The sequence below is a fragment of the Mesorhizobium captivum genome, assembly GCF_033977165.1.
GTDB classification, from domain to species: domain Bacteria; phylum Pseudomonadota; class Alphaproteobacteria; order Rhizobiales; family Rhizobiaceae; genus Mesorhizobium; species Mesorhizobium captivum.
Window position 1 is genome coordinate 1 of the sequence record NZ_JAVIJB010000010.1, and the last position, 56,233, is coordinate 56,233.

At 62.2% G+C, this 56,233-nt stretch carries 54 protein-coding genes, 2 tRNA genes and 2 pseudogenes (1 of these 58 cut by a window edge); 37 read left to right on the forward strand and 21 right to left on the reverse strand.

Annotated elements, in window-relative coordinates; translation table 11 throughout:
- A partial coding sequence (locus tag RFM40_RS10880; protein WP_320277532.1) for a TonB-dependent receptor plug domain-containing protein occupies positions 1–908 on the reverse strand: 908 nt, incomplete at its 3' end.
- Between the two features lie 199 nt (positions 909–1,107).
- Here RFM40_RS10880 and hemP point away from each other — a divergent pair.
- From hemP to RFM40_RS10905, 5 genes and pseudogenes are all read left to right on the forward strand, one after another.
- A complete protein-coding gene (gene hemP, locus RFM40_RS10885) occupies positions 1,108–1,314 on the forward strand; it encodes a hemin uptake protein HemP (protein ID WP_320226979.1) in 207 nt (68 codons plus the stop codon).
- A gap of 50 nt (positions 1,315–1,364) precedes the next feature.
- A pseudogene (locus RFM40_RS10890) lies at positions 1,365–2,425 on the forward strand (hemin-degrading factor).
- A gap of 11 nt (positions 2,426–2,436) precedes the next feature.
- Complete coding sequence (locus tag RFM40_RS10895; RefSeq protein WP_320226981.1) at positions 2,437–3,330, forward strand: heme/hemin ABC transporter substrate-binding protein; 894 nt, start codon at positions 2,437–2,439, stop codon at positions 3,328–3,330.
- Between the two features lie 6 nt (positions 3,331–3,336).
- Positions 3,337–4,437 (forward strand): FecCD family ABC transporter permease, encoded by a 1,101-nt coding sequence (locus tag RFM40_RS10900; protein WP_320226982.1) that lies wholly within the window; start codon positions 3,337–3,339, stop codon positions 4,435–4,437.
- Between the two features lie 7 nt (positions 4,438–4,444).
- Complete coding sequence (locus tag RFM40_RS10905) at positions 4,445–5,233, forward strand: heme ABC transporter ATP-binding protein (protein ID WP_320277533.1); 789 nt, start codon at positions 4,445–4,447, stop codon at positions 5,231–5,233.
- Positions 5,234–5,525: 292 nt separating this feature from the next.
- Here the strand turns inward: RFM40_RS10905 and rirA are convergent, their stop codons facing one another.
- A complete protein-coding gene (gene rirA, locus RFM40_RS10910) occupies positions 5,526–5,987 on the reverse strand; it encodes an iron-responsive transcriptional regulator RirA (RefSeq protein WP_126099695.1) in 462 nt (153 codons plus the stop codon).
- Positions 5,988–6,197: 210 nt separating this feature from the next.
- On the opposite strand from rirA, the gene RFM40_RS10915 reads away from it, so the two are divergent.
- The 3 genes from RFM40_RS10915 (at position 6,198) to RFM40_RS10925 (ending at position 8,638) form a co-directional block, all read left to right on the forward strand.
- Positions 6,198–7,493, forward strand: a complete 1,296-nt coding sequence (locus RFM40_RS10915; RefSeq protein ID WP_320277534.1) for a DUF445 domain-containing protein — start codon at positions 6,198–6,200, stop codon at positions 7,491–7,493.
- Between the two features lie 67 nt (positions 7,494–7,560).
- Entirely contained in the window at positions 7,561–7,989 is a 429-nt protein-coding gene (locus RFM40_RS10920) for a phasin family protein (protein WP_292301055.1), read from the forward strand.
- A 151-nt stretch (positions 7,990–8,140) separates the two neighbouring features.
- Complete coding sequence (locus RFM40_RS10925) at positions 8,141–8,638, forward strand: MaoC family dehydratase (RefSeq protein ID WP_127859867.1); 498 nt, start codon at positions 8,141–8,143, stop codon at positions 8,636–8,638.
- A 241-nt stretch (positions 8,639–8,879) separates the two neighbouring features.
- Here RFM40_RS10925 and RFM40_RS10930 read toward each other — a convergent pair whose 3' ends face one another.
- Positions 8,880–10,304, reverse strand: a complete 1,425-nt coding sequence (locus tag RFM40_RS10930) for an aminotransferase-like domain-containing protein (RefSeq protein WP_320226521.1) — start codon at positions 10,302–10,304, stop codon at positions 8,880–8,882.
- A gap of 103 nt (positions 10,305–10,407) precedes the next feature.
- Between RFM40_RS10930 and RFM40_RS10935 the strand changes: the two genes are divergently transcribed.
- Positions 10,408–11,295: a DMT family transporter gene (locus RFM40_RS10935; RefSeq protein ID WP_320226523.1), complete on the forward strand. Its 888-nt coding sequence runs from the start codon at positions 10,408–10,410 to the stop codon at positions 11,293–11,295.
- Between the two features lie 14 nt (positions 11,296–11,309).
- Here the strand turns inward: RFM40_RS10935 and RFM40_RS10940 are convergent, their stop codons facing one another.
- The 4 genes from RFM40_RS10940 to RFM40_RS10955 are packed head-to-tail and all read right to left on the reverse strand — an operon-like array spanning position 11,310 to position 14,223.
- Positions 11,310–12,350, reverse strand: a complete 1,041-nt coding sequence (locus tag RFM40_RS10940) for a zinc-dependent alcohol dehydrogenase family protein (protein WP_320226524.1) — start codon at positions 12,348–12,350, stop codon at positions 11,310–11,312.
- Positions 12,351–12,401: 51 nt separating this feature from the next.
- A complete protein-coding gene (locus RFM40_RS10945; RefSeq protein WP_320277535.1) occupies positions 12,402–12,881 on the reverse strand; it encodes a DUF4262 domain-containing protein in 480 nt (159 codons plus the stop codon).
- Positions 12,871–13,521 (reverse strand): maleylacetoacetate isomerase, encoded by a 651-nt coding sequence (gene maiA, locus RFM40_RS10950; protein ID WP_320226526.1) that lies wholly within the window; start codon positions 13,519–13,521, stop codon positions 12,871–12,873. Before maiA ends, RFM40_RS10945 begins: the two co-directional genes overlap by 11 nt.
- A 3-nt stretch (positions 13,522–13,524) precedes the next feature.
- On the reverse strand, positions 13,525–14,223 hold the full coding sequence (locus tag RFM40_RS10955) for a fumarylacetoacetate hydrolase family protein (RefSeq protein WP_320277536.1): 699 nt from the start codon (positions 14,221–14,223) through the stop codon (positions 13,525–13,527).
- Positions 14,224–14,526: 303 nt separating this feature from the next.
- Between RFM40_RS10955 and RFM40_RS10960 the strand changes: the two genes are divergently transcribed.
- Positions 14,527–15,210 (forward strand): response regulator, encoded by a 684-nt coding sequence (locus RFM40_RS10960; protein ID WP_126099704.1) that lies wholly within the window; start codon positions 14,527–14,529, stop codon positions 15,208–15,210.
- A 114-nt stretch (positions 15,211–15,324) separates the two neighbouring features.
- Here RFM40_RS10960 and RFM40_RS10965 read toward each other — a convergent pair whose 3' ends face one another.
- Together RFM40_RS10965 and RFM40_RS10970 are read right to left on the reverse strand one after the other, a co-directional pair.
- Entirely contained in the window at positions 15,325–16,665 is a 1,341-nt protein-coding gene (locus RFM40_RS10965; protein WP_320226528.1) for an ATP-binding response regulator, read from the reverse strand.
- A 6-nt stretch (positions 16,666–16,671) separates the two neighbouring features.
- Positions 16,672–17,922: an FIST signal transduction protein gene (locus RFM40_RS10970; protein ID WP_320277537.1), complete on the reverse strand. Its 1,251-nt coding sequence runs from the start codon at positions 17,920–17,922 to the stop codon at positions 16,672–16,674.
- A gap of 198 nt (positions 17,923–18,120) precedes the next feature.
- On the opposite strand from RFM40_RS10970, the gene RFM40_RS10975 reads away from it, so the two are divergent.
- The 4 genes from RFM40_RS10975 (at position 18,121) to RFM40_RS10990 (ending at position 23,220) form a co-directional block, all read left to right on the forward strand.
- Positions 18,121–18,621, forward strand: a complete 501-nt coding sequence (locus RFM40_RS10975) for a (2Fe-2S)-binding protein (RefSeq protein WP_320277538.1) — start codon at positions 18,121–18,123, stop codon at positions 18,619–18,621.
- A 111-nt stretch (positions 18,622–18,732) separates the two neighbouring features.
- Positions 18,733–21,081 (forward strand): xanthine dehydrogenase family protein molybdopterin-binding subunit, encoded by a 2,349-nt coding sequence (locus RFM40_RS10980; RefSeq protein ID WP_320277539.1) that lies wholly within the window; start codon positions 18,733–18,735, stop codon positions 21,079–21,081.
- 115 nt (positions 21,082–21,196) lie between these two features.
- On the forward strand, positions 21,197–21,994 hold the full coding sequence (locus tag RFM40_RS10985; RefSeq protein WP_320226532.1) for an FAD binding domain-containing protein: 798 nt from the start codon (positions 21,197–21,199) through the stop codon (positions 21,992–21,994).
- A 203-nt stretch (positions 21,995–22,197) separates the two neighbouring features.
- A complete protein-coding gene (locus RFM40_RS10990) occupies positions 22,198–23,220 on the forward strand; it encodes an acyltransferase family protein (protein ID WP_320277540.1) in 1,023 nt (340 codons plus the stop codon).
- A 3-nt stretch (positions 23,221–23,223) separates the two neighbouring features.
- On the opposite strand, the gene RFM40_RS10995 is transcribed toward RFM40_RS10990, so the two are convergent.
- From RFM40_RS10995 to RFM40_RS11005, 3 genes are all read right to left on the reverse strand, one after another.
- On the reverse strand, positions 23,224–23,709 hold the full coding sequence (locus tag RFM40_RS10995; protein ID WP_320226534.1) for an SRPBCC family protein: 486 nt from the start codon (positions 23,707–23,709) through the stop codon (positions 23,224–23,226).
- A 72-nt stretch (positions 23,710–23,781) separates the two neighbouring features.
- Positions 23,782–24,291, reverse strand: coding sequence for a GNAT family N-acetyltransferase (locus RFM40_RS11000; protein ID WP_320226535.1), 510 nt, complete (start codon positions 24,289–24,291; stop codon positions 23,782–23,784).
- A complete protein-coding gene (locus RFM40_RS11005) occupies positions 24,291–25,088 on the reverse strand; it encodes a copper homeostasis protein CutC (RefSeq protein WP_320277565.1) in 798 nt (265 codons plus the stop codon). Before RFM40_RS11005 ends, RFM40_RS11000 begins: the two co-directional genes overlap by 1 nt.
- Positions 25,089–25,359: 271 nt before the next feature.
- Between RFM40_RS11005 and RFM40_RS11010 the strand changes: the two genes are divergently transcribed.
- Entirely contained in the window at positions 25,360–25,791 is a 432-nt protein-coding gene (locus RFM40_RS11010; protein ID WP_320226659.1) for an SRPBCC family protein, read from the forward strand.
- Positions 25,792–25,902: 111 nt separating this feature from the next.
- Positions 25,903–26,358 (forward strand): carboxymuconolactone decarboxylase family protein, encoded by a 456-nt coding sequence (locus RFM40_RS11015; protein WP_320226536.1) that lies wholly within the window; start codon positions 25,903–25,905, stop codon positions 26,356–26,358.
- Positions 26,359–26,435: 77 nt separating this feature from the next.
- On the opposite strand, the gene RFM40_RS11020 is transcribed toward RFM40_RS11015, so the two are convergent.
- The 4 genes and pseudogenes from RFM40_RS11020 to RFM40_RS11035 all read right to left on the reverse strand — a co-directional run bounded on the left by RFM40_RS11020 (position 26,436) and on the right by RFM40_RS11035 (position 27,779).
- The gene (locus RFM40_RS11020) at positions 26,436–26,867 is read right to left on the reverse strand and encodes a cupin domain-containing protein (protein WP_320226537.1); all 432 of its coding nucleotides are present in this window, start codon (positions 26,865–26,867) and stop codon (positions 26,436–26,438) included.
- An 88-nt stretch (positions 26,868–26,955) separates the two neighbouring features.
- A pseudogene (locus RFM40_RS11025) lies at positions 26,956–27,140 on the reverse strand (PIN domain-containing protein); the annotation flags it as partial.
- Between the two features lie 14 nt (positions 27,141–27,154).
- The gene (locus tag RFM40_RS11030; RefSeq protein ID WP_320226538.1) at positions 27,155–27,385 is read right to left on the reverse strand and encodes a hypothetical protein; all 231 of its coding nucleotides are present in this window, start codon (positions 27,383–27,385) and stop codon (positions 27,155–27,157) included.
- 103 nt (positions 27,386–27,488) lie between these two features.
- Positions 27,489–27,779 (reverse strand): hypothetical protein, encoded by a 291-nt coding sequence (locus RFM40_RS11035; RefSeq protein WP_320226539.1) that lies wholly within the window; start codon positions 27,777–27,779, stop codon positions 27,489–27,491.
- Between the two features lie 219 nt (positions 27,780–27,998).
- Here RFM40_RS11035 and RFM40_RS11040 point away from each other — a divergent pair, with 219 nt between their 5' ends.
- The 10 genes from RFM40_RS11040 (at position 27,999) to RFM40_RS11085 (ending at position 41,161) form a co-directional block, all read left to right on the forward strand.
- Positions 27,999–29,141: a helix-turn-helix domain-containing protein gene (locus tag RFM40_RS11040; protein WP_320277566.1), complete on the forward strand. Its 1,143-nt coding sequence runs from the start codon at positions 27,999–28,001 to the stop codon at positions 29,139–29,141.
- A 694-nt stretch (positions 29,142–29,835) separates the two neighbouring features.
- Entirely contained in the window at positions 29,836–30,459 is a 624-nt protein-coding gene (locus RFM40_RS11045; RefSeq protein ID WP_320226540.1) for an ATP-dependent DNA ligase, read from the forward strand.
- 364 nt (positions 30,460–30,823) lie between these two features.
- Positions 30,824–32,473, forward strand: a complete 1,650-nt coding sequence (locus RFM40_RS11050) for a putative bifunctional diguanylate cyclase/phosphodiesterase (RefSeq protein ID WP_320226662.1) — start codon at positions 30,824–30,826, stop codon at positions 32,471–32,473.
- A gap of 114 nt (positions 32,474–32,587) precedes the next feature.
- Positions 32,588–33,055, forward strand: a complete 468-nt coding sequence (locus RFM40_RS11055) for a ubiquinone biosynthesis methyltransferase UbiE (protein WP_320277541.1) — start codon at positions 32,588–32,590, stop codon at positions 33,053–33,055.
- Positions 33,056–33,057: 2 nt separating this feature from the next.
- Positions 33,058–34,236 (forward strand): methyltransferase domain-containing protein, encoded by a 1,179-nt coding sequence (locus RFM40_RS11060; protein WP_320226543.1) that lies wholly within the window; start codon positions 33,058–33,060, stop codon positions 34,234–34,236.
- A complete protein-coding gene (locus RFM40_RS11065) occupies positions 34,233–36,599 on the forward strand; it encodes a SpoIIE family protein phosphatase (RefSeq protein ID WP_320226664.1) in 2,367 nt (788 codons plus the stop codon). Before RFM40_RS11060 ends, RFM40_RS11065 begins: the two co-directional genes overlap by 4 nt.
- Before the next feature lie 2 nt (positions 36,600–36,601).
- On the forward strand, positions 36,602–37,162 hold the full coding sequence (locus tag RFM40_RS11070; RefSeq protein ID WP_320226544.1) for a slr1658 superfamily regulator: 561 nt from the start codon (positions 36,602–36,604) through the stop codon (positions 37,160–37,162).
- Positions 37,163–37,180: 18 nt separating this feature from the next.
- Positions 37,181–37,519, forward strand: a complete 339-nt coding sequence (locus RFM40_RS11075) for a slr1659 superfamily regulator (protein ID WP_320226545.1) — start codon at positions 37,181–37,183, stop codon at positions 37,517–37,519.
- 430 nt (positions 37,520–37,949) lie between these two features.
- Positions 37,950–39,179, forward strand: coding sequence for an HlyD family secretion protein (locus tag RFM40_RS11080; protein WP_320277542.1), 1,230 nt, complete (start codon positions 37,950–37,952; stop codon positions 39,177–39,179).
- Positions 39,161–41,161, forward strand: a complete 2,001-nt coding sequence (locus RFM40_RS11085) for a glycosyltransferase family 2 protein (protein WP_320277567.1) — start codon at positions 39,161–39,163, stop codon at positions 41,159–41,161. Before RFM40_RS11080 ends, RFM40_RS11085 begins: the two co-directional genes overlap by 19 nt.
- Before the next feature lie 849 nt (positions 41,162–42,010).
- Here RFM40_RS11085 and RFM40_RS11090 read toward each other — a convergent pair.
- A tRNA-Asn gene (locus tag RFM40_RS11090) sits at positions 42,011–42,085 on the reverse strand.
- A 14-nt stretch (positions 42,086–42,099) separates the two neighbouring features.
- On the opposite strand from RFM40_RS11090, the gene RFM40_RS11095 reads away from it, so the two are divergent.
- The 10 genes from RFM40_RS11095 to RFM40_RS11140 all read left to right on the forward strand — a co-directional run bounded on the left by RFM40_RS11095 (position 42,100) and on the right by RFM40_RS11140 (position 53,680).
- Complete coding sequence (locus RFM40_RS11095) at positions 42,100–42,318, forward strand: hypothetical protein (RefSeq protein WP_320226556.1); 219 nt, start codon at positions 42,100–42,102, stop codon at positions 42,316–42,318.
- Positions 42,305–42,565 carry a hypothetical protein gene (locus RFM40_RS11100; RefSeq protein ID WP_320277543.1) on the forward strand — a complete coding sequence of 87 codons (261 nt, stop codon included), beginning with the start codon at positions 42,305–42,307 and terminating at the stop codon, positions 42,563–42,565. Before RFM40_RS11095 ends, RFM40_RS11100 begins: the two co-directional genes overlap by 14 nt.
- A gap of 175 nt (positions 42,566–42,740) precedes the next feature.
- Positions 42,741–42,814: transfer RNA gene (locus RFM40_RS11105), tRNA-Cys, on the forward strand.
- A gap of 107 nt (positions 42,815–42,921) precedes the next feature.
- On the forward strand, positions 42,922–43,596 hold the full coding sequence (locus RFM40_RS11110; protein WP_320277544.1) for a protein-L-isoaspartate O-methyltransferase family protein: 675 nt from the start codon (positions 42,922–42,924) through the stop codon (positions 43,594–43,596).
- Positions 43,597–43,785: 189 nt separating this feature from the next.
- Positions 43,786–45,180: a TolC family outer membrane protein gene (locus RFM40_RS11115; protein WP_320277568.1), complete on the forward strand. Its 1,395-nt coding sequence runs from the start codon at positions 43,786–43,788 to the stop codon at positions 45,178–45,180.
- A 244-nt stretch (positions 45,181–45,424) separates the two neighbouring features.
- Positions 45,425–46,231: a PopZ family protein gene (locus RFM40_RS11120; RefSeq protein ID WP_430691660.1), complete on the forward strand. Its 807-nt coding sequence runs from the start codon at positions 45,425–45,427 to the stop codon at positions 46,229–46,231.
- Positions 46,232–46,468: 237 nt separating this feature from the next.
- On the forward strand, positions 46,469–49,252 hold the full coding sequence (locus tag RFM40_RS11125) for a valine--tRNA ligase (RefSeq protein WP_320277546.1): 2,784 nt from the start codon (positions 46,469–46,471) through the stop codon (positions 49,250–49,252).
- Positions 49,253–49,612: 360 nt separating this feature from the next.
- Positions 49,613–50,851: an OmpP1/FadL family transporter gene (locus RFM40_RS11130; protein ID WP_320277547.1), complete on the forward strand. Its 1,239-nt coding sequence runs from the start codon at positions 49,613–49,615 to the stop codon at positions 50,849–50,851.
- Positions 50,852–51,141: 290 nt separating this feature from the next.
- Positions 51,142–52,866, forward strand: coding sequence for a dihydroxy-acid dehydratase (ilvD, locus tag RFM40_RS11135; RefSeq protein ID WP_320277548.1), 1,725 nt, complete (start codon positions 51,142–51,144; stop codon positions 52,864–52,866).
- Positions 52,853–53,680 (forward strand): tetratricopeptide repeat protein, encoded by an 828-nt coding sequence (locus RFM40_RS11140; protein ID WP_320277549.1) that lies wholly within the window; start codon positions 52,853–52,855, stop codon positions 53,678–53,680. Before ilvD ends, RFM40_RS11140 begins: the two co-directional genes overlap by 14 nt.
- 10 nt (positions 53,681–53,690) lie before the next feature.
- On the opposite strand, the gene RFM40_RS11145 is transcribed toward RFM40_RS11140, so the two are convergent.
- From RFM40_RS11145 to erpA, 4 genes are all read right to left on the reverse strand, one after another.
- Positions 53,691–53,975, reverse strand: coding sequence for a hypothetical protein (locus RFM40_RS11145; RefSeq protein ID WP_320226565.1), 285 nt, complete (start codon positions 53,973–53,975; stop codon positions 53,691–53,693).
- An 80-nt stretch (positions 53,976–54,055) separates the two neighbouring features.
- Entirely contained in the window at positions 54,056–54,850 is a 795-nt protein-coding gene (gene xth / locus RFM40_RS11150) for an exodeoxyribonuclease III (protein WP_320226566.1), read from the reverse strand.
- Between the two features lie 7 nt (positions 54,851–54,857).
- Positions 54,858–55,250 carry a VOC family protein gene (locus RFM40_RS11155; protein WP_320226567.1) on the reverse strand — a complete coding sequence of 131 codons (393 nt, stop codon included), beginning with the start codon at positions 55,248–55,250 and terminating at the stop codon, positions 54,858–54,860.
- An 8-nt stretch (positions 55,251–55,258) separates the two neighbouring features.
- Positions 55,259–55,606, reverse strand: a complete 348-nt coding sequence (gene erpA / locus RFM40_RS11160; RefSeq protein ID WP_292304269.1) for an iron-sulfur cluster insertion protein ErpA — start codon at positions 55,604–55,606, stop codon at positions 55,259–55,261.
- Positions 55,607–55,676: 70 nt separating this feature from the next.
- On the opposite strand from erpA, the gene RFM40_RS11165 reads away from it, so the two are divergent.
- Positions 55,677–56,233, forward strand: partial view of a deoxyguanosinetriphosphate triphosphohydrolase gene (locus RFM40_RS11165; protein ID WP_320226568.1) — the start only. The gene runs 661 nt beyond the window's last position; the window shows 557 of its 1,218 coding nt (coding positions 1–557); its start codon is at positions 55,677–55,679; the stop codon falls past the right edge of the window.

A 56,233-nucleotide genomic window follows, 5' to 3' on the forward strand; every position in this document is an offset into this window, starting at 1 on the left:
GCTCTGCGCCAAGCCGCATGACCAGCTTCATGGCCGCCCCTTTTTGCAGAACTTGACGCACACAACCGACGGATGGTGGTCTTGAGCAGCCCGCTCAGCACGTCGAAGCCGGTGCCGGCGACGGTGTCGCCGCCGCCATTCTTGTAGTCGCCATAGTCGCGGTGGACGATGTTGCCCAGCGCGTCCCAGTTCTCGTTGAAGCGGTAGGCGCCGCTGGCGCTGGTGGTCCAGCCCTTGCCGTTGGTTTCATAGCGCCCGGTGACGGAGGCAGCCCAGGTTTCCTCAGGCTTGAGGAAGTCTTCGGCGTCCTTGGTGTCGAAGAAGACGACGCCGCCGATGGCGCCGGAGCCGTAAGTATTGGCGACCGGGCCGCGGATCACGTCGACGGATTTGATGAGCTCGGGATCGACATAGAAGATCGACTGCGTGCCATGGTCGGAACGCTGGAAATCCTGCCTGGCGCCGTCGACGATCACCGCGACGCGGCCGAAATCCTGCAGGCCGCGGATGTTGATGCTGGAGCTGACGCGCCGCGCGTCGGCCTGCACGGTGACGCCGGGAACGCCGAGCAGCATCTCGTTCGGCGTCGTCGCCATGCGGCGCTCGAGCTGCTCCTGGTCGACGTGGCTGGCCGATGCCAGCGACTGGATCGCCGTCTCGCCGGTGCGGCTGATGACCAGGATCTTGTCGAGCAGCGTTCCTTCGGCGGCGGTTTTCTCATCGGCCTTCTTTTTTTGATCGGCGTGCTGGCCGGTCGCCGGCTGCGCGGCCTGTTGCGCTTTCGCGGCCGGCACGCCGAGCGTGATTGCCGCTGCTCCGGCCATCAATATGGCAATGCCGCTTACCGTCGATCGGAAGCCTGGACCCGCATCCGCCAGGCCCATCCGTGCCCAATTCACCAACCCCATGCCCCAACTCCAGATTTTCAGGCTCGATGCTGGCTGGCGCGGGGCTCGCTCGCATTTTTGATCACGACCGGCGTCTTAAATGTTGACTCATTTAGTCCGGTAATGCACTGACTAGTAAACATGATTATTCGAGTCAAGAATTGAATCGGCAATTTACGAAGCGCCTGGCCAGATGCCGGCAAGCAGAAGGAGCGACCCGATGAACACGCACAATCCCAACGACTTCCGCTATCGCGCCCGCCGTTCAGACGACACGCAGATGCGCTACGAGCGGGTGCCGATGGCAGTGAGGACGCTCTCCAGCAACACGCTGTTCCAGGGCGAGCACGAGATCGGCATCGAGCATCACGGCGCGCTCTACCGGCTGAAGATCACCCGCCAGGGCAAGCTGATCCTCAACAAGTAAGCACGATCTGCAAGCGGAATAACGCAGACAAAAGTGGGCAGGTGGACGACATGGACCAGCGCGTGAAGCCGTCGCCGGAAGGGATCCGGCGTGCACGGGAAGACAATCCGAAGCTGCGCGAGCGCGATCTCGCAGCCCAACTCGGCATTTCGGAAGCGGAGCTGGTCGCGGCGCATTGCGGGCAAGGCGCCGTGCGCGTCGAGCCGCGCGTCAACGATCTGCTGACCGGCCTTGAGGCGGTTGGCGAGGTGATGGCGCTGACCCGCAACGAGAGTGCCGTGCACGAGAAGATCGGCGTTTACGACAAGGTCGTCACCGGCAACCACAATGCCATGGTGCTCGGCGAGAACATCGACCTGCGCATCTTCCCGAAAGTGTGGGCGCATGGTTTTGCGGTCGAGAAGCGCGACGGCGGCGAAATCCGCCGCAGCCTGCAGTTCTTCGATGCATCGGGCGAGGCGGTGCACAAGGTGCATCTGCGGCCGGCGTCCAATCTCTATGCCTACCAGAAGCTGGTGGCGAGCCTTGAATCGCCGAACCAGGAACCGATTGTCGCGGTGGCCTCAAGCGACCCCGAAGGAGAAGGCGAAGCGCAGGGTTCGGTGGCCAGCATCGACGATCTGCGCGACCGTTGGAGCCGGATGACCGACGTGCATCAGTTCTTCGGCATGCTGAAGACGCTGAAGCTTAATCGCCGCGAGGCAGTGCGCATGGTCGGACAGGACTACGCCTGGCTGCTCGACAACGATGCCGTCAAGCCATGTTCCACCACGCGGCGGCAGGCGAGATGCCGATCATGTGCTTCGTGGGAAACCGCGGCTGCATCCAGATCCATTCCGGCCCGGTCAAGTCGGTCAAGCCGATGGGGCCTTGGATCAACGTGCTCGACGAGAGCTTCCACCTGCATCTCAGGACCGACCACATCCATGAAGTCTGGGCGGTGCGCAAGCCGACCAAGGACGGCCATGTCACCTCGCTCGAGGCCTATGACGCGAACGGCGGCATGATCATCCAGTTCTTCGGCAAACGCCAAGAAGGCGAGGGCGAGTGCGAGGACTGGCGTTTTCTCGCCGAGAACCTGCCCCGCATTCCCAACCCGACCGCTGCATGAGGCAAGACCCAATGCGTGTTGTTTTCAGTTTCCGGCCGGCGCTCGCGCCGACGCTTGGCGTTCTGCTCGCTTTCGCTACTTTATCTGCGAAAGCCAACGAAGGTGCTGCCGTCTTTTCCGATACCTCGCGGATCGCCTCGATCGGAGGCTCGATCACCGAGATCGTCTACGCGCTCGGCGAGGAGGGCCATCTCGTCGCCCGCGATTCGACCAGCTCCTTCCCGCAATCCGCGCTCAAGCTGCCCGATGTCGGCTATATGCGTGCGCTGTCGCCGGAGGGCGTGCTGTCGGTCAATCCGACCGGAATCCTCGCATTGCATGGCAGCGGCCCGAAGGAAACCGTCGATGTGCTGAAGAAATCGCGCGTGCCTTTCATCGAGGTGCCCGACCACTACAGTCATGAAGGCATCCTCGAAAAGATCCGCGTCGTCGGCAAGGCCCTCGGCGTCGACGCCAAGGCCGAGAAGCTGGCGGCCGAGATGGATGCGAGGCTGATGGCGGCGGAGAAGCAGACGGCTTCGATCAAAGAGCGCAAGCGCATCCTGTTCGTGCTGTCGACGCAGGGCGGCAAGATCCTTGCCGCCGGCAGCGACACGGCCGGCGACGGCATCATCAAACTTACCGGCGCGGTCAACGCGGTCGAGGGTTTCTCCGGCTACAAACAGATGTCGGACGAGGCGATCGTCACCGCCAGGCCTGATGTGATCCTGACGATGAGGAACGCCGGACCGCCGATCTCCGAGGATGAGCTGTTTGCCAATCCGTCGATCGCCTCGACGCCCGCCGGAACTGCCCGCAAGGCGATCAGCATGGATGGCGGCTATCTGCTGGGCTTCGGGCCGCGTACGGCAGAGGCCATTCACGATCTCGCCGTCGCGCTCTACGGCAACCAGGTCACGGACTGAGCGGCCATGGCCGAACAGTCGATTGCAGGGTCGGCGAGCAGGACCATGGCAGCCGATGGCGACCGCTCGGCAAGGGCAAGGGTCGTCATCCTGCTTTTGTCTGTCGCGCTTGCGCTGTCCATATTCCTGTCGCTGACGTCGGGCGCTTCCGACGCGTCGGCCGTCCGCGTCATCCGCGACTGGTTCACCGGCGCCGTGCCGTCGGATGGCGCGCTTGCGGCGCGCGACCAGCTGATCGTGTATGACATCCGCATGCCGCGCGTGCTGCTCGGCGTGCTGATCGGCGCAGCGCTCGCCGTCTGCGGCGCAGTAATGCAAGGATTGTTCCGCAATCCGCTTGCCGATCCCGGCCTGATCGGTGTTTCGGCAGGCTCCAGCCTCGGGGCGGTAGCAATCATTGTGCTCGGCACCACATGGCTTGCGCCCGTCACGCTTGCGCTCGGCACGTTCGCTTTGCCGCTCGCGGCATTCTTCGGCGGCCTCGCGGTGACGTTGCTGCTCTACGCCATCGCCACGCGCCAGGGACGGACGTCGGTCGCCACGATGCTGCTTGCTGGTCTCGCCATCAGCGCTCTCGCCATGGCGCTCACGGGCGTCCTGATCTTCATGGCCGACGACCGGCAACTGCGCGATCTGACCTTCTGGCAGCTCGGCTCGCTCGCCGGCGCGACATGGCCGAAGATCGGTACCGTCGGGCCGGTGATCGTGCTGGCGCTAACGACGATGCCTTTCTTGTCGCGCGGCCTCAATGCGCTGGCGCTCGGCGAGGCGACCGCCGGCCATCTCGGCGTTCCGGTGCAGCGGTTGAAATACACGGCCATTGTCGGGGTGTCGGCGGCGGTCGGCGCGTCGGTCGCCGTCAGCGGCGGCATCGGCTTCATCGGTATCGTCGTGCCGCACCTGCTGCGTCTCGCAATCGGTCCGGACAACCGCTATCTGCTGCCGGCTTCGGCCTTGCTCGGTGCTTCGCTGCTGCTGCTCGCCGATGCGGTCGCCCGCACCATCGTCGCGCCCGCCGAACTGCCGATCGGCATCGTCACGGCGGTCGCCGGCGCTCCGTTCTTCCTGTGGATACTGCTGCGCAAGCGCGGCATCGTCGATTTGTGAGCCGCCGATGATCGAAGCACGCGACATCTCCGTGGCGATCGGCGGCAAATGTATCGTTTCCCATGTCGATTTTGCCGCGCGGCCGGGAGAGATCTCGGCAATCGTCGGACCGAACGGGTCCGGCAAGACGACCTTGCTCAAGGCGCTGACGGGCGAGCTTTCCTATAGCGGCACGGTTACCCTCAACGGTCGCGATCTTGCCGCGATGAAGCCGGTGGAGGCAGCGACGCTTCGCGCCGTGCTGCCGCAGTCGACCACGCTGTCCTTCCCGTTCACGGTGCGCGAGATCGTTCGCCTGGGGCTGATCGGCGGCCGCTCCGGCGTGCTGCCCGGCGAGGATGCGCGGCTGCCGGAGCGGGCGCTGGCGCGCGTCGATCTCGACGGCTTCGCCGGCCGTTTCTACCAGGAGCTTTCCGGGGGCGAGCAGCAGCGCGTGCAGCTTGCCCGCGTGCTCTGCCAGGTTTGGGCGCCGGTGCTGGAAGGCAGGCCACGCTACCTCTTCCTCGACGAGCCGGTTTCCAGCCTCGACGTCAAGCACCAGCTTATCATCATGAACATCGCCCGCGATTTCGCCCGCCGCGGCGGCGGTGTGGTGGCGATCCTGCACGACCTCAACCTGACGGCGATGTATGCGGATCGTATCTTCGTGTTGCATCATGGCCAACTGGCGGCTGCCGGCTCGCCGACGGACGTGCTGAACGACGAATTGATCGAGAAGGTGTTCGACTGCCGCCTCAAGGTCGGCGCGCTGCCGGCCGCCAATATGCCTTTCGTGCTGCCGCAATCGGCAGCTTAGGCTTGGCGGCGAGGAAGATTTGCCGAAGCCTTCCCAATTTCGTCGTCCACGGGCGGAGCGGGAGCGAAGCGGACGCGGAGACCCGAGGATCCAATCCGTTACATCAAACAAGCATGCGGCGATCCAGAAGGGTCGCTGGCGCCGATGTCGCCAATTCTGCATCGTAGCGGCGCTCAAACGTCACGGCATAGATTCTAGGGTCTGCGCTGCGTCGCTTCGCTCCTTGCTCCGCCCTAGAATGACGAAGTCATGGGCGACGGCGCCCCTCGAGAACCAAGCCGCTAGAGCGCGACTACGCCGCCGGAGCGCGCTGTTCCAGGAGATCGATACCGAGCAGGTGACGCACGTTCGGGCGCGCGGCGACGAGATCGGCGATCGTGTAGCGGGAAAGCACGGCGAAGAAGGCGTTGAGCGCCTCGCGCAGCGCCGAATTCAAGGCGCAGCTGTCGACCAGCGGGCATTCGGCGGCGTCGTTCTCGAAACATTCGGCCATGGCGAAGCTCTCTTCGGTGACGCGCACGACATCGAACAGGTTGATCTGCTCGGCCGGGCGGCCGAGCCTTACGCCGCCGTTCCTGCCGCGCACGGTTTCGACCAGACCGGCCTCGACCAGCGGCTGCAGGATCTTGAACAGGAACAGCTCCGAAACAGAATAGGCGGCGGCGATCTCAGGGATGCGGCTCAGCCTGTCGGTGTTCGCGGCGCAATACATAAGGATGCGCATCGCATAGTTGGTCTGGCGCGTGAGCCGCATGGTAGTCCTCGCGAAAACATTAGCTTGGGCCGAATATGGCCCATAGTTTGGAACAATTCCAGACTGGACCGCCACATAGCTGAATAAACGTGTCAACTTTTTGTGCATGCCGACGCGTAGAGGGCCCAATATGCGCCAATGCGCTTTGAGCGAGCGTTTCGCCGGCGCGGGCCCTAGATAAGTCCGGGTGCAAAGAGGAAACGGCTTTCCATGTCACAATCAGCTCAGGTGCTCGCGCCGGTTCGATTCGATGCCAATGCGCAGGCAAAGCTTTCAGCATTGCGGCGGACCAAGTTCATCGCCGCCGCGGCGCTTGGCCTATGCATCCTGGTCTTCGCGCTCGCCAAGTCTTTCGAGGGCAATTATCCATGGCTCGGCTTCGTCGCCGCGTTCGCCGAGGCGGCGACCATAGGCGGCCTCGCCGACTGGTATGCCGTCGTTGCGCTGTTCAGGCGGCCGCTGGGGCTGCCGATCCCGCACACCGCCATCATCCCGGAGAACCAGCACCGCATTGCCGACAATCTCGGGCGCTTCATCGAGGCCAATTTCCTGGCGCCGGAGCCGGTGCGGGAAAAACTCGCAGAGGTCGACTTTGCCGCTTTGGTCGCCGACTGGCTGGCCGACGCAGAACGGGCCGCCGGACTGTCGCGCTTCGTCGCCCGGCTGGTGCCGCAGACTCTTGCCGCGGTGGAGCAGTCCGGGCTGCGCGACTTCGTCACCAGCCGCATGCTGGAGCAGGTCGAAAGGGTGCCGCTGGCACCTTTAGCCGCGGAGCTGTTGTCGGCGCTCACCGACGACCGCCGCCATCAAAAGCTGTTCGACGAGTTCACCAGGGTGGTCGGGCGTTTCCTGAACGACGAGAAGGCGCTGGCGACAATGCGTGAAAAGATCCGCGAGGAGCTGCCGTCGCTCTTCAACCTGTTTCGCGCCGACGCCTATCTATTGAAGAAGATCGTCGCTTCCGCCGGATCGCTGCTCGATGAGGTGCGGGGCGATCCCGATCATCCGATGCGCGCCGAGTTCGACCGTTTCGCACTCGGTTTCATCGAGCGGCTCAGGACATCCAAGCAATATGCAAGGCGCGCCGAGAAGCTGAAGCGCGATTTCCTCGGCCGCCCGGAGGTTCAGGCGTTGGCCGGCGACATGTGGGCAAGCCTGCGCCTGTTCATCGAGCAGGACGCCAACGCGCCGAATTCGATGATCCGCGAGCACCTTGCCAACATGTTCGTCGAGGTCGGGCGGCATCTGGCCGACGACGCGCAGATCAGGGCCGACATGAACCAAGGCTTCGTCGTGGCGCTCGCTTCCTTCGTCGAGAGCCAGAAGAGCGGTGTGTCCAAATTCATCGCCGACCAGGTCAAGCGCTGGGACCTGGCTCAGTTGACGCGGCTGATCGAGGCGAACATCGGCAAGGACCTGCAATATATCCGCTTCAACGGCATGGTGATCGGCGGCCTGGCCGGTTTGGTACTTTATACGGCCGAGCGGCTGTTTCTCCTCAATTGACGCGGGCCGGGCGCGCACTATTCTCCCTAGCGGGCGCCGCAACAGCGGCGGATCGGGAGGCAACGACATGGCAAGACAACCGGAATCCGATTCTTTCCTGGACATGTTCAGCAGGTTCGGCCGCGACCTGAAGCTGCCGAAGGTCGACGTCCAGGCGATCCTCGATCATCACCGCAAGAATCTCGAGGCTTTGGAAAAGTCGGCCAGGGCAAGTGCTGCCGGCGCGTCCTCCGTTCTGTCGAGGCAGCACGAGATGGTGCAGGAGGCGCTCGGCGAAATCACCCGGATGGCGCAGAACTACCAAGCCCCGGGCAATCCGCAGGAGTTGATGACAAAGCAGGTGGAATTCGCCAGGAAATCCTTCGAGACAACGCTGAAGAATGCCGGCGAGGTCGCTGACTTGGTCCGGAAATCCGGCACCGAATCGGTCGAAATCCTGCGTGACAGGATCAAGGACGCGATGGCGGAAATCCGCGCCGGCTACGACAGGAATTGAACCGGCGCGCGGCTCCGCGTTCCCTGCCTGCCGTAAAACCGTCAACTCTAAGGGTGAAATCGCGTCCAAAAGCGAAATCGTGGGGCCGCGAATTGACAGGAGCCGCCGGTTCATGGTCGGGAGACTGGCAGAAGCCACCGGGAAAGCAGGAATGACGGAAAATCGGCCGAGAACGCCGCCGACCTTCGAACAGTTGCGGACAATGGCCGGCCAGGAGATCGGCGTGTCGGACTGGACGACGGTCGACCAGCAGCGCATCGACCAGTTCGCCGAATGCACGGGCGACCATCAATGGATCCATGTCGATCCCGAGCGGGCGAAGCGGCAGAGCCCGTTTCGCACTACGATCGCGCATGGCTATCTGACGCTGTCGATCATCGGCGCGCTGGCGCTGGAGATGGGCATCGTGCCGGAAAACACGCAGGCCGCCTTCAATTATGGCTTCGATAAGGTGCGCTTCCTGGCGCCGGTGAAGTCCGGCGCGCGCATCAGGCTGCGCACGACGCTGCTGTCCATGGAGGACCGCGGCCCTGGCCAGTACCTGATGAAGGCTGCGAACACCGTCGAGATCGAAGGCGAGCAGAAGCCGGCGCTGACCGCCGAGACGCTGGTGATGATGTATGAGCGCCGCAAGCGGGCGGGCGCTTAGAGGCTGTTTGGAGACTCTACCCCTGCGGCCTTCTGAAGGCGCCTTCTGCGCTTCCGGCCTTCGCCGGCCGAAGCACTCATGAGTGGTCCTCGGTTAAGGCTACGGCCGGCGTAGGCCGGTGTTCGCGTAGCCAAAAGTACGCTCCGCTCCGGTTCTCGGCGACACTATCATCTGACTCACAGGAGGGAGTTTCGAACGGACTCTGAGGCGGTCTGCCAACTTCCGGCTCAGCAACCTTCCATCATACGGATGCAATTTTGCGATGAGATGCCGCCATCGCTTTTTCGAGCACCCTGAAGATGCGCTCATCCTCGCATTGGGCGACATTGAAGCGCATGAAGCGGCCGGCGGTATGTGACAGGCTGAAGGCGTTGCCGGGCGCCAGCACGACATTGTCCGCCAGCGCATGGCGGGCAACATCGGCGGCATCGATGTTTTCCGGCAGGCGGCACCACAGGAACATGCCTGTCGGCTGGTCGATCCAGGGCATGATGCCCATCGCTTTCAGCCGACCGGCGGTTTCGGCCATGGCGCGCGCCAGGCGGGCGCGCAACTGCTCGACATGCTTGCGGTAGCTGCCGTCCTTGAGCAGGGTCAGCACCAGTTCCGAGGCGAGGCGCCCGCCACCGAAAGTGGTGGCGATCTTGAGGTCGATCAGCCCTTCCATCCGGTCGCGGGGCGCGGCGACAAAGCCGCACCGCACCGAGGCTGACAACGTCTTCGAAAAAGAACCGATCTGGATGACGCGGCCGAGCCCGTCAAAGGCCGCCAACCGCGGCGCCGGCGTGTGCTCGAAATCGGCAAAGATGTCGTCTTCGATGATGGCGAGATCGGATTGGTCGGCGAGTTTCAGCAGCCGATGGGCAACCACCGGCGACAGCACTGCGCCGGTCGGATTGTGAAGCGCCGAATTGGTGATGTAGAGGCGCGGCCGGTGCTCGGCGAGCGCCTGCGCGAACAGGTCGATATCAGGCCCCGACGGCGTCATAGGGACACCGACGACCTTTGCCCGGTGGGCGCGCAGCAGCGCATGAAAATTGAAGTAGCAGGGGTCGTCGACCAGCACGGTGTCGCCCGGCTCGAGCAGGAAGCGGCACAACAGGTCGATCGCCTGCGTTCCAGATTCGGTGAGCATGATCTGATCCGGCGAAGCCTCGACGCCATGCGCCGACAGGCGGCGGGCGAGAAGCTGCCGCAGCGCCGGCAGGCCGAGCGGCGTGCCGTAGTCGGCAAGCGTCGCGTCGTCGGTGCGCGCGGCACTGCGCAAGGAGCGGCGCAAGGCGGCCTGGGGCATCCATGAGGCCGGCAGCCAGCCGCAGCCCGGTTTCAGCATCTCTTCGCCCGCTTCCAGCGACTGCCGCGAGACCCAGAGCGGATCGACGGCGCGGTCGAGCCGCGGACCGATTTCGGACAGCGACAGCGGCGCGAGCGGGCCGGCGGCGAAGAAACCTGATCCAGGCCGCGAGCGGATCGTGCCTTCAGCGGCAAGCCGTTCATAGGCCTCCACCACGGTCGACTTCGATACCTGCATGGTGCCGGCGAAGGCGCGGATCGAGGGCAGGCGGGCGCCTGGCGTCAGGATACGCGCGGCCATCCGTTGCCGGATTGCCGCCATGACCGTCTCGACGAGCGTTCCGCTGCCGGCATTCGGGTCGGGCGTGTCCATCTGTACTCCTCTGCAGACCATTACAGTTTTACTGAATTGTACTCCATTGTCTCTGGCGACACCATGCCCTGCGCCGGTACGGAAGCGCAAACGGAGCAGATGGATGGATAAGGGTCTGAACGGCTGGCTCAACGGCTTTATCGGGGTGCTGATCTTCAGCGGCTCGCTGCCGGCGACGCGTGTGGCGGTGATGGATTTCGACCCGACCTTCCTGACCGCGGCCCGGGCCGCCATCGCCGGCCTGCTCGGGATTGCGATGCTGCTCCTGTTCCGCGAGAAGCGCCCCGAGCGAGCGGACCTGGTTTCGCTGGTTATCGTTGCGCTGGGAGTCGTGGTCGGCTTTCCGCTGCTGACGGCGTTGGCGCTCAAACATGTCGCCGCGGCGCATTCCATCGTCTTTGTCGGCCTGCTGCCGCTGGCGACAGCGATCTTCGGCGTGCTGCGCGGCGGCGAGCGTCCGCGCCCGGCCTTCTGGCTGTTTTCGTGCCTGGGCAGCGCGCTCGTTGCGGGTTTTGCCCTGACGCAGGGCGTCACCGCATCACCGGTCGGCGACAGCTTGATGCTCGCCGCCATCATCGCCTGCGGATTGGGCTACGCCGAGGGGGCGGCGCTGTCGCGCAAGCTTGGCGGCTGGCAGGTGATCTGCTGGGCGCTGGCGCTGTCGCTGCCGGTCATGCTGGCGCTGACTTTTGTGATGCTGCCGCCGTCCTTCGCCGGCGTCGGCTCCGGCGCATGGATCGGCCTCGCCTATGTCTCGCTGTTCAGCATGCTGATCGGCTTCGTATTCTGGTACCGGGGCCTGGCGCAGGGCGGCATTGCCGCGGTGGGGCAGTTGCAGCTCTTGCAGCCCTTCTTCGGCCTGGCGCTGGCGGCGAGCTTACTACACGAACAAGTCAGTCCGCTGATGATGGTCGTCACGCTCGGAGTGGTGGCGTGCGTGTTCGGGGCGAAGAAATTTGCAAAGTCCTCCCGGCAAGTAACCGAGCAATGACAGTGTTGCTCCTCCTAAAACTTCGTCACCACGCCGATGCCGATACCCTCGAAACCGCCCATCGCCATTAGCGCGGCCGGCGCCTCTTCGAGGCTGATCCTCTTGCCGACCAATAGCTCGGGCTTCAGCTTGCCGGTGCGGATCATTTCCATCATCGCGGTATAGCGGTAGGCCTGCATGCCGTGGCTGCCGAGGATTTCGAGCTCGAAGGCGATCACCTTGTCCATCGGCACCTGCGGGCGGGCATGCTCGCCGAGCATCAGCCCGACCTGAACGTGGCGACCGCGCCGGCGCAGATTGGCGATCGAGTTGAACGAGGTGGTCGGGTGGCCGAGCGCGTCCATCGACATATGCGCACCGCCATTGGTGATCTGCTTGACCGCTTTGACCACATTCGGCGTCGTCGAGGCGTTGATGGTCGCCACCGCGCCAATCTTTTTGGCAAACTCCAGCTTCTCGTCGGTGAGGTCGATGGCAATGACATTGGCGCCCATGGCGCTGGCGATCATGATCGCCGACAGCCCGACGCCGCCGCAGCCATGCACCGCCACCCATTCGCCCGGCGTCACCCGGCCCTGGTCGACGATGGCGCGGAAGGAGGTGACGAAACGGCAGCCGAGGCTGGCGGCGGTGGCGAATTCCATCTCGTCGGGCAGGCGCACCAGATTGGTGTCGGCATGCTCGATGCCGACATATTCGGCGAACGAGCCCCAACCGGTGAAGCCCGGCTGGGTCTGGTGCTCGCAGACCTGATGGTTGCCGGAGGTGCATTCGAAGCAGCGGCCGCAGCCGACGGCAAACGGCACGGTGACGCGGTCGCCAGCCTTCCAGCGGCTCACCTGCTTGCCGGCGGCAACGACGACGCCCGCCAGTTCGTGGCCGGGAACATGCGGCAGCGTGATGCCGTCGTCATGGCCCATCCAGCCATGCCAGTCGCTGCGGCAGAGGCCGGTCGCCTCGACCTTGATGACGACGCCATCGGCCGCCGGCTTCGGATCGGGCACGGTCTGGATGGTCGGCGCCTCGCCGAATTTTTCGAAGACGACAGCTTTCATGGGAGCGCTTTCATATGTTTCCAGTTCAAAAGCAGTGCGGGTTTGAGCGGTCTAAGTTGACGATGGCGGCTGGTCGAGAAGTGGCCGCCGCTTGCGAAACCACTCGTCGGCTTCGGGGTTCCACGGCCAGATGCCGGAGGTATTCGGAAACACGAGTTGCATGACCTGGAAATCCGAACCGTCGTAGAACCAGATGTCCCAACCGAAGTATTCCGGATAATGGTCCGGATGGACGGTGCCGAACTGGCAGTCGAAGCCACCACCCAGGAAACCCGACGCTCGCTCTCCGACATTGAACCTCTCGCCGCTGCGCACGCGTCGGCAATACTCGTTAATGATGGTCAGCGAAAGCTCCGGTTTCAGCCCGATTACAACCAATTCAGGAACTTTGAAATTGTGCTCCATTCCTACCGAGTAAGCGAATGGCGGATGCTCATCGTCCTCCAGCACATAGAGGATGTGGCAGCCATACGCTTCGATATCGGCGAGTGCCTTGGCTTCCTCCGCGTCCTTGGCTTCTCTATTCGGCATCGATCTGGTTCTGGGGCGCCGCCTTCTGAAACGCCGGCAGCGCCATGCAGGCGGCGTGGATGCGCGCGATCACCGGGTAGGGCGCCATGTCGACGCCGAAGCGCGCGTTGTTGGTGACCTGGGCGGCGAGGCAGATGTCGGCCAGCCCGGGCGTTTCGCCGTGGCAGAAAGTGCCGGTCTCAGGCGACGAAGCCAGAATCTTCTCAAGCGGCTGGAAACCCTCGTTCACCCAGTGCCGGAACCAGTTGACGACATCTTCGTCGCCGGCGCCGAACAGAGTACGCAGCGAGGTGAGCACGCGCAGATTGTTCACCGGATGGATGTCGCAGGCGATCATCTGCGCCAGCATCCTGACGCGGGCGCGGCCCAGCGGATCCTTCGGCAGCAGCGGCGGCTCGGGCGCGATCTCGTCGAGATATTCGACGATTGCCAGCGATTGCGTCAGAAGGGTGCCGTCGTCCAGCACCAGCGCCGGCACCAGCCCTTGCGGGTTGACCGCGAGGTAGGCGGGCTCGAGATGCTCGCCATGGCGCAGATGATGCGGCACGTAGGTATAGCTCAGCCCCTTCATCTCCAGAGCGATCCGCACCCGATAAGAGGTGGAGGAGCGATAGTAGTTGTGGAGGACGAGATCGCTCATCGCTTACGATCTCGGCTGGCCGATCGTGATTTCAATGGTGCCGACACCATCGACGCTGCCGGTGATCCTGTCGCCCGCGTGAACCGCGCCGACGCCGGCTGGCGTGCCGGTGAAGATCAGATCGCCCGGCTGAAGCTCGACCGCCTCGCTGCAGATCGCAACGACATCGGCAACAGGCCAGATCAGCTCGGCGAGGTCGCCATCCTGTTTTACCTCGCCGTTGACGGCGAGCCAGATGCGGCCCTTTTCGGGATGGCCTGACTTTGCGACCGGAAGCAGCGGGCCGCAGGGCGCTGAGCGGTCGAATGCCTTCGACCAGTCCCACGGCCGCGCCGCCTTCTTGGCCTGGTCTTGCAGGTCGCGGCGGGTGAGGTCGATGCCGACGCCATAGCCCCAGACATGGGCAAGGGCCTCGGCGCGGGGAATGCCGAATCCGGCCTTGCCGATCGCGACGACCAGCTCGATCTCATGGTGGAGATTTGAGGTCAAAGGCGGGTAGGGGATCTCGGCGCCGCTGTCGACAACGGCGTCGGCCGGCTTGGTGAAGAAGAAGGGCGGATCGCGCTCGTCATTGCCGAGCTCGCGTGCGTGTGCCGCGTAATTGCGGCCGACGCAGAAGATGCGGCGCATGGCAAACCGCTCCGCCGAGCCGGCGACGGCAACCGAAGCGATCGCTGGCGGCGGAAGGACGAAGTCTGTCATGGGCTTTCTCTGCGTTGGCATGAATCTGCCTGCACATTCGGCCGATTTCGACGAGCGAGCAAGGCACTACAGCGCCGCGCGTCCTTTCGGATGCGCAAAGGACGCTGTAGCACCTTGATTTGGCGCATGATCCTTTCCGAAAATGGTTCCGATTTTCGGGGTCATGCGCTAAGCCTCGGAAATCATTGGCCTGTCGTTTTGCCGACACCGCGACTTTCGGCGATGTACTATTTGGCAATAATCTGTCCATGGTCACGGGACTATCCTGTGCCTGAAAACCGAACCGATGTCCGAACCTATAAAATGACCGCCGTCAGCGATCGCGCCCGCTTCCTGATCATCGACGACCACCCGCTGTTTCGCGAGGCGCTGCACAGCGCTGTGCAGATGGCCTACCCGGATGTCGACACGGTCGAGGCGCGCTCGATCGCGGAGGCGATCGAACTTCTGGCCGACGCAAAGCCGTTCGATCTCGCGCTCCTCGATCTGAGTATGCCTGACGTGCATGGCTTCGAGGGACTGCTGCAGCTCAGGACCCGCTATCCGCGGCTGCCGGTGGTGATCGTGTCGGGCTATGAGGAGCCGAAGATCATTTCCGAGGCACTGTCCTACGGCGCCGCCGGCTTCATCCCGAAATCGGCGCGCAAGAGCGATCTCGCCGCCGCCATCCGTTCGGTTATGGACGGCGCCGTCTATGTGCCGGAAAACTACGAGGGCCAGCCGCCGGACGCCGACAGCACCGACCGTGCCGACATGGTGCAGCGCCTGGCGAGGCTGACGCCGCAACAGCTGAGAGTGCTGCAAATGCTGCGCCAGGGCATGCTCAACAAGCAGATCGCCTATGAGCTGCAGGTGGGCGAGACCACCGTGAAAGCGCATGTCTCGGAGATTTTGCGCAAGCTCAACGTCTACAGCCGCACACAGGCGGTGATCGAGGTCTCGAAGCTGGACAATGCGGAGCTGTTTCGCGATCAGGCGGGGTTTTGAGGGACAGTCCTAAAGCGCGTCGCGATCTTTCAGGTTCGCTCCGTGCACTTTAGGTTTTTGATTTTACGCATGTCTTTGTCCCGAAACCGGTTCCACTTTCGGGAGACATGCTTTTTAAGCCAGCAGATGCGCCAAGAGCGCCCGCAGCTGCGCGGGCTTCAGCGGCTTGCGCATCAGCTCGATGCCGGCGGCGCGGGCGGCCTTGGCGACGAGCTCGGAGCCGTCGGCGGTGACGATCAGCGCCGGCACCGGGCGGCCGAGATAGTCGCGCACTTCGGCTATTGTTGAGGTGCCGAGATCGCCGCCGTCGAGATGCTGGTCGGCGATGACGATGTCGGGAACCCAGTCGGTGTCGCCGATGAGGTCGAGCGCATCGTCGGTCGAGGTGGCGGCGCGCACCAGGCATTGCCAGCGCTCGAGCAGCGAGGACATGGCGCTCAGCACATCGGCGTCGTTCTCGACCAGCAGCACCTTGGTGCCGAACAGGCCGTAGCCGCGCGGCCGCTCCATGTCGGCGGCGCCTGCCGCCGGCTCGGCAGCGGCGCCCATGCCGACCGGCACGTCGATGTGGAAGATCGTGCCGCGCCCGACCTTCGAGGAGAAAGTGACGGGGTGGCCGAGTGCCGCGGCCATGCGGCGCACGATCGCCAGGCCGAGGCCCAGACCGCCAGCAAGTCCTCCGTCGACAAGGGTCGAGATACCGCGATGGAACTCCTCGAAGACCGCCTCGCGCTGGTCGTCAGGGATGCCGCAGCCGGTGTCGGCGACATCGATGCGGATGGTGTCGCCGCGATGCCTGGTGCCGACCAGCACGCCGCCTGAGCGGGTGTAGCGCAGCGCGTTGGAGAGGATGTTCTGCAGGATGCGGCGCAGCAGGGTGCGGTCGGAGCGGACGACGACATTGACCGGCCGGAATTTCAGCGACAAGCCTTTCTTCTGCGCCTCCGGCAGGAAGTCCGAACGCAGCGAGGAAAACAGCGCCTCCAGGCTGACGTCGCCGATTTCGGGCTGGACCACGCCGGCGTCGAGCTTGGAGATGTCGAGCAGCGTGCGCAGCAGATCTTCCATCGTCTCCAGCGAGCGCTCGACCTGGCGCACCAGCTTCTTGCCTTCTTCGCTGGTCTGCACTTCGGCGAGTGCCGAGACCGACAGGTGCGCGGCGTTGAGCGGTTGCAGCACGTCGTGGCTCGCGGCGGCGAGGAACCTGGTCTTGGAAAGGTTCGCCAGTTCGGCGTTTTCCTTTGCGGCGCTGAGCTCGATGTTCGACCGCTCGAGCCGACGCAGCGTCGTATGCAACTCCTCGGTGCGGGTGCGCACCTGGTTCTCCAGCGAGATCGCGGTCTGGAACAACGAGAAAGCGTTGACCTGCTGGTCCATCGAGCGTTCGACGCGGCCGACGAGAGCGGCGTTGATCTTCTTCAGCTTCTCGATGTCGTCGATATCACGAAGCGGCATGGCAGTTCACTCGACCGCCCGACGCTCACCGAAGGCGATGCCGGTGAAGGTCTGGTTGAGATGCATCGAGCGGTACTGCTCGCCATAGGTGCCGAAACCGATGACGTTGCTGGTGCGGTAGAGCTCGGAAATATCGCGGAAGACCTGGCGGTTGCGCGCGTCGAGCCGGCGCAGCACGCAGTCGAAGCCGAGCACCATGTCGATACCGCCGAGCTTGCGCTCGACATCCAGCAGGGCGGCGCGTGTCGCTTCCACCATGTTCTTAGGCTGGGCGATGGACAGAACGACGCCGTCGTCGATGGCGCAGTAGAAGGACAGCGAGCCGTCGGCATGCATCCGCTGGATCGAGCGGCAGTAATATTCGCCGCCAACCTTCACCACGACAGGGTGTGACGCGAAGCTCAGCGGTGTCAGAGCCTGGGGTACCATGCCGACGGAGGCGGCGTATTCCTCCGCGGCGTTGGTGGCGTTGAATTCGCGCACGATTCGATGGTCGGGATCGGCCGCCGTCACCACCAGCTTCTCGTCGGTGGGGATGAAATTGTCGGTCTTGAAGACATGGAAGGGGATATCGGTCGCGATCAGCACGACGATGGCGCTGTCGGAAGCGACCTTGCCGTTCGAGATCAGCCTTGTCGTCTCGAATTTCAGGTCGTCGCCCGCCGAGCCGCCAATCAGCGGAATATCATCCAGTCCCCAGTGGATCGCCGAGGTGACCGCTTCCTCGGCATAGGATAGCCCATCGATGAAGCAGAGCGCGAACACGCTCTTCGCCCGCTCGTGGCCGGCGCGGCCGCGCAGCAGGCGCCGCAGCGAGGCGACCTCGCCGGTGATCCTGTCCATTCCGGACGAGGAGAGGTTCTCGACCATGGTGCTGGCGGTCGAAAACGATGCTTTTGGCAAAAGCAGCGCGAGGACATGGCCTTCCTCGAGCCCTTGCGGCGTGATCTCGCCTGCGGTCGAGCAGCCGGCATAGTCGAGCGACGGCGCGTGCAGCCTCAGCGCATGCGCCAGTACCGAAGCGTCGACGAGGCTTTGCGAGAAAAAGAGCAGCGCGAAACCGGCGTCGACGGTTGTCGCTTCGGCCGCAATGGCCCTGGCAAAAGCATCTGGGTCGGGCTCATCCGTGGTGAGCGCCGAGAGGCCGCATGCGTAACGCGTGCTCGAACTGGCCAGCTTGCCTCCTCCCCTAGTTCCTCCGACGCTGTTTTGTGCGTGTCTTCTTGTGCGTGTCCGGCACGCGTGCGTCGACGCCATCTTTGCCTTCAATCCGGGTTTTGGCAATGGGGCCGGGCGTGGTGCCGCACAACGCTTTGGCCATGACCGAAAGTACAATTGGCGGAATGCCGGGCGCGCTGTTTGTTACCGTTGCGCGATACGAGGATAGCGCATTGCCGAAGCATCAGCACGGCATCGGCATTGGATGACCAAGGTTATACCCAGGGGAGGGGTTGCATGTCGGACGTGTCGTTGACTGTGAATGGCAGGCGGGTCAGCGGGAGCGCCGAAGACCGAACGCTGCTCGTGCATTTCTTACGGGAACATCTCGGCCTCACGGGTACCCATGTCGGCTGCGACACCTCGCAGTGCGGCGCTTGCGTCGTGCATGTCGACGGTAGAGCCGTGAAATCCTGCACGATGCTCGCCGTGCAGGCCTCTGGGTCGACCATCGTCACCATAGAGGGGCTGGCGAACGGTGCCGACCTGCATCCGGTGCAGGCTGCGTTCAAGGAGCATCACGGGCTGCAATGCGGCTTCTGTACGCCGGGCATGATCATGGCGGCGACCGACATGATCGCTCGCCACCCGCAAGGCCTCGACGAGGCCACCGTGCGCGCCGAGCTCGACGGCAATATCTGCCGCTGCACCGGCTACCACAACATCGTCAAGGCGATCCTCGCGGCATCGCAAGCGATGTCGAAGGGGGCCAAGAGCAAGGCCAGGCAAGCGGCTTAGGTGAATGGTCAATGGTGAATAGTGAATGGAGCCGCTGCCGGCTCCTCCTCTTTCGACCATTCACCATTTCACAATTCACCATTCACACTGAATTCGGGAGGAACTTCCGCAATGGGTATCGAAGGTGTAGGCGCTCGCGTGGCGCGCAAGGAAGACAAGAGGTTCATCACCGGCGGCGGCCGCTATGTCGACGACATGGTGGTGCCCGGCATGAAGCATGCCGTGTTCGTGCGTAGCCCGCACGCGCATGCGCAAATAAAGAAGATCGACGTCAAGAAGGCTCAAGCGATGCCCGGCGTCGTTGGAGTGCTGACCGGCAAGGAGCTCAAGGCCGACGGGATCGGCAATCTGATCTGCGGCTGGATGATCCATTCCAAGGACGGCACGCCGATGAAGATGGGCGCCTGGTCTCCCCTCGCGGTGGATAAGGTGCGCTATGTCGGCGACGCCGTCGTCATCGTCATCGCCGACACCAAGGGTCAGGCGCGCGACGCGGCGGAAGCGGTCGAGATCACCTACAAGGAATTGAAGCCGGTGGTCGAGGCGACCAAGGCGCTCGAAAAGGGCGCGCCGCAGGTCCATGCCGAGGCCGAGAACAATCTGATCTTCGACTGGGAGCTCGGCGACGGAAAGGCCACCGACGCGGCGATCAGGTCGGCGGCGCATGTCACGCGCATGAAGATCGTCAACAACCGCCTGGTGCCGAATGCGATGGAGCCGCGCGCTGCACTTGGTCACTACGACAAGGCCGAGGACCATTACACCTGCTGGACGACGTCGCAGAACCCGCATGTCGCCCGCCTGGTGCTGAGCGCCTTCTACAATGTCGCGCCTGAGAACAAGCTCAGGGTGATCGCGCCTGACGTCGGCGGCGGCTTCGGCTCAAAGATCTACATCTATCCGGAAGAGATCGTCTGTCTGTGGGCGTCGAAGAAGACCGGTGTTCCAGTCAAATGGGTCGCCGACCGCACCGAAAGCTTCCTCTCCGACGTGCATGGACGCGACCATGTCTCGACTGTGGAAATGGCTTTCGACAAGGACAACCGGATCACCGGCCTCAAGGTCGACACGATAGCCAATCTCGGCGCCTACATGTCGCTGTTCTCGTCCTGCGTGCCGACCTATCTCTACGCCACGCTGCTGTCGGGCCAGTACAACATCCCGGCCATCCACGCCAATGTGCGCACCGTATATACCAATACCGCGCCGGTCGATGCCTATCGCGGGGCAGGGCGGCCGGAAGCCACTTACGTGCTCGAGCGCATGATGGAGACGGCCGCGCGTGAGCTCGGCGTGTCGCCGGCGGAACTCAGGCGCAAGAACTTCATCACATCGTTCCCGCACCAGACGCCGGTGATCATGAACTATGATGCGGGCGACTATGCCACCTCGCTCGACGCGGCGATGAAGGCCGCCGACTATGCCGGCTTCACCAAGCGCAAGGCGGACGCCGCCAAAAAGGGCAAGCTGCGCGGCATCGGCATGAGCTGCTACATCGAGGCCTGCGGCCTCGCGCCGTCGTCGGCGGTCGGTTCGCTCGGCGCCGGCGTCGGCCTCTGGGAATCGGCGGAAGTGCGCGTCAACGCCGTCGGCACGATCGAGGTGCTGACCGGCTCGCACAGCCATGGCCAGGGCCACGAGACGACCTTCGCGCAGCTGGTCACCCAGCGCTTCGGCGTGCCGATCGATTCGGTCTCGATCGTCCACGGAGACACCGACAAGGTGCAGATGGGCATGGGCACTTATGGGTCGCGCTCGGGCGCCGTCGGCATGTCGGCCGTCGCCAAGGCGCTCGACAAGGTCGAAGCCAAGGCCAAGAAGATCGCGGCGCACCTGCTCGAAGCGGATGAGGGCGACATCGTCATCGAAAACGGCGAGGTCAAGGTCGCCGGCACCGACAAGAGCCTGCCCTGGTTCCAGGTGGCGCTTGCCTCCTACACCGCCCACAACTTGCCCGCCGGCATGGAGCCGGGCTTGAAGGAGACGGCCTTCTACGATCCGTCCAACTTCACCTTCCCGGCTGGTTGCTACATCTGCGAGGTCGAGATCGATCCGGAAACCGGCCTGACGGAAATCATCCAGTTCGTCGCGGCCGACGACTTCGGCAACATCATCAATCCGATGATCGTCGAGGGGCAGGTGCATGGCGGCATCGCGCAAGGCGTCGGCCAGGCGCTGCTCGAAGGCACGTATTATGACGCCAGTGGGCAGCTGCTGACGGCAAGCTATATGGACTACACCATGCCGCGTGCCGCCGACCTGCCATCGTTCAACGTCTCGACCTCGAACACGCCATGCCCGGGCAATCCGCTCGGCGTCAAAGGCTGCGGCGAGGCGGGTGCAATCGGCTCGCCGCCGGCGGTGATCAACGCCATCACCGACGCGCTCGGCGTCGTCGACATCGCCATGCCGGCATCGCCGTCGACCGTGTGGTCGGCCATCCACGCCAAGAAGCACTGAGAAGCGAATAGGGAATAGGGAGTAGCGAATAGGGGAAAAGCGCGGTGCGAAGGGACAGGTCCTATTCGCTATTCGCTACTCCCTATTCGCTCTTTCCCCGAAGGGAGAAAGACAGATGTATTCGGTCAACTACCACCGCGCCGCCTCGGTCGCCGAAGCCGCCAAGCTGTTGAAGAATGGCGATGCCAAGCTGCTCTCCGGCGGCATGACGCTGATCCCCGCCATGAAGACGCGGCTGGCGGCACCTTCCGACCTGGTCGACGTGTCGCGGCTGAAGGAGTTGCAGGGTATCAAGGTATCCGGCAAGACGGTCACCATAGGTGCTGCGACGACGCATTACGATGTCTCCGCCGACGAGAAGCTTAGGAAGGCCTGTCCGGCGCTCGCGCATATGGCCTCGCTGATCGGCGACCCGGCAGTGCGCTACAAGGGCACGATCGGCGGCTCGATCGCCAACAACGATCCTGCCGCCGATTATCCGGCGGCACTGCTGGCGCTGGGCGCGACGATCGTCACCAACAAACGCGAGATCGCCGCCGACAAATTCTTCAAGGGGCTGTTCGAGACGGCGCTGAAGGACGGCGAGATCATCACGGCGGTGTCCTTCACCGCGCCGGCCAAGGCGGCCTACCAAAAATTCCGCAACCCGGCCTCGCGCTACGCGATCGTCGGGGTGTTCGTGACCAAGGGCAAGGATGGGGTCAGGGCAGCGGTGACCGGCGCCGGCGACGACGGCGTCTTCCGCTCCAGGGAAATCGAGGCGACGCTGGCGAAGAATTTCGACGCCTCGGCGCTCGACGACCTAAAGGTGCCGGCGAAGGGCCTGATGAGCGATATCCATGCCTCTGCCGACTACCGCGCCAACCTGATCGCGGTGATGGCGAAGCGCGCGGTGGCCGCGGCCAACGCCTGAACGTTCTCAACCTCGGTGAAGAAAGGGGCCGTCGCGGCCCCTTTTTCTTTTGTATTCGCAACCGCTTGGCAGGAATTGCCTGAGAATTCGCGGCTTCGCACTTGCACAAGATTATTCCGCACTGCAAAATAAATGCGGCGGGAAACGAAGCGGTTCCGAGCACGGCTGTTCCGTGCCGGGGCCTCGAGTTGCGAAGGACGGGCATGACCGACATCTCCGCGACGGCCGGTGTCCTGCCGCGAGCCGCAGCCGACAGAGCGGCACGGACAAGGCTGGCCTATCTCGACGGCTGGCGCGGCCTGTCGATCGCGCTCGTGCTGATCGGCCATTTCTTTCCGGTTCCGGGAATCAACCTCGGGGTTCTCGGCGTCGAGTTTTTCTTCGTGCTCAGCGGCCGGCTGATGGGCGAGATCCTGTTCATCGAGCGCTTTCCGCTGAAGAAATTCTTCAAGCGCCGCTTCTCGCGAATATATCCGGCACTGCTGGTGTTCGTGTTTGCCGCCATGATTGGCCTTGCCGGAACCTTTATCGCCTTCAAATGGAAGGCGGCGCTGACGGCGCTCACCTTCACCTACAACTACGCCGGCATTTTCGTAAACCGCGCCGGCGCGCTCGATCATATCTGGTCGCTCGCCATCGAGGAGCATTCTTATGTCATCCTGGCGCTGATCAGCGTGGTGGTGTCCGGGCGCGCCAATGTCGTGCGGCTGCTCGTGGCGTTGTCGTTGCTGGCGATGGCCAACGGCGCCATCTCCTACCGGGTTCTCGGTATGGACTACGAGACCAGCTACTGGCGCACCGACGTGCATATCGCCTCGATCCTGCTTTCGGCGGCGATCTGCCTGCTCAAGGCCGACGGACGGCTGTCGGCATTCCTCAGGAATCGGCATGTGGCGCTGGCGGCGGCCGCGGGCGCGGTGTTGCTGTTCCTCGATCCGGTGCCGACGCCCGTGCACTATCTGCTGGGCGTGCCGCTGCTCGCGCTCGCCGTCAACACGCTCGACCATGCCGGCGGGTATCTCACCGGATTGCTGTCGTCGCGGCCGATGGTGATGCTGGGGCTGTGGTCCTATTCGCTCTATCTCTGGCAGCAGCCTTTCTACAAATTCGTCTATGATCGGGACGTCACACCGATCCCGATGCTGGCTGCGGTCTTCGCTTGCGCGCTGGCGAGCTACTATATCGTCGAAAAACCAGCCCGCGGCTGGCTCAACCGCAATTGGTGAGTTTCAGGCGCTGCCGTTCTTCCGCGCGGCGAGATAGCGACGAAGCCCTGCTTCGCCGCGCGGCGTGGTCCAGCGGTGGTTCCAGGCAAAGGCCGGCCTGAGCAATGGCGCGAGGAGTTTGAGGATCGGCCTTTCCACGATGACCTGCCAGGTGAGCTTCACATGCGTTCCGGTTCCGGACGGAAACAATTCCGCTCGCCATAGGCCGTCGAAATCGCCGAAGGTCTTCACCACCACCAGACGGCCTGGTTCGAGCTGGGCCGCCTCGATGATGAAGTTCAGCTCATAGGGCAGGGCGCCTCGCGCCCTGGCTCTCGCCCGCGACCCGACGACGCCCTTGCCCTTTTTGTCGAGGGGTTCGACCCCCTTATAGGCGTCGCCCCACCAGAGCGGCAGCAACTCGGCATCCGAAAGGACGTCCCACACTTCCTGCGGTGTCCCCTCCGGGATGTCCCAGCTCTCGTCGAAGCGAAAAGCGTTGCTCGGCATGACAAGGCCCCCCAAGCCAGCGAGCGGCTACATTAGCTCGGGCTTGTTTTTGGAGCCAGCGATGTTTGTCGTTCAGCCGGCGACCGGCTTGGCGTAGTAGCGCACCGACTTCTTGCCGCCGTGGATCACGGCGTCGCCGACCTCGGCGAAGCCGAGCGCTGCGTGGAAGGCGTCCGAGGCTGGGTTCGGCGGATCGGCATTGACCTCGCAGGTGACGATCGTGTGGCCGGCGCGGCGGGCGTGCTCGAACAGATCCTCATATAGCCGGCGCGCATGGCCACGGCCACGCGCCTCGGCCGCGACCACGACACGGTCGACATAGACGAAGCGCGGATAACGCTTGCGGAACCAAAGAAAATTCGGGCTGTCGTAGCGGGCGTCCTGATCGAAGCACATGATGAAGGCTCCGAGCGCGCCGATGCGGCGCGTGTAGAAAGCCTGCCCGATCAGGAACGACAACCGCTCAGGCTCGAGCCAGGACAGTTCGGCGGCATGCTGGTTGTTGAGGGTGAGGATAGCGACCTCGTCAGGGGGCGCGACTCGTTCGATCGGCAGCCGATCCTTCGACATCGTCTCAACCATCAAGCCCTCGCGGCCGCGATCGTTGCCGCCACCAGGGTCTCGTCGGTCACCGTGTTGCGGTATTCGCGATCGAGATCGGCGCCGCCCATGCCGACATGAGGGTTGCGGTAGCGCATGGCGCTCGGCACATCGGCAAGCGCTGCGAAATGCATCTCGGTCAGTCCGGTTCGCCTCAGGACTTCGCCGATATTGTCGGGCGCCAGTCCGCCGCAACCGAGGATGATGATGCGCTCGCCAGCCTGGCGAACGAGCTGCGCCAGCAGGGCGACGCCCTCCAGCGCCGTGTCGCGCTGACCGCTGGTCAACACGCGGCCGACCTCGCAGCGGATCAGTGCTTCGAGCGCCTCGGTTGGATCGCGCGTCATGTCGAAGGCGCGGTGGCAGGTGACGTTGAGAGGGCCGGCCGCCCGCACCAGCTCGCTCATGCGCGCCTCGTCGATGGCGCCGTCAGCGGTCAGGCAACCGACGACGACGCCGGCCACGCCGAGATCGCGGAGCGCGCCGACATCGGCGAGCATCGATCGGTATTCCGCCTCGCTATAGAGGAAATCGCCGCCGCGTGGACGCACGATGACATGGAAGGGGATGGTCGCGCGTTCGAGTGCTGCACGCACCGTGCCGAGGCTCGACGTGATGCCGCCTTCGACTAGGCTGGCGCAAAGCTCGACCCGGTCGGCGTTGGCGGCCTGCGCGGCAAGCAGCCCATCGATGCCTTCGACGCAGATTTCGATCAGCGGCTGTCGGGCGTCAATCACAAGTGTCCATCCATGCTTCAATAGGGTGACCAGCCCTAGCATCGGGTCGGCTGCCGCGAAAGCCGTATCGATCGGTCCAGCCATGGAGCACTGTCACTTCTAAGCAGCGCAAAAGCCGGTTGACATCGATAACTCTATGGTTATAGATAAATCCATAGCTGATAGGTTATTGATCTGAGCCGGTCAACTATGGGCTTCGTCGTCGGGCACGCTCCCCTGGAGCAGCAGCCCAGCAGCGCCATGTCTCCGCTTAGGAGACATTGTTGGAGAACCGGACAAGGAGGATGCCGTGAATGACATCACAGAAAGGCCGATGACTACTGAGACCAAATCAATCCTTGTCGAGCGGCTCCTACCGCACGCGGCCGACAAGGTGTGGCGCGCGCTGACCTCTCCGCATCTGGTCGCCGAGTGGCTGATGGAGAACGATTTTGAACCCGTCGAGGGCCACCGCTTCACTTTCCGCGCGAAGCCAGTGCCCGGCTGGTCAGGCGTGGTCAACTGCGTGGTGCTGAAGGTCGAGCCGCCGCATCTGCTCACCTACAGCTGGGGCGACGGAAGCGAGTCCGACAGCGGCTTGAAGACTGTTGTAACCTGGTCACTGACGCCTGAGGGGCCGTCCACGCGCGTGCGTATGGAGCAGTCCGGTTTCAGGCCGCAAGACGAGCCTGGCTACAAGGGCATGGGAAGCGGCTGGCCACGCATCCTGGAGCGGCTCGAACAAGTCGCTGCCGGGCAAGGCTGATATTCTCGGCATCGCGCTAGCCGAGGCGCGAACCTGACAACAGCAAACCAGAGCTGATCCCTGATGCAGTGCATTCAAGGGCTCGTGAAAGCATGTCCAAGGAGACAGACGATGGAAGCCAGATTGAAGAACCCGGTGATGCTCATTCCCGGCGCCCTGCAGGCGCTGTTGGCGCTGGACAAATCGACCGAAGTCGCCGAGGTGCCCTATGTGACGCGCAAGCTCATCCATCTGCGCGCCAGCCAGATCAACGGTTGCAGCGTATGCGTCGACATGCATGCGCGCGAGCTGAAGCAGGCGGGCGAGAAGGACGAGCGGATCTTTGCCGTCTCCGCCTGGCGGGAAACGCCTTATTTCACCGGCGCAGAACGCGCAGCCCTGGCGCTGGCGGAGGCCGCGACGCGATTGGCCGACCGCTCCGACGCGGTGTCCGACGATGTCTGGGACGAAGCCGCCCGCCACTACGACGACAAGGCGCTTGCCGCGCTGGTGATCCAGATCGCGCTGATCAACGCGTTCAATCGTCTGAACGCGCCGACCCGGCAACCGGTGGGCGCCTGGGGCTGACATATGGTTGGGTGTCCGGCTGGGCGCGCGCCTGATTGCGGAACAGCTGAAGCCCATTGCTTCAGGAGCCTGCCTGGTTACTGCTTCAAGATCGTATTCTTGGCGCCTTGTTCGACCTGGTCGATCACCAGGAGCTTGACCGGGTCGGCGCCGATATTGGCGGCCTGGTGCCATTGCCCGATCATCTCGACGATGAAATCGCCCGTCTTGTAGGTGTTGCTGCTGCCGGTCTCGACATTGGTGACCTTGAGCGTGCCTGCCTCGACATAGGCATAGCGCGGGAAGGGGTGCTTGTGCACTGGAAGCGTCGCGCCGGGCGCGATCTGATAGGCCGAAACCTGAACCTCGACGCTCCCCTGCGGCAGCGTGATCGGCTGGCCTGACGCGGTGGTCGTCTTGGAAGCAAGCGGCGTCACGACGACCGGCGTGCCGGAACTGTCCAGAGCGAGGGCGGTGCTTGAAGAAAGCGCTGCCGCCAGCAGCAGCGCCGATGCCAGGATGTTGCGCATGAATCCTCCCCGAAAGTTGCGCGACCATCGCGCGACATGCATTTGCGCGCAAGTGCAACGGCGGCGTCTTTGGAAACGCGGGCCGTCTTCAGGCCAGCAGGCGAACAGCGCCGCCTTGCGCTTCGATCAGCCTCGTGCCTTCTCGTCAAACGAGAGGAAGGTTTCGGCGCCCAGCCAACTGCCCTCGAAGGCAATCGCGCCGTCGGCGAAGTCGCCGCCTGCTTCGAGCACAGCCAGCCCGGCTTCCGCGGCCGGCCTGTTGGTGGCGACGTTCGCGCTGCTGATCACTATTGCCCGGTTCCCGTGGCCTTTTGCCGGAGGGATTTGACCGCCTCCAGCAGTTCGCGCTCGTTGGTGTGAGCGTTTCGAAAAATGGCCACAACCATCACCGCCAGAATTTCGGCGGCCTGGTCCATCGGATCGAGCTGTTCCTCCGCGCAGACCTGATTGAACACGCGTTCGCATACAGCCAGATCGAGAGGACTAAGACAGGTGCGATTGAAACGCAGACGCAGCATTTTTAACGACCCTTTCAGGCCCGCCGCCCGTGTGTTGCGGCGGGCTTTTATCACTAGGCCGAGCGATACTATGCTCAACGGCATTGTAGTAATCGCTCGGTATCTATGATTCCATTGTCAATAACCCCAAAATCTGCGCACATTCGCGAGATCTATATTGCCCTGAAGTCATCAGCTGGTAATAGTCTTGCCGCTTGTTTTCCGGTATACGAAAGCCTCGCCGGAAATCAGCCGCCTCCTTCGGGGTTCTAGTGCAACCGAGTTTGCTGGCGCTGACTTTCAAGCTTGCCAGTGAGCATCCGAGCTTTGCCGCAATGTCTTTCAATGGTTCGTTATTAACGTATCCATCAAGGATTATCTTGCGGCGAGCTTCTCCTTTAAGCTTTTCGTTCATTTCGTGGTCTCCTCAACATCGCTTTCACGATGTCGGATTCTATACGCACCGGTCTGAAGAGTGTCGTTATCTTCGCATCCAGAAACTTGTCTCCGGATGCATTTCTTATTGTAATCCAGCGTGATCGCCGATGCGGCCGACAGGCTTGCCAGATGCCGGGATACACCACATGATTGCGAGGGCATGGGCATACCGGAATCGGATATGGCACCACGCGCGATCGACGCTAAGAGGCAAGACGAGGCGCATGCTGGGCAAACGCCCGAGCGTGAGCGACGCCGTTGGCCACGCGACGTTCAGCCTGACAACGAGGCCGCTCTACCACTCGCACCGGCGCTAGAACCGTTGTCCTTTTCAACGCTCGAACTGGCGCCAGAAGATCAATTTGCCGCTTGGCAAGCGCATGTGGCACCGCTTGTCGAGGCCAAGTTGCCGGATAACAAATCGCTGGACGACGGCTTTCCCGCCGACCACACGGCTTGGAATCTTGGTGGCATGCTGATCGTTGAACAGCGCGCGCCGGCGCACAGTTATATGCGGTCTGCCGCGAAGCTTAGGTCCAGCTCGATCGATCATTGGTATGTCGTATTGCCACATACTGGCCGGTCATGGACGGAGGTCGATCGCCGCGTCGCGGAGGGACAGCCGGGTAAATTGGAGATCAGATCTCTCGGCTACCCGTTTCGCGGAAGGACAACGGAATCCGAAAGTCTCTTTCTCTATTTGCCGCGTGATTTGTTCGCCGATGTGGCGGGGACCCTCGACGCAAACAACAATTCAATTTTGTCCGGTAACTTCGCTAACCTTTTGATCGACTACATCAACAGCATCGTAACAAGACTGCGCAATCTCACGGCGGAAGATCTGCCCCGCATCGTGCACGCAACACGCAGCATGATTATTGCCTGCCTTGCGCCGCCGGCCGAACATGCCGCGGCGGCCGAACAACTGGCGAGTGTCGCACTAATGGAGCGAGCGCGTCGATACGTCCAAAACAATCTGGACGCGGCTCGCCTGACACCGGATTCAATGTGCCGGGCGCTCGGCGTTTCGCGATCTCGCCTCTATCAGTTGTTCGAACCGAGCGGTGGTGTTCTCCATTACATTCAAAGCCGCCGACTTTTGGCAGCCCATCTTGCGCTTAGCGATCCGGCGGACAGCCGACGCATTGTTGAAATTGCGGAAGCCTTCGGGTTCAGTTCAGCGGCAAACTTCAGCCGAGCGTTCAGCAAGGAATTCGGTTACAGCCCCCGCGAATCCCGCAGGACGATGGTATTGCCGCGCCCCGCCCACTCTGTTTCGCTCAGCGAGCGCGAGAAGGCTGCTTCCTTTGAAGACTGGCTCAAGACGCTTGGAAGCTGAACAGGCGTCGCCGGCGGTTGAGATCGGCGACGTTTCATCAGAATGCCGCCCGGAGTTCTGCTGCGTGCCGCGCGGCAATCCCGTAATTGGAAAAGGCGACTGCGTGGGCTGACGGCACCCCAAATAGCACAAGCCCTGGGAGAGATGCCGCGCCGATATCGAGATATGTACGCCCGGATAAGTATTTGGATGCGCAGCTAACGACAGTGCGACCGTATTCGTAGATGTTGGCGATGACTTAGCGGGGGCTCGGCACAGGCGGCAGGTTTCCAAGTTGGGGGAGTATCGCACCGCCTGTGCCGATCGCGCCACCGCTATCCGTCAAAGGTAGTGGCGTAGTTGAGTAAGCGTGCCAAGGCCGGGCGGCAGGCTGGTGTTCATTCCGTCGCAGAATGGCTTAGTGGGGGCCCGATGGCTTAGTGGGGGCTCGGCACAGGCGGCAGATGTCCGAGTTGGGGGGCATCGGATCGCCTGTGCCGCTCGCGCCACCGCTATCCATCAAAGGTAGTGGCGTAGTTAAGTAAGCGTGCCAAGGCCGGGCGGCAGGCTGGTGTTCATTCTGTCGCAGAATGGCCTAGTGGGGGCTCGATGGCTTAGTGGGGGGCTCGGCACAGGCGGCAGGTGTCCAAGTTGGGGGATACCGGATCGCCTGTGCCGCTCGCGCCACCGCTATCCGTCAAAGATGGTGGCTTGGTTGGGTAAGCGTGACAAAGTGGACGGCGACCGGCTGGAGTTCATTCCGCCGCAGATGCCAACTCTTGTCGAGCAGCCGCCTCAAGATGAGGGGTGGGTTCACGAGGCTTGGCTCGATGGCTACCGCACGCAGATCATCATCGATAAGGGCGGCGTGCGTCTCTACAGCAAGAACGGCCGGGATTGGACGACAAAATACTGGCCTATCGCCCTGGCGCTCGAGCTGCCATGCCGGGCCGCCATTCTCGACGGCGAGGTGATTGTATCAGGCGAGCAGGGTACGCCCGATTCCCCTGTGCTGGAAGCTGCGATCTGGAACGAGCCGAGCCGGCTGGTGTTTGTCGCGTTCGACATCCTCCATCTCGACGGTCGCAATCTTGCCCCCTGGCCCTTGCTGCAGCGCAAGCAAGCGCTGCGGCGATTGGTTGAGCCTGGCGTCCGCAAGATCCAATACAGTGAGCATTTTGAGTGCGGCGCGCTGGCGATCCTTCGCGCGATCGAGAAGGCAGGGCTTGACGGAATCATCTCGAAACGCGCCGACAGCCCCTACAGGAGCGGACCGTCGAAAACATGGCTGAAAGCCAGATATTTGAGAAAGCCGATTTCGAATTTGCGAGGCTGGTAGTCCCGCACCAGCGGCGAACACCGCTCCGCCCTGTGCGCCGTAATGATTCGAATTACTGCCGACACCTGCGGTGATCTCAGAAATTACTAATTTAGTAAAGTTGAATGAAAGTTCATCGTGTTGATAAACAACCGCCGGTCACAGCGGAGTACGCATCGCGTCTACGCCGCACACGGCGCTTGTTAAGAATGCAGGTTGAAAGTTTGCCAAGCTTGGTAGTTATGCTATTTCTAAACTGAGGGAAGCATATTGGCACCACCTATGGAGGTGGCACTTGCATCCAAAGGCATCCGGCGCCGGCAAAGAGGGTAAGGGACCTGCCCCTAACGCTCCAGATACCGCTGAAGTGCTTCTCGTCGACCTCTTGTCGAACACCGCCGATCTCGTGTCGTTCTATGACCGGGACTTCCGCCTGACGCGTTATGCTACTAGGCTCAAAAGCGTGTACGGAGGCGTGGTGGCCTCAGGCGCCGCCATATGGGAGATCTATCCGACCTTCCTTCTTGCTAGATATCGCGACGAATTTCTTCGCGTGTTCCAAGGCGGCTCTCCAACGAGCATTGACTTACCGCCATCGCCGGGCGAGGCGCCCCGGTCCGTTTTCGTCTTCAGCACTGCAAATGGTCTAGGAATCATCGAATCGAGGGGGCCCGGCGGGCGAAGCGCAGCCGAGGAACAGGAGCATGTAATTCTGCTCCATCAGGCGACTCACGACGTGCTGACTGGCCTGCAGAATCGGCGGCGATTCGGCGAGCGGCTGCAGCAGGTATTGGCGGCCATTGGTGGACCAAAGCCGAAAGCAGCCCTGCTGCAAATCGACCTTGACGATTTCAAAGCGGTCAATGACACCCTCGGCCATGGAGCAGGCGACACGCTTCTTCAACTCGCGGCAGGTCGTATCCGCGACGCGCTGCAGGAGGGCGAATCCGCGTACCGCTATGCCGGCGATGAGTTCGCCGTCATCCAAGTGGGAAAGGAGCAGCCTGCGGCAGCTGAGCGCCTCGCTGGATCGCTCGTCGAAGCGTTCAAGCAGCCGTTCGTCATCAACGACATTACCGTCTTCGTTGGCTCCAGTATCGGAATAGCGTTCGCGCCGGAGCACGGGACTGATGGCGAGCAGTTGATGAAAGCCGCCGACATTGCACTTTACGCAGCCAAGACAGATGGACGCGGCTGCGCTCGAATCTTCAACCGTGCGATGCTGCTCTTGCTCGAGCACCGCGAGAATCTGAGACGCAGCCTTCGAACTGCGCTGGAGCGGGGCGAGCTTTATCTGGAATACCAGCCGCTCATTCGTCCTCCCTCGTCGGTGATCGGGTTCGAGGCGCTACTGCGGTGGCGACACCCCGAGATCGGGATCATTCCGCCGAGCGTGTTCATACCGATCGCCGAAGCCGACGGCCTGATGGACGAGATTGGGCGATGGGTGCTTGAGGAAGCTTGTCGCCAGGCATTGACATGGCCTTCCTCGCTGACGATCGCGGTGAACTTGTCGCCGGCTCAGTTCCTTAGCGGCTCGCTGACGGACACAGTTGCTCAGATCATCGATGAGGTTGGAATCCGAGCCGACAGACTTGAACTTGAGATAACCGAGACTGTTCTCCTTGAGAAGACGGTCGACAATATCGACACGTTAAACACTCTCAATGTCTTGGGAATACGCATTTCGCTCGATGATTTTGGCACGTATTATTCGTCGTTAAGCTACCTTAAAAACTTTCCGTTCGACACCTTGAAGATCGATCAGTACTTTATTACCGACGTAGATACGGATTCCAAGGGCCAGACGATCGTGCGATCGATCATAAATCTGGCGCACGGCCTTGGAATGAGCGTCACGGCCGAGGGCGTCGAGACGTGGGCGCAGGCGCGGTGGTTGATCAAGGAAAACTGCGATTGCCTGCAGGGTAATTTCCTGGGACGCCCACTCGAAATCGAGGAAATCGGTGATTTCATCAAACGGCCCGCTCTGACAGTGGGACGAGCTATGGAGCAAACAAAGGGGGCGGGCTAGCGCCTTGCGCCCTCGGAGGTCGTCGCCCGCCAAGGCATAAATCTGATGGAACAAGCGAGGATGCCGATGGGATCTGTTCATCACAAGCCGGCTGGCGAACCGAATTTTGAGCCCATGATCCAGGTCGACATGGAAATGAAAGCTTTTGTCTCAGCTTGGAGACACTGCGATTATGTCTCGACCTACATGGCCCGCATGGTCAGTCAAAACAGGTCGGATTCGGTCCGGCACTCAAACCTCTTTTCCTCCGCCTTTAACGAATTGCTGGAAGTCGCCTTTCGAACTCGCCATGCCGACGGCGAACTGGCATGCAAGGTGTCTCGCCATGGCGCGACGGACAGGATTGAGCTGACATTTCCTTGCGTGCCGGAGGAGCGCCAGTTCTACGGGGAGGCCGTGGCGCAAGCCGCAGGATCCGGGGCCAGGGAGCGATACCTTAATTCCGTGTCCGGAGATATCGCACCTAGCCGAGAGGTCGTGCTCCTGGAACTGGCTGTCGACTACGGAGCGACGCTCAGGGTCGAGGAGGTCGACGGTGACGCGATCAAGCTTGTCGTGGATCTTCCGCTTGAGGGCCAATAGAGGTGAGCCCTTACGATCTCCTCCCGCGGTTCAAGGCGCGCTATGACGCGAACAATCAGGAATTCGCCATATCTGGGGTAGTCCGGCCCCAGGCGATTGATGAGCTTGGACCCAGCATAGGCCTGCTCCGCGATGCGATCAGCGGCGTGCGCGGCGTTCTCTACGTCAATGTCAAACGCCTGACGCAGATGAACAACGCTGCGTTTCACGCCTTTTCAAGGATCATCATCGACGCCTGCCGCGCCCGACCCGATCTCAAATTCGTCGTCATCACGTCAAGCGTCGTCGGATGGACGTCGCGGAAATTCGGTCGCTTGAGCGGCATCGAACCGAACATCACGGTCGAGGAGTATGACAGCCAATTCTATCCGGGGCAGGGCTTCCTCGAGGAGGGCGGATTCGTTCCGATCCTGCGCACACAGACAAAGATGACCTGGCGCCACGAACGCGCAATCTTGCCGCGACACGGCATGAAGCCCGGCATCGTCATGGCAGACATCTGTTGCGGGATCGGCGATTTCGCCGTGCTGGTGCAGAAGGAGTTCCAGCCATCGCGGATCGTCGCCCTCGACCACTCGATATCAAGCCTCGACTATGCTCGGCGAGTGATGCGGGAGTTCGATATCCGCGGTATCGAATATACCTATGGCGATGCATCGGAGATGCTGCTCGACGAAGCGCAGTTCGACTTGGTAACCTGCCGGCATTCCCTTCAAATCTTCAATCGACCTGAACTCATCCTCAAGGAACTCTACCGCATATGCAAACCAGGCGGGCGGGTCTACATCACCAACGAGAAGAATTCGCATTGCCTTGGTGAGCCGCGCGCCGAAAGCATTCGTTGGACCTACAACGAGGTCGCGAAGCTGTTCGGGCATTTCGAGATGGACGTAGAGCTTGGGCCGAAGAGCCGGCGATACCTGGTCGAAGCCGGATTCGAAGACATACGTGTCGAGACGTTCATGGTCACCAATCTGGACGGCGATCCGCAGGACTTCGCGGACGTTATTGCAGCCTGGGCGGATGTCTATGCGGGTGAGATGGCGACCAGACGCGGCGACGGACCGGAGTTCGTCGCGCGGTTCAGGCAGGGCTTCCAGGATCACATTTTCGCCGCGCTCCACCCCAAGGGTTATGCGGGTTGGCCGATCTGGGTCGCATCGGGGCGACGGCCGCAATGAAAGCCGACAATGAGCCCACACCGCGTTTCGGCTTGCGCTCCTTTCGAGCGAAATTCGTACTGGTCGTCGGCGGCGCCGTCCTGTTCGATCTCCTGCTGAGCGGTGGCCTGGCACTTTGGAACGTTCAAAAGCTGTCGCGCGACGCCACATCGGAAGTCGGCGAGGGCCTGACGACTGCGAACCAGGAATACATTCGGTCCTATGCCGTGTCGACGGCGTCAAGTGTCGACCTGCTGCTCGACCGAGTCCACGGGGACGTCAAGGCACTGGCCGGCGTACTGCAGGCCCAGATCGACGATCCGAGGAGGCGGCAGCAGGTCGGAGCGACCCTTTCTCAGGAGGCGCCCGGCTCCGTCAAGGTCGTCTACGACACGCACGGCGATTGGGCGCAGAACCTGCCGGGCGCGCCTTCCGTGATAAGCGTCTGGGGCTACCTGCTGGGCGCCGACCACAGTCCGCTGCCGGGCGTTCAACAGGAAATTGAAGACAGCACCGTGATCGATCTCGTCGCGCCGACTCTCATGGCAAGCGGATCGTCCAAGCTGCAGATGTACTATATCGGTCCCAAGGAACGGCCGATCTTCAGGACGGTACCATATACGGACCAGGCACAGACCTTCGACCGGCTCTATCCAGGCCACAACAAGGCGGAGTTCTGGGAGTTCTTCTTTCCGGGAATCTATGGCTCATGGCAGCAATGGGCGAGGGACCCGGCCTCGCGTCCGGTCCCCGACGATATTACCCAGACGGCGCCCTACACCGATGCCATCACCGGAAAGCTGATCGTCAGCTTCTTCCACCCGCTGTGGAAGCGCGATCGCACCGGTATCGCCGGTACGGCGGGGGCGGACATCACGCTCGACCAGCTCGCGGAAGTCGTCGAGCGTGTGAAGATCGCCGAAACCGGGTTCGGCTTCCTCACGATGTCGACTGGCAACGTGGTGGCGATCAACCCGTCGGGCCAGGCGATCATCGGTCTGACATCCTCGAGCGATGCGGGCACGCAGGGCGTCACCGGCCTGGAGAGGTCGCTGCGAGCAAGCACTCAGCCGGCGATCGCATCGCTGCCGCTCGACCAGAACAATGACGGGGTCATCCAGCACATCATGCTCGACAACAACGGCGAGCGGGTACCCTATATCGTCGTCCTCAAGAGGTTGAAGCCGACCAATTTGTGGAGTTCGGGCCCGATCAAGTCCGAAACCATGTCAGTCGGGATCGTCGTTCCCGAACGGGAGATCTATGCGTCCCTGTTCGCCGCGCAGCAGAGTATTTCGCGCGCAACCAACCGTATCCTGCTCTTTCAGGTGGGCGCGATCATCGTTTCGCTTCTGATTGTTTTTGCGGCGGTGCTCGGAATTTCGAAGCGCATCACCGCAGGCCTCAGGGCGCTCGCCAGCGCCGCGCAGAGGCTCCAGTCCAAAGATTATACAGTGCGCGTGAGCATTCCAACGCGCGACGAGGTCGGAGCGGTGGGGACCGCCTTCAACCGGATGGCTGAGCAGATCAGCTTTCACACGGAAAACCTCGAGCAACTCGTCGACGAACGAACCAGAGAACTCGGTGAAGCAAATCAGGAGATATCCGCACTCAACGAAAAGCTGCGGGACGAGAACGTCCGGCTCGGCGCGGAACTCGCGGTTGCCAGGCAGATCCAGATGATGGTCCTGCCAAAGCCATTCGAACTAGAAGCGATTCCGGGGCTGGAGATCGCGGCCTATATGCGGCCGGCCGACGAGGTGGGCGGGGACTACTACGACGTCCTGCAGAACGGATCACGGGTCAAGATCGGCATCGGCGACGTGACGGGTCATGGGCTCGAAAGCGGCGTGCTGATGCTGATGGTCCAATCCGTTGCACGCGCGCTGCAGGAGGCCAACGAACGCGATCCGCACCAGTTTCTGGTTCGGCTGAACCGAGCAATCTACAAGAACATCGAGCGGACGAACACCGACAAGCATCTCTCGCTGGCCTTTCTTGACTTTGAGGATGGGCGGGTAACGCTATCCGGCCAGCATGAGGACGTTCTCGTCGTGCGCGCGGATGGGGACGTTGAACGTATCGATACGCTTGATCTGGGTCTGCCGGTTGGCCTGGAGAATGACATCTCGCACTTCATCGACACGCGTGACATCGTGTTCGGGAGCGGCGACGTGATCGTGCTGCACACCGACGGTGTTACCGAGGCAGAAGACGAAGACAGAAAACTGTTCGGGTTCGAGCGCCTCTGCCAGAGCGTGCAAAAGCGTCATGGCAGGAGCGCCGAGGAAATCAAGACCGGGATCATCGAGGATCTGATGGCCCATATCGGAATCCAGAAGATCCACGACGACATCACCCTCGTGATCATAAGGCACACATAGAAATGACAGCGCTGTTCGGTACACCAGACATTGCAATCGGCATGAAGGAGAGTGTCAGCCGCGTGCGGCTTTTCGACGGACCTCTCGACTTGAGTTGGCGTCATTGTGCTACGACCTCGGACTTCATTGCCGATCTTTTCGCATTGCGCTTTCGGTCGTTCCGCAATGACTACATGGAAGTGCGACATAGCATCGGATATCTGGCCAACGAACTCATCGAAAATGCCGTCAAGTTTCGCGCGCCGGGTGAAATCGTGATCGAGGCATCGATGGATTCGGACTGCTTCAAGCTCAAAGTGTCGAATGATGTCGCCGGCGAAAACGCGTCTCGGTTCCAAAGTCTCCTGGCGGACATCACGGCTGGCGACCCCGGAGATCTGCTGATACAGCGAATTGAATCGAATGCTGCAAACCCCGACGCGGAAGGCTCCGGACTCGGACTGCTGACGTTGATGAGCGACTATGGCGCGCGCCTTGCCTGGATATTCAGCTCCGCCGACGAAAGCGATCGGATTTGCTTGGAGACGTATGCCTCCATTCCGATATCGCAAACTCACAACTAGATGAAACGAAGCCGGACAATGGAAATCAAGACGGACGACTATCGGGTGTGGATTGAAGGAAGCGATATTTTTTTTGACGGTGCAATGCGGCTTGCCAGTTCAGAGGCCGGTGCACCGATCATGGCTTTGGCGAATAGTGTTCTTGCCTCAAATCCCTCTTCCATTACGCTTAATCTAAAGGACCTTCACTTTCTTAACTCATCCGGCATCAACCTGCTGGCCAAATTTACGATCGAGGTGCGCAAGCATCCTGACGTTCGACTTGTCGTGCGTGGAACGTCCGACATTCCCTGGCAATCGAAATCATTGCCGAATCTGAAGAAGCTGCATCCTGCCCTGGTGCTTTTGATGGACTAACCGAGTTGTCCGGCAGTCAACGCAGCTCTTCACCCGGGCTCAGTACGCAGACCCGCTCAAGAACGCTCAACGATAGCCACCCCGGCGAGCAGTGCCGGTCGCATGTGAAGCCGCAGGATCGGACCTAAGGGCGCATGGGGTCTCCTGTTCCACTGCAAACGACCTGATCGAGATCCGGAATGATCGCCCCGAGCACCAGAATGCCCACAACGGGGCAGCAGCGGCCGCCTTTTCGCGGCAAGCTCGCCTATAGGCCACCGACCGTCCGCAAGCACCCTGGCCGCAAGGGCGTATCTGCGTAGGGCCAAGCCTCCCTCCGTCGCTGATTCCTCATTGAACGGGTGTGTTATTGTTAACGGTTGCGCGCTAAGGTAGCGATTGGGCGTGGGGTCGTTACCAATGACGACTGTTGATCGCTTTGTAGACGCCCATGTTCTGGAACAAACGCTTTGTCCGAGTTGCAGTAGGAGTCCTGCTGCTGGTTGCCGCTGTTCTTGCTCTCTTGCCTGGACTCACGGGATATACCAGCCTCGACGGCACCATCAATGCGCGTTTCGCCGAGATCTCGGCCCCGATCGAGGGCACCGTGCTGCAGACGCCGCCGAAAACCGGCACGCACCTGCCGGAAAATGCAGTACTGCTGACGATACAGAATGAGCGGGTGAATCGCGCCGTCGAGACATCGCTGGCCGCGGAACTGGAGACCACGCGGAACAGGGTGCAGGCGCTCGAAAATCAGCGCAGCGAGTTGGAGGCGCTGCGTGCCAGATTGGGCCGACGCTTCGATGCCTATAGCAAGGCGATGATCAACAGCATCGAACAGCAGATTGCGATTTCACGTCAACGCATCACGATGCTGGCTGCCCGGCGATCGGCGAGCGCGGCGGAACTCAAGCGCAATTCCACGCTGATGGTGAGAGGCGTCGTTTCGCAGAGCAGTGTCGACGAGGCGCAAGCGACAGAGATCGCGGCCTCGGCAGAGGTCGAAGTCGAAAACCTGACCCTGAAACGGCTGGAGCGGCAGCTGGAGGCGATGCGGCAAGGCGTTTTTCTCGAGGACGGGCAAAACGACGTTCCTTACTCGCACCAGCGGCAGGACGAGTTGGCGATCCAGATCGCCGATCTCGATGCGCGTGCCGCAGAAAGCCGTACCCGTCTGGGAGAGATTTCCAAACAGCTGGCAGAGGAGGCGCGACGGGTCGACAGCCTCGAACGCGCGGTCACGACAATGCCCTTCAACGGCGTAATCTGGCGTAACAACGTCGTTGCGGGAGCCAATGTCGTCGCCGGAAACGAACTGCTGCGCGTGCTCGATTGCCGCGACCTCTTCGTGGATATTCTGGTTCCCGAGGTCGATTTCGACCAGATCTATCCGCGCCGCGCCGCGGATGTGCGCATCCTCGGGACTGATAATGTCATTGACGGTGAGGTCACTTCGGTTCGTGGCAATTCGGCGGTGGTAGAGGAGCCGACACTCGCGGCGATGCCTCCAAGCGGCAGAGGGCGCAACGCCCGGATCAGGGTGGCGCTCGCAAACTCGTCTCTCAACACCGACTACAGCAATTTCTGCCATGTCGGGCGGTCGGTCCAGGTCCGCTTCCACACGCGCAGCTTCACGATGGCCCAGTGGCTGACGAGGCTATGGTTCAGTATCTGGTAATGCTCGCCCCGACCTTTCTGGTCGCGGCTTTCTTCCTCGTCTTCGTCCAAGGCTGGTCGCGGTACCAGACCTGGACGCGCACCATCACCTGCGCAATCGTTTTCGGGGTCGCTGTCCGATATCTGTGGTGGCGTCTCACCGATACCGTGCTGCCCTATCCCAATGATGGCCTCGATTTCTACTGGGTGTGGTTTCTCTATGGCATCGAGCTGCTCGCATTCTTCGATATAACGCTCTTCCTCATTATCATGAGCCGGTATGTCGACCGCGGCGCCCAAGCGGATGCGCTCGCAAGCGATTTCTTCCGCCGGCCCCGGCAAGAGCTTCCGACAGTCGACGTCTTCATCCCGACCTACAACGAACCGTTGGACGTGCTCGAGCGAACCATCATTGGTGCGCTCGGCCTCCACTATCCCGGGGAAAAGCTGAAAGTATACGTCCTAGACGACCAGCGCCGGGATTGGCTTCGGCGGTTCTGCGAAGAAAAGGGCGCAATCCACGTTACCCGACCGGATAATGCCCACGCCAAGGCCGGCAACATGAATAACGGCCTTACGGTGAGCGATGGCGAGTTCGTTGCAGTGTTCGACGCGGATTTCGTGGCACACCGGAACTTTCTTCGACGCACACTGCCTTTCTTCACCGATCCCAGCATCGGCATCGTGCAGACGCCGCAGCATTTCTTCAACAGGGATCCCGTCCAGATCAATCTCGGACTGGAGCGGTCCTGGCCTGACGAACAGCGCCTTTTTTTCGACGAGATGGCGGCCAGCAGGGATGCCTGGGACATAAGCTTCTGTTGTGGTTCGTGCTCGATCACGCGTCGCGCGGCACTGGAGGCAATCGGCGGCTTTCCGACGGAGTCGATCACCGAGGATCTGCTGACGACCCTGACGATGCTGAACAAGGGATACAAGACGCGATACCTTAACGAGCGGCTTTCAATCGGGCTCGCTGCGGAAAACCTGAAGGGCTATTTCGTGCAGCGGCAACGCTGGTGCCAGGGCGGGATCCAGACGCTTTTTGTGCACAACGGACCCCTTCGCGGTCCGGGTCTCAGCCTGTTCCAGCGCATCATGTTCCTGCCTGTGAGCTGGCTCGTGCAGTATTTCGTGCGCCTGGCGATCCTCATCGTCCCTGCCATGTATTTCTGGACGGGGTATCCTCCGCTCTTCTTCACGGAAGTAGCCGATCTGGTCAGCCACCAGCTGCCTGTTCTCGTCGCCTATTTCCTGCTGATGCACTGGATCACGCCGACGCGCTATCTGCCGGTGGTTTCGAGCGCTGTCGGCGCCTTCTCCACCTTCCGGATGCTGCCGACTGTGATTTCGAGCCTGATCCGGCCATTTGGGCGGCCGTTTCGGGTGACACCCAAGGGAAGCTCGAATGTCGACAACAAATTCGACGGCTACACCTTTGCCTGCCTGGCAATATTGATTGCGGCCACTGCGCTCGGACTTGTGATCAACATCATGCCGGAATGGGCGCGCATTCCTCCGGGGGAATTCTCGCCAGTCGCAATCTATTGGGCACTGGTGAACGTTGTGGTGCTCATGATTGCGGCGCTGATTTGTTTCGAGAAGACGAATCCCGCCTCCGAGAGCCTCCGTGCGGACGAGCCGGCGCGGTTCGGCGGCATCGCCTGGCGGGTCGTCAGCCTCACGCTCGACAAAGCCGTGGTCGAAATCCCCATCGGAACCGACGTCGAGACCGGCAAGGTCGTCGAAGTAACGCTGCACGGCGTCGAGCCCTTCGAAGCGGAACTCAGGGGCGTCACCAGGCGCACACAGGGGAGGCGCCGGGATACCGGCCGGTTCAAATATGGCCATCTCTATTACGATCTGACTGGAGCGGCGCGCGACCAGATGATCATCAAGCTCTACACCGGCGACTACTCGCAGGATATCGAGGAGCTTCGACGGCGGACCGTGGCCGCCGGCCTGTTCTCACGGACGTTCGGGCCGGACTATCAACGCGCATAGCCAAAATCTCTCTGGCAATTAGGCACAGGGCCACGGGCGAGAGAAAAACTCACAATGGTTCTGAGCATTAGCAGCGCAATCAGTTGCAAGTTTGCAATCTGAAAATGCTCGAAGAATGAGCTCCGGCCGCAACTTCTCATGCACCGCACGCGTCAGCGTCAGAGGACGTTCCGAAGATAACGCTTCTGCAGGGCTATGATCGTTCGGCGATGCGGCGGCTTCAGCCCGCCGACATCAGGTCGTCCCAGACCAACTGCGAGACTGTTGGCCGGTTTCGCTTCAGGCAGTGTGCGTTGATCGTCCCTGGACGATTCCTCTCGCACCTCGTCCAGGCGATACAACCCTGGTCAGCTGTTCCCGTCAGTGTGCCGACGCCGATCGTGCCAATGTCCCGGCCTTACCAAGGCCCGTTGCACTGGACCAAGGCGGCGCGGCAATAAACTCCCTTCCTCACCCTCGGGTTGGTTCCCTGCGGCATTTGAATCGGTACGCGCGTTTTCCGCGACCTTCACGAACAGGCGTTCGAACAGCCGGCAGTCACTCAGCGTAACCGGGTTCTGCCAGGCCAAGCAGGCAGGACGAGGCTCACCAGCAGCAAAGTAACGGTTGGGAACAGACGCGCCTCATGCCGATCAGTCACGACTGATTGTGCACCAGCATCATGCGGTCAGTCTTTTGGGGAGCAGAGAACGCTGGTGCGATAAGTCATCAAATGGATCGTCTCCGATAGCCAGGGAAAATGGCGAGAGGCAAAGGCAGGAGTCGTTCCGTGTTGCCCCAGGCGTTGCCCCGAGCAGTGATGCGCAAACTACTGGGAATGCGTAAAATCCGTAACGCTTGGAAAATATTTGGCTCCCCGGGCCGGATTCGAACCAGCGACCAACCGGTTAACAGCCGGTTGCTCTACCACTGAGCTACCGGGGAACGGAGGCTCTGATGTGAGTGGCGCAGCCTATAGCAAACACCTTTCCGCTTTGCAAAGCAGCAATTCGCAATTTTTCTCCAGTTTTTCGTGCGGCCATTTGTGGCATCGTTTCGGCGTGCCCACATATGAACGGGTTCACACTGGCACGGAACAAAGCGGTCGGCTGTTGGCTTTGGGTATCGACGGCTTCAGCCGCGCAGATGGGATCTGGTTTTTGAATGACGGCAACTGACGACGATAACGCCCCGGCGCGGAAGATCACGATCTTGGGCCGCGAATTCACCATGCCCCGCTCGCGGGGGGCGCGGATCGCGATCGGCGTGCTGCTCACCGTCGGCGGTATCCTCGGCTTTCTGCCGATTCTCGGCTTCTGGATGATTCCGCTGGGCCTGTTGATCCTGTCCTACGAATTCGCGTTGGTGCGTCGCCACAGGCGACGCTTCGTCGTCTGGTGGCAGCGCCGGCGCCGGCCCGACTGAAAGCTTGCCAGGAGAGATCCGGAAAGCTCCGAAAGCGCCGTCGAGACCGGCTGCAAGCGATTGGCAACCACTGTTTCGGATGACGTATGGGAAAGCGTCGGGAATGACTTGCCGGTGCTTGACGACCTTTCACCGCCAACATAATGAGTTCGCTCGGAACGCCGGGAGCATGGAAGGCCTCGTGGCGGAGTGGTTACGCAGAGGACTGCAAATCCTTGCACCCCGGTTCGATTCCGGGCGAGGCCTCCAAATGCCCGGGCTCCGGCGCCGTCGCGCCGGAGCGTCAGGTTCCGGTCGAATTGGCCCGCTGATTTCATGCGGGTAGCGAACTGGCGCGGAAGCGGATTGGTTGGGACATGAACGCTGATTTTTCCGAACGCCGCGTGAAGATGGTCGATGGCCAGATCCGCACCACCGACGTGACCAGCGCGCCGCTGATCGAAGCCATGCTTTCCGTGCCGCGCGAAGCCTTTGTCGGCGCCGGCCAACGCGATCTCGCCTATATCGACGAGGACATCCGTGTTTCCGGCGGCGCCAATGGCAGCGGCGCCCGCTACCTGATGGAACCGTCGCCGCTCGCCAAGCTTTTGCAACTGGCCGAGATCAGCAACAGCGATTCGGTGCTCGATGTCGGCTGCGGCACCGGCTATTCGGCCGCCCTGCTTTCCCGAATCGCAAAATCGGTGGTTGCGCTGGAAAGCGACCCGGCATTGGCTGAAGCCGCGAAGTCGACGCTTTCGACGCTGAGTTGCCAGAACGTGACGGTGATGACCGGGCCGTTGCCGCAAGGTCATGCCGCGAAGGCACCTTATGATGTCATCTTCATTGGCGGCAGCGTCGAGGAAGTGCCTGCGGCATTGCTCGGCCAACTCGCCGAGGACGGACGGCTGGTTGTGGTCGAAGGCCAGGGCAACTCTGGCGTGGCTCGGCTATTTTTCAAGGCTGGGGGGGTTGTAACCGGAAGACGCGCATTTAATGCGGCAATTAAGCCACTACCGGGCTTCGAACGTGCCCATGCATTCGAATTTTAAGCGTTTTTGCCTTGCAGCGAAGGCGCTGTCATGATCGCTTGCGCCTGAACAATCGTTGCTGATTTGCTTAACCGGGCATTTTCGGGGGGCTGTCAGCGGGGGAACGATACCACAACGCGGCGCTGGTCGATCCGTTTAGGGTGGGCTGACGCGGCGTGGTTCCCATGCAAAACGAATGAGGGAAATAACGTGCCGCCCGTACGCAAGACTTTTCTAACAGCCATGCTCGTTTCGGCGACCGCGCTTTCGCCAATGGCCGCATCCGCCGAGACCATTACCGGCGCGCTCGCCAAGGCCTATCAATACAATTCCCAGCTGAATTCCGCCCGTGCCGGCACCCGCGTTACCGATGAAGGCGTTGCCATCGCCAAATCGGGCTACCGCCCGACGATCAAGGGATCGGCGAGCATCGATTACACGAGCAGCCACTCCAACAGCCTGGGTCAAACCTTAAACATCACTACAGGTAACTTTGGGGTTCAGATCGACCAGACGCTGTTCGACGGGTTTCAGACCAAGAACAATGTCGCCGCCGCCGAAGCGCAGGTCAGCGCCTCGCAAGAAAGCCTGCGCAACACCGAAGAGAACATCCTGTTCAACGCGGCAAGCGCCTATATGGATGTGATCCGCGATCGTCAGATCGCGGTGCTGACCGAACAGAACCTGCAGTTCCTGACCGAGCAGGCGCGCGCTGCACGGTCGCGCTTCGAGGTCGGCGAGGGCACCCGCACCGACGTCGCTCAGGCCGACGCCTCGCGCTCCACCGCGGTGGCCCAGCTCAGTGCCGCTCGCGCGACGGCGCAGGCCAGTGCCGCGACCTACCACCAGATCATCGGCGACGAGCCGGGCAAGCTCAGGGCGGCCGCGCCGGTTGGGAAGTTGTTGCCGGCGAGCCTCGATTCGGCCTTCACCGTTGCCGCCGCGGAGCATCCGGCCATCCTTGCCACGGAACATCTTGTCGACGCCGCTGCGTTTTCGGTGAAATCGGCCGAAGGGGCGCTTTTGCCGCAGCTTTCAGCCAGTGCCGGGATTTCGAGCCAGTACCGCAACACCACGCCCGGCGTTTTTGCATCATCGTCGTCCGAAGGGACAACGAATTCGGCCAATATCGGCGCGACGCTCACCGTACCGATCTATTCGGGCGGCCGCACCTCGGCGCTGGTTCGCCAATCGAAGGAATCGCTTAGCCAGGCCCGTATCGAAGTCGACGTCAGCCGCGACCAGGTGCGCCAGGCCGTGGCTTCGGCATGGACGCAATACACCGCGGCCCGCGAAAGCGTGGATGCCAACAGGCAGGTGATCGCCGCCGCGCAACTGGCGCTCAACGGCGTCATCGAGGAGCGCAATGTCGGCCAGCGTACCACGCTCGACGTGCTCAACGCGCAGAACGCCGTCATCACGGCCAAGATCAACCAGGCCAGCTCCGAACGCGACGTCGTCGTAGCGAGCTACGCCATCCTGTCGGCGATCGGCCGGCTGTCGGTCGACCGGCTCGGCCTAGCGGTCACGAAATACAAGCCGGAAGAGCACTACAACGCCGTCAAGGACAAGTGGATCGGACTGCGCACGCCGGACGGCCGCTGATCCTTCTGCAAACTTCCAAAGGCGCCGCGCATCCGACGGATGGGCGGCGTTTTTGCGTTTTTGCGTTTGAGCGCCAAGCGGCCGGCTGCTGGCGCGGAGTCAGCTAATCTGTTGAAATCCAATGTCTCCCCAGATTGGGGATTCTCGGATGACGATCGGTCGGTTACGCTGTCGCCATTGATTCGAATTCCGGCCGGGCCGGAATGGAAATCTGCAATAGGTCACAAGGGCGGCGGATGTGACGATGGCGACGGCAAGCAGCGCACAGCGCGAACCTTCCATGGAAGAGATTCTTGCTTCCATCCGAAGGATCATCGAGGACAGCGACACCGGCCGCAAGCAACCGGCCGACAACGGTGACTTGCGCCAGGACCTCCAGCCGACGGCGGCGGCGCCGGCCGCCGACGTTGACGCCTTCCGTTCCGATCTCAACGCGGAATCCGCCCCCAGAAAGCCGGTGAGCCTGGCGGAAATACAGGCCCAGCTCGCGGCCTCCGATCCGGCGGTCGAGCGCGGCGAGACGCGCCCCGAACCCGTGAAGACCGCGCCTGCACCCACCACCCTGGCCGAAGTAGGGGGCAGCGTCGCTGCCGAGCCCGGCGCTCCGGCCGCAGCAGCAGGCGCACCGCAAAGTGCCGATACCATCGTCGCCGACTGGCGGCGCGAGATCGCTGCCGTTGGCGGAAGCTCGGTCAAAGCGAAGGTGGCGACTCGCCCTCCGGAAGCGGCGCCCGAAGTCGAGATCGACGAGGAGGATCTTGCCGCGCCAGCTACCGAAACCGTGGTACCCGGCAAGGTCTCAGGGTCATCCTCGGCCGATTTGCCGCCGGCCCGGCCGACGATCCTGTCCGAACATGCGGGCCGTCAGGTCGCTGCGGCGTTCGGCGAGCTTTCCGATGCCTTCGCCAGCCGCGGCAAGAAGACCTTCGACGAAATGGCCGAGGAGATGCTGCGGCCGATGCTGCAGGACTGGCTCGACAACAACCTGCCGACACTGGTCGAGCGGCTGGTGCGCGAGGAAATCGAGCGCGTGGCGCGCGGCGCGCAGTGATTTTGCCAGATCGTTCAAGCTAATTTCTGCGCGACGCGCTTTAAGATGCGCTGCCATCTGGCGGCGCTTTGTTTCCGGCAAATGCAGCCTTGGGATCGTTTTGCGATGAGGCGTGGGATTGCCGTCAGTCGCGGCAAGCCCATCTGGGCGAGGCGGGCCTATCCTTCTCGCGGTTGACTCGGCCAAGAGCTTCCGATTTACACCGGACGCTTGTTCCCGACAGTTCGGACTTCCTCCATGCTTGATAAAACCTACGACGCAAAAACCGTCGAGCCGAAGATCGCCAAAATCTGGGAAGAGGCCGACGCTTTCCGCGCCGGCGCTGGGGCGGAGGAAGGGGCGGAGGCCTTTACCGTCGTTATCCCTCCGCCGAACGTCACCGGCTCGCTGCATATGGGCCATGCGCTCAACAACACGCTGCAGGACATACTGGTGCGCTTTGAGCGCATGCGCGGCAAGAACGTGCTGTGGCAGCCCGGCATGGACCATGCCGGCATCGCCACGCAGATGGTGGTCGAGCGCCAGCTGATGGAAAGGCAGATCCACCGCCGCGACCTGACGCGCGAAGAGTTCATTGAAAAGGTCTGGGAGTGGAAGGCCGAATCCGGTGGCGCGATCTTCAACCAGCTGAAGCGGCTCGGCGCCTCGGCCGACTGGTCGCGCGAACGTTTCACCATGGACGAGGGTCTGTCCAAGGCGGTGCTGGAGGTTTTCGTCACGCTCTACAAGGAGGGCCTGATCTACAAGGACAAGCGCCTTGTGAACTGGGATCCGAAGCTGCTCACGGCCATTTCCGACCTCGAGGTCGAGCAACACGAGGTCAACGGCAATCTCTGGCATTTCCGCTATCCGGTGGAAGGTACGGTGTTCGACCCTGAGAATCCGAAGACGTTCATCACCGTCGCCACGACGCGCCCCGAAACCATGCTCGGCGATACGGCGGTGGCCGTGCATCCCGACGACGAACGGTTTCGCGATCTGGTCGGCAAGAACGTCATCCTGCCGATCGTCGGCCGGAAGATACCTATCGTGGCCGACGAATATTCCGACCCGGAGAAGGGCTCCGGCGCGGTCAAGATCACGCCGGCGCATGACTTCAACGATTTCGAGGTGGGCAAGCGCCACAAGTTGCCGGCGGTCAACATCTTGACCGTCGAAGCCGCCGTCAAGCTCAAGGACAACGAGGACTTTCTCGCCGGTCTTGAGGTGACGCCGGAGCGCCAGGCCGTCTGGGACGAGCTCGACGGGCTGGACCGCTTCGCGGCGCGCAAGAAGGTTGTGGAACTGATGGAAGCCGGCGGCTTCCTGGAAAAGGTCGAGCCGCATCGCCACACCGTGCCGCATGGCGACCGCGGCGGCGTGCCGATCGAGCCGTTCCTCACCGACCAGTGGTACGTCAACGCGGCCGAGCTCGCCAAGCCGGCCATCACCTCGGTGCGCGAAGGCCGCACAAACTTCGTGCCGAAGAACTGGGAAAAGACCTATTTCGACTGGATGGAGAACATCCAGCCCTGGTGCATCTCGCGGCAGCTCTGGTGGGGCCACCAGATTCCGGCGTGGTACGGGCCGGATGGACGCGTCTTCGTCGAGAAGACCGAGGAAGAGGCGCTCGCCGCGGCGATCGAATATTATCTGGCGCTGGAAGGCCCGTGGAAGGCCTGGGTCGAGGACAAGCTCGAGAACTTCCAGCCGGGCGAGATCCTGACGCGCGACGAGGATGTTCTCGACACCTGGTTCTCCTCGGCGCTGTGGCCGTTCTCGACGCTGGGCTGGCCCGACCAGACGCCGGAGCTCAAGACCTACTACCAGACCGACGTGCTGGTGACCGGCTTCGACATCATCTTCTTCTGGGTGGCCCGCATGATGATGATGGGCCTGCATTTCATGGACGAGGAGCCGTTCCACACGGTCTATGTCCATGCGCTCGTGCGCGACAAGAACGGGCAGAAGATGTCGAAGTCGAAAGGCAACGTCATCGACCCGCTCGACCTGATCGACGAATACGGCGCCGATGCGCTGCGCTTCACCTTGACCGTCATGGCGGCGCAGGGACGCGACGTGAAGCTCGACCCGGCGCGTATCGCCGGCTACCGCAATTTCGGCACCAAGCTGTGGAACGCGACGCGCTTTGCCGAGATGAACGAAGTCGCCAGGAACGACGATTTCTGGCTGAACGACGCCAAGCTCGCGGTCAACCGCTGGATCCTGACGGAGCTGACGCGGGCGGCCCGCGCGGTCACCGAGGGCATTACGACCTACCGCTTCAACGAGGCGGCGGGTGCGGCCTACCGCTTCGTCTGGAACCTGTTCTGCGACTGGTATCTGGAACTGCTGAAGCCGGTGTTCATGGGCACCGACGAGGCGGCCAAGGCGGAAAGCCGGGCCTGCGTCGCCTTCGTGCTCGACGAGATCTACAAGCTGCTGCATCCGATGATGCCGTTCATGACCGAGGAGCTGTGGGCGCAGACCGCGGGCGAGGGCAAGGAGCGCGAGTCGCTGCTTTGCCACGCCGCCTGGCCGTCGCCCGACTTCGAGGACGACGACGCGGCCGCCGACATCAACTGGCTGGTCGATCTCGTTTCCGGCATCCGCTCAGTGCGCTCGGAAATGAACGTGCCGCCGGCGGCGATCGCGCCCCTGGCGGTGATCGGCGCCAACGCGACGACGCGCGAGAGGCTCGAACGCCACGGTCAGGCTATCAAGCGCCTGGCGCGCGTCGGCGGCATATCGCTCGCGGAAACGCCGCCCAAGGGCTCGGCCCAGATCGTCCTCAATGAAGCGACCATCTGCCTGCCGCTCGGCAGCCTCATCGACCTCGCGGCTGAGGCCATGCGCTTGCAGAAGGAACTGGCCAAGGTGACCGAGGAGATCGCCCGCCTGCACAAGAAGCTGTCGAACGAGAAGTTCGTCGCCAACGCGCCGGAAGAGGTGGTCGAGGCCGAGCGCGAAAAGCTCGCCGAATATCGCGAAGCGCAAGAGAAGCTTTCGGTCGCCCTGACCAGGGTTCGCGACGCCGGCTGAGAGGCAAGATTCGGCCTAGCTGGAGGGGCCGCTTTCCGCACCGGAATGCACCTTGAGAGCAGGCATGCCGTTGCGTTAATTTTGACGTAAACGGAAACTTTTAGCCCCATTGTTGCCATAATGTAACAATGGGCCTGTTTCCTGCAAAATGGCCTGTTTTTGGGCTACATTGAAAGGTTTTTGCAGCTTTTTCCTGCCATTCCATGCCTATTAAGCCGCGATTAGCTCGATTTCGCGGCCGGGCACGATGGCGAAAATGCGAGCTGTCAAGGTGTACGTGTACAACTCTTGAATTCGCAGTTGCGCCATTAACCCGAATTGGCTCTAGCTTGATCCCGCATATCTCGGGGAGGGACTTCCATGAATATTTTGCGGCTCAAAGCACTGCTGGGGGCAGGGTGCTTTTCGCTCGCTCTGATCGGCTCGGCGATGCATCCGGCACATGCCGGCGGCCTAGAGCGTGGCGGCTACGATATCGATCTTCTGTTCGATCCGTCGCCTTTCGCGACGGAAGCGGAAGCGACCTTCGTGATGCCGGATCGCAAATACAAGAATGCGCGCGGTCCGGGAGGGCTCGACCTCGGCTTTGGCACTACGGCCGATGGGGCCGAGGACTATTGGGTTCCGCGCATTGGCGCCAAGGTTCAGGTTGTCCAAGGCATCGACTGTATGGTCGACTATTCGCAACCTTGGGGTGCGCACACAGCGCCCGGGGTCTGGAATGGTGCGTTTTCCAACATGGAAACCGACATCAAGAGCGACAACTACGCGGCTACTTGCTCCTATAAAATGGATGCGGGCAAGGGGCAGCTTCGCTTTATCGGCGGCGTTTTCTATCAGAAGGTCTACGGCTTCAAGGAAAGCCTGGTGTCACCGTTGGTGCCCGACTTCGGCGGTACCGGTCGTGTCGATCTGACGAGCAACGGCTGGGGCTGGCGCGCTGGCGTTGCCTACGAAATCCCCGACATCGCGTTGCGCGCGAGCCTCGTCTACAATTCGAAGGTCAAGCTCGACAACATCTCGGGCACGCTCGATCTCACGAATGTCGGCGGGGTTGTCCTGCCGATCTACGGCTCAACGCAGTACATGCCGGATGTGGTAGAATTGAAGCTGCAGTCGGGCATCGCACCCGGATGGCTCGCCTTCGGTTCGATCAAATGGGTCAATTGGAGTGTTTTGCAGAGCGTTCCTATCTGTGTAGTGGGTACTCCTGCTGCGCTATGCGTCACGGGCGATGACGCTCACTCAGCTCAGGTAACCTCGCTTGACCTGATGTATCGTGACGGTTGGACGGTTTCAGGCGGCATAGGCCATAAGTTCAATGACCAGTGGAGCGCTGCCGGCCAGCTTTCCTGGGATCGCGGTACCTCGCATGGCTACGGTTCGCAGACCGACACCTGGACGTTTGGCGGTGGTGTTGCCTATACGCCGAAGCCGAATATCGAAGTGCGCCTGGCGGGTGCGGTCGGTGTCATGACCAGTGGCCATTCCGGGACGGTCGCTGGCGAGAACGGCTATGTGGCTGGCACGGACGCCAGCTACGACTTCGGTAACGATCTGGTCACCGCAATTTCGGGCGGCATCAAGATCAAGTTCTAAGGTTCCGCAAATTTTAAAAGAAAGGCCGGCACCGCCCGGCCTTTTTTGCTGTGCAATCAACAGCCTGGCTCGACCGGCCGATCCTATGTTGCAGGTTCTCATCACAACTGGCGCCCTTCACGATTGTGACGTTTTAGCAACAGTTTATGAACAACCCCGGCGCTAAAAGGCTAGCCGAGGGAACTGCCTATTTCCCGCCATAAACCCGGAGCAACTCGAATAGGTCTCGGGATGCGTGCCAGGTTGGCCCGGCGATGGGAACGGCCGCGGGGTGTGCGGCAAGGACGAGTATGGACGCCAAGGCAATCTCCAAGGCCAAGCTGCCCAGCCGCTACGTGACCGTTGGTCCGGCGCGCGCGCCGCATCGCTCGTACCTCTATGCCATGGGATTGTCGGCGGCCGAGATCGCGCAGCCTTTGGTCGGCGTCGCCAGCTGCTGGAACGAGGCGGCGCCCTGCAACATCTCGCTGATGCGCCAGGCGCAGGTGGTGAAGAAAGGCGTGGCGGCCGCCAACGGCACGCCGCGCGAGTTCTGCACCATCACCGTCACCGACGGCATCGCCATGGGCCACCAGGGCATGAAGTCGTCGCTGGTCTCGCGCGAGGTCATCGCCGATTCGGTCGAGCTCACCATGCGCGGCCATTGCTACGACGCGCTGGTCGGGCTTGCCGGCTGCGACAAGTCGCTGCCCGGCATGATGATGGCGATGGTTCGCCTCAACGTGCCGTCGATCTTCATATATGGCGGCTCGATCCTGCCCGGCAGCTATCGCGGCAGGCAGATCACCGTGCAGGACGTGTTCGAGGCTGTCGGCCAGCATTCGGTCGGCACGATCAGCGACGACGAGCTGCTCGAGATCGAGCAGGCGGCCTGTCCTTCGGCGGGTTCCTGCGGCGCCCAGTTTACCGCCAACACCATGGCGACCGTCGCCGAGGCGATCGGCCTGGCCTTGCCCTATTCCTGCGGCGCGCCGGCGCCATACGAAATGCGCGACCGCTTCAATTTCGCCTCCGGCGAAAAGGTCATGGAGCTGATCGCCAAGAACATCCGGCCGCGCGACATCGTCACGCGCAAAGCGCTGGAGAATGCGGCAACCGTCGTGTCCGCCACCGGCGGTTCGACCAACGCGGCGCTGCATCTGCCGGCGATCGCGCATGAGGCCGGCATAAAGTTCGACCTGTTCGACGTGGCAGCGATCTTCGAGAAGACGCCTTACATCGCCGACCTCAAGCCCGGCGGCAAATATGTCGCCAAGGACATGTTCGAGGCCGGCGGCATCCCGCTCTTGATGAAAACGCTGCTCGATCACGGCTATCTGCACGGCGATTGCCTCACCGTCACCGGCCGCACTTTGGCCGAAAATATGCAGCACGTTGCCTGGAATGACAGCCAGGATGTTGTGCGTCCCGCCAATCGGCCAATCACCAAGACAGGCGGTGTTGTGGGCTTGAAGGGCAACCTTGCCCCCGAAGGCGCGATCGTGAAGGTCGCCGGCATGTCGGAGCTGAAATTCTCAGGTCCGGCGCGCTGCTTCGATTCGGAAGAGGAGTGCTTCGAAGCGGTCACGCAGCGCAATTACCAAGAAGGCGAGGTCCTCGTCATCCGCTACGAGGGGCCGCGCGGCGGTCCGGGCATGCGCGAGATGCTGTCGACGACGGCGGCGCTTTACGGCCAGGGCATGGGCGGCAAGGTGGCGCTGATCACGGACGGACGCTTTTCCGGTGCTACACGTGGTTTCTGCATCGGCCATGTCGGGCCGGAGGCGGCGGTCGGCGGGCCGATCGGGCTCGTCAAGGATGGCGACGTGATCTCGATCGACGCCGTGAAGGGCACGATCGAGGTGGCGCTGTCGGATGCGGAGCTGGCGGCGCGGGCGAAGAAATGGAAGGCGCGTGAGACCGACTACCAGTCCGGCGCGATCTGGAAATATGCGCAGACCGTAGGGTCGGCCCGCGACGGCGCCGTCACCCATCCGGGCGGTGCGAAAGAAACACACTGCTATGCGGACATTTGAGATGTTGAGGTCGTCTGTCTTTTCGGCACTGGTCGCGGTTGCGACCTTGGGCGCCGTCGGGCAGGCCATGGCCTTCGACGACAAGGTGTTCGACGACAAGACGGGGGTGAAGCCGCAGTCGAGCCCGTGGGCGGTGTTCCAGTTCGGCTTTTCCGCCTACAAGAACGGCCATAAGGACCAGGCCGTCGAGGCCTATAAATACGCCGCCGAGAACGGCCAGATCGGCGCCACCTGGAAGCTTGCGCGCATGTATGCCGAAGGCGACGGCGTGACGCGCGACGACTATGCGGCCTTCAAGTTCTTCTCGGAGATCGTCGACCAGGACGTCGAGCCCGGCTCGCCGGAGGAAAGCTACGTCTCCGACGCGCTTGTCGCCCTCGGCGACTATCTGCGCAAAGGCATCCCGGGCAGCCCGGTCGAGGAAAACGAGGTCGCGGCGCAGGAATATTACATGCGCGCCGCCGCCAACTACCGCAATCCGAACGCCCAGTTCGAGATCGGCCAGATGTTCCTCAAGGGCGAGGGCGGCGTGAAGGCCAGCGTCAAGCAGGCCGGGCGCTGGCTGCAGCTGGCGGCTGAAAAAGGCCATGCCGGCGCGCAGGCGACGCTCGGCAATCTGTTGTTCCAAAGCGGCAAGGTCGTGCGCGGCCTGGCGATGATGACGGCGGCGCTGGAGCGTGCTCCGCCGGCCGATCAGCCCTGGATCCGCAGCATGCAGGAAGAGGCCTTCGCCGCCGCCGGCGAGGCCGACCGCCGCACGGCGATTTCGCTCGCCGACGACATTCTGACCAAGGGCAACAACGGCGACCAGTAAGCGGCGGCTTTCAGTTGTCGGTAGGCTCCGTCGGAACCGTGCTCGGCATCGAGGTCGGGTGCAATTTCGGCGCCTGGTTCTCGCCGGGGCAGTCGTCCTTCACCTTCGTCCAGGAGGTGTTGTTGAGAACCATGTCGCAGCGCGCGAGGTGACTTTCGCCGGCAACGGTCAGGCAGGCCGTCTCACCGACCTTGAAGGATTTGCCGTTGGCAAGGCATGCCTGGGCGAGCGTCGGCGCCGGCGCGGCGAACGCCAGCGCAAAGCCGATCGGGCAAAGAGCAAATCGGATCGTCATCGAACCCCCGCGACAACCCGCATCAAACGCGCGATTTGTGGCGATATCAGGGTTCTGCGCGAGTTAGCTGAATAGCTTCTTCAGGCCGGCTGCAGGTCGAGATCGATCGCCACTGGCACATGATCGGAGGGTTTTTCCCAGGCGCGCACATGCTTTTCGACCGAGGCCGAGGAAAAGCGGTTGGCAGCTTCGGGCGACAGCAAAAGATGGTCGATGCGGATGCCGTTGTTCTTCTGCCAGGCGCCGGCCTGATAGTCCCAGAAAGTATAGACGTCGGAGGAGTCAGTGACGGCGCGCACAGCCTCGGTGAAGCCGAGATTCTTCAGGCGGCGGAAGGCTTGCCTCGTCTGCGGCTGGAACAGCGCGTCGCCGAGCCAGTTCTCGGGGAACCTGGCGTCGGCGTGCTCCGGAATGACATTGTAGTCGCCGGCCAGCACCAGCGCCTCCTCGAGCCTGAGCCGTTCTTCCGCCCAGCGCTCGAGCCGCGCCATCCATGACAGCTTGTAGGAAAACTTCCTCTCGTCGTCGACCGGATTGCCGTTTGGCAAATAGAGCGAAGCGACGCGCAAGGCGCCTTTGTCGGTCGAGAAGACGCCTTCGATGAAGCGCGCGTGGTCGTCGACATCGTCGCCCGGCAAGCCGCGATTGACCTCGTCGAAGGGTAACTTCGACAGGATGGCGACGCCGTTGAAGCTCTTTTGGCCGTTGGTCTCGACATTGTAGCCCAGCGCCTCGATCTCGGCGCGCGGGAACTGATCGTCGAGGGTCTTGATCTCCTGTAGGCAGACGATGTCCGGCGCGCTCTCGGTCAGCCAGTGGGTAAGGTTGCCGATGCGGGCGCGGACGCCGTTGATGTTCCAGGTGACGATCTTCATGCGGACCTCAATGTTCTTCCGGCGCAAGGCGCTCGACGAGGCCGATCGTATTGCCTGCGGGGTCCTTTAGAAAGGCCATCCATTCGCTTTCCCCCGCCGGACCGAACTGGCCCTCGGTGTCGCGATGGACGAGCGCCGGCGGCGCGGTGAAGGGAATACCGGCTGCTTTCGCCTCGGCATGGAAAGCCTCTAGACCTGCAATGTCGAGATAGACGGTGCCGGGCGGCACGCCGTCGGCAAAGAACAGCCGCACACCGCACGTCATGATGAAAGCAATGCCGGGCGGATCGTAGCGTGCGTGCACGCTCATGCCGAGCACACCCTGCCAGAAGGCCAGCGTCGCATCGAGATCGCGCCCGGCCGACAGCGCGACCTGGCGGACCGCGCCTATCGCTGACATCGTAGTTGTCAGATGGAGAAACTGGTGCCGCAGCCGCAGGAGGCGACGGCGTTCGGGTTCCTGATCTGGAAGGACTGGCCCATCAGGTCGTCGACGAAGTCGATCACCGAGCCGCCCATATAGACCAGCGAGAGGTCGTCGATCAGGATCGTCGCGCCATCTTTCTCGATGGCGACGTCGTCGTCGTTGCGACTATCGACGAGATCGAACTTGTAGGAAAAGCCGGAGCAGCCGCCGCCTTCGACGGAAACGCGCAGCGCCGTCTTGCCGGGCTCGCCGGACAAAATCCTGGCGATCCGCTTCGCGGCGGCGTCGGTCATCTCGACCTTCATGGCAGTCTTGGCATCCGCGCCCATCGACGTCACCTTGCTTTCGGTTTCCCATGATAGGTATGAAGCGGGCGGGGGCAAGTCAACTGGTGGGTGAATGGGCAAGGATGCTCTCGACGATATCGGATTCGGCTACCGGCCGCGCGCCGTCTATGCCAGCGACCCGGCGCGTTCGCGCGGGCGCCTGTTCGACGAGCCGGAAAGCCCGACCCGCACGCCGTTCCAGCGCGACCGCGACCGCATCATCCATTCCACCGCCTTCCGCCGGCTGAAGCACAAGACGCAGGTGTTCGTCGCGCATGAGGGCGACCACTATCGCACCAGGCTGACGCATTCGATCGAGGTGGCGCAGATTGCCCGTGCCTTGGCGCGGGCGCTGCGCGGCGACGAGGATCTCGCCGAGGCGGTGGCATTGGTGCATGATTTCGGCCACACGCCTTTCGGCCATACCGGCGAGGAGGCGCTGAACGAGAAGATGTCCGGTTGGGGCGGTTTCGACCACAATGCGCAGTCGCTGCGCGTCGTGACGCGGCTCGAGCGGCGCTATGCGGAGTTCGACGGGCTGAACCTCACCTGGGAAACGCTGGAAGGACTGGTCAAGCACAACGGTCCGCTCACCGACGCGAGTGGGAAGGGGCTGAAAGGCGCGGTGCC

What these genes read in the sequence shown, in the direction of transcription:
- hemP (WP_320226979.1), top strand. Translation starts at nt 1,108, where the DNA reads ATGAACACGCACAATCCCAACGACTTCCGCTATCGCGCCCGCCGTTCA.
- RFM40_RS10895 (WP_320226981.1), top strand. Translation starts at nt 2,437, where the DNA reads ATGCGTGTTGTTTTCAGTTTCCGGCCGGCGCTCGCGCCGACGCTTGGC.
- RFM40_RS10900 (WP_320226982.1), top strand. Translation starts at nt 3,337, where the DNA reads ATGGCCGAACAGTCGATTGCAGGGTCGGCGAGCAGGACCATGGCAGCC.
- RFM40_RS10905 (WP_320277533.1), top strand. Translation starts at nt 4,445, where the DNA reads ATGATCGAAGCACGCGACATCTCCGTGGCGATCGGCGGCAAATGTATC.
- rirA (WP_126099695.1), bottom strand. Translation starts at nt 5,987, where the DNA reads ATGCGGCTCACGCGCCAGACCAACTATGCGATGCGCATCCTTATGTAT.
- RFM40_RS10915 (WP_320277534.1), top strand. Translation starts at nt 6,198, where the DNA reads ATGTCACAATCAGCTCAGGTGCTCGCGCCGGTTCGATTCGATGCCAAT.
- RFM40_RS10920 (WP_292301055.1), top strand. Translation starts at nt 7,561, where the DNA reads ATGGCAAGACAACCGGAATCCGATTCTTTCCTGGACATGTTCAGCAGG.
- RFM40_RS10925 (WP_127859867.1), top strand. Translation starts at nt 8,141, where the DNA reads ATGACGGAAAATCGGCCGAGAACGCCGCCGACCTTCGAACAGTTGCGG.
- RFM40_RS10930 (WP_320226521.1), bottom strand. Translation starts at nt 10,304, where the DNA reads ATGGACACGCCCGACCCGAATGCCGGCAGCGGAACGCTCGTCGAGACG.
- RFM40_RS10935 (WP_320226523.1), top strand. Translation starts at nt 10,408, where the DNA reads ATGGATAAGGGTCTGAACGGCTGGCTCAACGGCTTTATCGGGGTGCTG.
- RFM40_RS10940 (WP_320226524.1), bottom strand. Translation starts at nt 12,350, where the DNA reads ATGAAAGCTGTCGTCTTCGAAAAATTCGGCGAGGCGCCGACCATCCAG.
- RFM40_RS10945 (WP_320277535.1), bottom strand. Translation starts at nt 12,881, where the DNA reads ATGCCGAATAGAGAAGCCAAGGACGCGGAGGAAGCCAAGGCACTCGCC.
- maiA (WP_320226526.1), bottom strand. Translation starts at nt 13,521, where the DNA reads ATGAGCGATCTCGTCCTCCACAACTACTATCGCTCCTCCACCTCTTAT.
- RFM40_RS10955 (WP_320277536.1), bottom strand. Translation starts at nt 14,223, where the DNA reads ATGACAGACTTCGTCCTTCCGCCGCCAGCGATCGCTTCGGTTGCCGTC.
- RFM40_RS10960 (WP_126099704.1), top strand. Translation starts at nt 14,527, where the DNA reads ATGACCGCCGTCAGCGATCGCGCCCGCTTCCTGATCATCGACGACCAC.
- RFM40_RS10965 (WP_320226528.1), bottom strand. Translation starts at nt 16,665, where the DNA reads ATGCCGCTTCGTGATATCGACGACATCGAGAAGCTGAAGAAGATCAAC.
- RFM40_RS10970 (WP_320277537.1), bottom strand. Translation starts at nt 17,922, where the DNA reads ATGGCGTCGACGCACGCGTGCCGGACACGCACAAGAAGACACGCACAA.
- RFM40_RS10975 (WP_320277538.1), top strand. Translation starts at nt 18,121, where the DNA reads ATGTCGGACGTGTCGTTGACTGTGAATGGCAGGCGGGTCAGCGGGAGC.
- RFM40_RS10980 (WP_320277539.1), top strand. Translation starts at nt 18,733, where the DNA reads ATGGGTATCGAAGGTGTAGGCGCTCGCGTGGCGCGCAAGGAAGACAAG.
- RFM40_RS10985 (WP_320226532.1), top strand. Translation starts at nt 21,197, where the DNA reads ATGTATTCGGTCAACTACCACCGCGCCGCCTCGGTCGCCGAAGCCGCC.
- RFM40_RS10990 (WP_320277540.1), top strand. Translation starts at nt 22,198, where the DNA reads ATGACCGACATCTCCGCGACGGCCGGTGTCCTGCCGCGAGCCGCAGCC.
- RFM40_RS10995 (WP_320226534.1), bottom strand. Translation starts at nt 23,709, where the DNA reads ATGCCGAGCAACGCTTTTCGCTTCGACGAGAGCTGGGACATCCCGGAG.
- RFM40_RS11000 (WP_320226535.1), bottom strand. Translation starts at nt 24,291, where the DNA reads ATGGTTGAGACGATGTCGAAGGATCGGCTGCCGATCGAACGAGTCGCG.
- RFM40_RS11005 (WP_320277565.1), bottom strand. Translation starts at nt 25,088, where the DNA reads ATGCTAGGGCTGGTCACCCTATTGAAGCATGGATGGACACTTGTGATT.
- RFM40_RS11010 (WP_320226659.1), top strand. Translation starts at nt 25,360, where the DNA reads ATGACTACTGAGACCAAATCAATCCTTGTCGAGCGGCTCCTACCGCAC.
- RFM40_RS11015 (WP_320226536.1), top strand. Translation starts at nt 25,903, where the DNA reads ATGGAAGCCAGATTGAAGAACCCGGTGATGCTCATTCCCGGCGCCCTG.
- RFM40_RS11020 (WP_320226537.1), bottom strand. Translation starts at nt 26,867, where the DNA reads ATGCGCAACATCCTGGCATCGGCGCTGCTGCTGGCGGCAGCGCTTTCT.
- RFM40_RS11030 (WP_320226538.1), bottom strand. Translation starts at nt 27,385, where the DNA reads ATGCTGCGTCTGCGTTTCAATCGCACCTGTCTTAGTCCTCTCGATCTG.
- RFM40_RS11035 (WP_320226539.1), bottom strand. Translation starts at nt 27,779, where the DNA reads ATGAACGAAAAGCTTAAAGGAGAAGCTCGCCGCAAGATAATCCTTGAT.
- RFM40_RS11055 (WP_320277541.1), top strand. Translation starts at nt 32,588, where the DNA reads ATGATCCAGGTCGACATGGAAATGAAAGCTTTTGTCTCAGCTTGGAGA.
- RFM40_RS11065 (WP_320226664.1), top strand. Translation starts at nt 34,233, where the DNA reads ATGAAAGCCGACAATGAGCCCACACCGCGTTTCGGCTTGCGCTCCTTT.
- RFM40_RS11070 (WP_320226544.1), top strand. Translation starts at nt 36,602, where the DNA reads ATGACAGCGCTGTTCGGTACACCAGACATTGCAATCGGCATGAAGGAG.
- RFM40_RS11075 (WP_320226545.1), top strand. Translation starts at nt 37,181, where the DNA reads ATGGAAATCAAGACGGACGACTATCGGGTGTGGATTGAAGGAAGCGAT.
- RFM40_RS11080 (WP_320277542.1), top strand. Translation starts at nt 37,950, where the DNA reads ATGTTCTGGAACAAACGCTTTGTCCGAGTTGCAGTAGGAGTCCTGCTG.
- RFM40_RS11085 (WP_320277567.1), top strand. Translation starts at nt 39,161, where the DNA reads ATGGTTCAGTATCTGGTAATGCTCGCCCCGACCTTTCTGGTCGCGGCT.
- RFM40_RS11100 (WP_320277543.1), top strand. Translation starts at nt 42,305, where the DNA reads ATGACGGCAACTGACGACGATAACGCCCCGGCGCGGAAGATCACGATC.
- RFM40_RS11110 (WP_320277544.1), top strand. Translation starts at nt 42,922, where the DNA reads ATGAACGCTGATTTTTCCGAACGCCGCGTGAAGATGGTCGATGGCCAG.
- RFM40_RS11120 (WP_430691660.1), top strand. Translation starts at nt 45,425, where the DNA reads ATGGCGACGGCAAGCAGCGCACAGCGCGAACCTTCCATGGAAGAGATT.
- RFM40_RS11125 (WP_320277546.1), top strand. Translation starts at nt 46,469, where the DNA reads ATGCTTGATAAAACCTACGACGCAAAAACCGTCGAGCCGAAGATCGCC.
- RFM40_RS11130 (WP_320277547.1), top strand. Translation starts at nt 49,613, where the DNA reads ATGAATATTTTGCGGCTCAAAGCACTGCTGGGGGCAGGGTGCTTTTCG.
- ilvD (WP_320277548.1), top strand. Translation starts at nt 51,142, where the DNA reads ATGGACGCCAAGGCAATCTCCAAGGCCAAGCTGCCCAGCCGCTACGTG.
- RFM40_RS11140 (WP_320277549.1), top strand. Translation starts at nt 52,853, where the DNA reads ATGCGGACATTTGAGATGTTGAGGTCGTCTGTCTTTTCGGCACTGGTC.
- RFM40_RS11145 (WP_320226565.1), bottom strand. Translation starts at nt 53,975, where the DNA reads ATGACGATCCGATTTGCTCTTTGCCCGATCGGCTTTGCGCTGGCGTTC.
- xth (WP_320226566.1), bottom strand. Translation starts at nt 54,850, where the DNA reads ATGAAGATCGTCACCTGGAACATCAACGGCGTCCGCGCCCGCATCGGC.
- RFM40_RS11155 (WP_320226567.1), bottom strand. Translation starts at nt 55,250, where the DNA reads ATGTCAGCGATAGGCGCGGTCCGCCAGGTCGCGCTGTCGGCCGGGCGC.
- erpA (WP_292304269.1), bottom strand. Translation starts at nt 55,606, where the DNA reads ATGGGCGCGGATGCCAAGACTGCCATGAAGGTCGAGATGACCGACGCC.